This window comes from Gluconobacter sp. Gdi, assembly GCF_014132155.1.
Classification (GTDB): Bacteria; Pseudomonadota; Alphaproteobacteria; order Acetobacterales; family Acetobacteraceae; genus Gluconobacter.
The window spans coordinates 115,343-173,013 of sequence record NZ_BLJQ01000005.1 but is presented as its reverse complement, the minus strand read 5'-3'; the positions used below and the strand labels follow the sequence as shown (position 1 = coordinate 173,013).

The following is a 57,671-nucleotide window of genomic DNA, read 5'->3' as shown; positions in this document are numbered from 1 at the left end:
ATGGAACGGGTAGGCGGCCTCAATGAGCAGTCGCGTGTAATCGTGGCTTCGGACGGGCTCGAAGATGTCGATCCTCTGAACCTTATAGGAATTGAAATCGAGGCGGCTCCAGGGGCGAAGATGGTCCCGCTTTCCAGTGGTTTAGAGGACGGGCTGTTTGAGCATGACGGGCAGATTACCAAGCGTGAAATTCGTGCTGTCACGCTTTCAACATTAGCCCCCCATCCCGGAGAACTCCTTTGGGACATTGGTGGAGGGGCCGGGTCTGTCGCCATTGAGTGGATGCTTCATCACCCTGCCAATCGGGCCATCGTCATTGAGAAAAATCCACTTCGGGCGGCGAGAATAGCGAGAAATGCCCTGAAACTGGGTGTGCCGGGACTAAAGATTGTGGAAGGCATTGCGCCTGATGCTTTGCCTGAACTTGAAAGACCAGACGTCGTGTTCATAGGCGGAGGGCTGACACATGTGGATATTTTCACGCAGGCGAGAGCCGCACTTCCCGTTGGCGGACGTCTTGTTGCCAATGCTGTAACGCTGGAAGGTGAAGCGGTTCTATCCGCTCAATATACGCGCTATGGCGGGACGCTAACGCGGATCGGCGTTGAACGGCTGGATGCTGTCGGTGGGCTGCATGCTTTCCGGCCCGCCATGCGCGTGACGCAATATGCGACAGTGATTTCTGAGGACAGGTTATGATCGTCGCGGGTATCGGCTGTCGACCAAAAGTGGACGAACAATCCCTGCTGGACCTCATCATGCAGGTGACGTCTGGCCGCAGGTTCGATCGGCTTGCTGCTCCGGAGTTTAGAAAAGCGGAGCCAGCTATTCCAGAGCTAGCAAAACGTTTGAATGTTGAGCTTGTGTGGATTGATACGGAAAGCCTGACGGAGCGTCAGGTAGAGTGCGAAACCCATTCTGCAATTGCTTTTGAGAAGACGGGATTCAGCTCTGTGGCGGAGGCTTGCGCACTAGCTGGTGCTGGGCCAAAAAGCCGTTTGATCGTTATGCGGCAGAGTGGAAAAGACGTGACCTGTGCCCTTGCGCAGTCAGTTGAGACATGAGGAAAGAGAACGGATGACGGTTCATTTTATTGGTGCAGGACCGGGCGCCGCTGATCTTCTGACGCTGCGAGGCCGGGATCTTTTGGCCTCATGTAAAGTCTGTCTATATGCGGGGTCTATCGTCCCGGTGGAAATGCTGGAGCACTGCCCGCCAGATGCCCGCAAAGTGAACACGGCGCCGTTATCGCTGGACCAGATCGAGCAGGAATACATCCGGGCACACGCTGAAGGGCAGGACATCGCGCGTCTTCATTCTGGGGATCTGTCTATCTACAGCGCGGTTGCCGAACAGACGCGCCGCCTGGATAGGCTTGGTATTCCCTGGACCATGACGCCGGGAGTGCCCGCATTTGCGGCAGCAGCATCTGTCTTGGGGCGGGAACTTACTGTCCCGGAAGTTGCGCAGACCGTCGTGCTGACCCGCGTCAGTGGCCGAGCGTCTTCCATGCCAGCGCGTGAAACACTCTCAGCCTATGCTGCGACCGGCGCTACACTGGCCATTCATCTGGCAGTGCATGCGCTGGACCATATCGTTACGGAGTTGCTGCCCCATTACGGACCAGAATGCCCTGTGGCGGTGGTGGCACGCGCAAGCTGGCCGGACCAGATGACCATTCGCGCCACGCTTGGAACTCTTCTTGAAAAAGCTGCAGCTAACCCAATGGAGCGCACTGCTCTTGTTTTGGTTGGCCCCGCGCTTGCGGTCGATGAATTTCGGGAGAGCGCACTCTATGATCCGGACTATCAGCGCCGGTTCAGGTCTGGATCATCAGCCGGATGACTGCGTCCTACGCAGTTGCCTTGTCGGTCAAAAACCATAACGTCCAGAGCAATACTGCTGTCTTCCAGAACGCTGCTGGCGAACTGGTACGCCGCCTGTGCGATGTGATTGCCCAGCGGAATATTCTGCCCGGCAGCCAGAAGAAACGCCTCTGCGACCGTAGGGGAAACTGCAATAGCATCGGCCAATTCCGCGCTCGCGCCTGCCTGCGTTGCCAAGGCCCCCAGAGCCGACATATCTGCGGCCCCTCGCTTGGAATGCAGATCCATCCGGCCCTGAGCCAGCTTGGTCATCTTGGCGATGCCTCCGCCGATTGTAAGGCGAGGGACCGGGTGTCGACGAATATATTTCAGGACGCCACCTGCAAAGTCACCCATTTCGATCAGCGCTGTTTCAGGCAACCCGTAGAGCGCCTGAACAGCGCGTTCGGAAACATCTCCTGTGGTCGCGGCCAGATGTGGCAGGCTCAGCGCCCGCGCGACGTCGATCCCGCGATGAATGCTGTCAATCCAGGCAGAGCAGGAAAAAGGCACGACAATTCCCGTTGTGCCCAGAATGGACAACCCTCCGACAATGCCCAGCCGACTATTCAGGGTTTTTCTTGCCAGTGTAACGCCATTTTCAACGCTGATTGTGACCTCAGCGGAGGCACCCTGAAGAGCTACACGGATCATCTGACGGGGGACGGGATTAATGGCCGGTTCACCGGGTGGAAGGGAGAGACCGGGGCGCGTAATTGTTCCAACACCATCGCCCGCGCGAAAAATAATATCTTGCCCCTTAGGCAATTGGCGCACATCTGCGCGGATAAGGGCGCCGTGCGTGACATCGGGGTCGTCACCGGCATCCTTGACGACCGCTGCCCAGGCGCCCGTTTTGTTCATCCCATGAGCAGCCAGTGCAAACGCCGCCTGTTTGCCTCCCGGCAGCGTGATGGACACGGGATCAGGAAATGTTCCAGTCTGGAGCGCTATCCATGCAGCTTTGGCCGCCGCGGTCGCGCAGCTTCCGGTCGTCCAGCCATATCGCAGAGGGGAGCCTTGGGCAGTCATCGAAGACAGGATACGATATTTCATGCTGAAAGCGAGACATGCCATCGGAAAGGATCGCTGATATGACCCGCGCGATCATGATTGCCGCGCCTCGCTCGGGGGGAGGTAAAACGACGGCCACGCTTGGTATTCTGTCAGCTCTGAGGGCCAGAAATATCGAAATTCAGGCCGCAAAGACAGGCCCGGATTATATTGATCCAGCGTTTCATGAGGTTGTAACCGGGCGTTCCAGCTTGAACCTCGATAGCTGGGTGATGATGCCTGAGCTTCTCGAAAGCATGTTGGCGCATGCGGCTGAAGGTGCGGATCTTTTGGTCGTTGAATCTGCTATGGGGCTGTTCGACGGCTTGCTGGGACCCGCAGACGCGCGCGGTGCACCGTCCGATATTGCGGCTCGGTTTGGTATTCCGGTTATTCTTGTGCTGGATGTATCAGGGCAGGGTCAGTCTGCCGCGGCCATTGCTCACGGTTTCGCCACGCTCGATCCCGCTCTGCATGTTGCTGGTGTCATCCTCAACCAGGTTGCGTCCGCACGGCATCTGGCTATGGCCCGTGAGGCCATTCTGGCCGCAGGTATCCCCGTCCTGGGTGCATACATGCGGGACACCACTCTGAAACTTCCGGAGCGACATCTTGGCCTTGTGCAGGCACGGGAACAGGACACACTGAAAGATCTTCTTGCTAGCCTGCGGGAGAGGACGGAAGGTTCGCTTGACCTCGATGCCATCATGGCCGCGGCAGCACCTCTCGATATTGAGGATCATGGCTGTGTTGCCATAAGCCCTCCGGGACAAAGGATCGCGGTTGCGGATGACGCTGCATTTTCGTTCCTTTATGGGCATGTGGCGCAGAGTTGGAAAAATGCAGGAGCCGAACTTGTTCCGTTCTCTCCGCTGGCAGATCAAGGGCCTGCTGAAGACTGTGATGTCTGCTGGCTTCCCGGAGGATATCCGGAATTACATGCTGAACAACTGGCGGCATCCCGTCACTTTCAATCCCGTCTGGTGAAGTTCTCGGAGACACGACCAGTCCACGGAGAATGCGGAGGCTTCATGGCTCTGGGAGAGTTTCTGGAAGATGCAAACGGTGTGACGCATAAGATGGTGGGCCTTCTGGGGCACGGAACCAGTTTTGCGAAGCGTAAAATGAATCTGGGATATCGTGAGGCGATACTGGCAACAGACTGCGCGCTGGGGTCAAAAGGCAGTATCTTTCGGGGACATGAATTTCATTATGCCCGCGTGATCCAAGCCGGAACGGACGAGCCTCTCGCAACCTTGAGAGACGGCTACGGCAATGATCTTGGGATGGCTGGAGGTTGTCGTGGGCTGGTGTCCGGATCATTTTTTCACGTGATGGCACGTAGAGACAGGAAGTGAGCATGAACACCAACGATGATGCGGCCCGGCACCGGGAGAAAATGCAGAAACGCAAAGACGTGCAGGACAAGGAAGTCGCGTCAAAGACTGTCGAAAAGGGCGTTCTGGCGGTTAATACAGGCCCGGGGAAAGGTAAGTCTACCGCAGCCTTCGGCCTTGCGCTGCGTGCATTGGGCCATGGAAAGCGGGTTGTTGTCGTGCAGTTTATCAAGGGCGCCTGGGTGACAGGAGAGCGCGCTGCGTTGGAACGCTTTGACGATCTGGTAGAGTGGCACACGATGGGCGAGGGGTTCACCTGGGAAACGCAGGATCGCTCAAAGGATATTGCTGCCTGCGCCCGGGCGTGGGAGGTGGCGCAAGCGGCTCTGAAACGCGACGATGTCGCTCTTGTGGTTCTCGATGAACTGAATATCGCCCTGCGATACGATTATTTGCCCCTGGAGCAGGTTCTGGAAGACCTGAAAACGCGTCCTGGAATGCAGCATGTCGTCATAACTGGGCGTAATGCTAAACCAGCCCTTGTGGACGCTGCGGATCTGGTGACGGAAATGACGCTGGTAAAACATCATTTCAGTGCAGGTGTGAAAGCTCAGGCCGGGTTCGAATTCTGATGACGCAGCGGAAGGGGCCCAGGGCTCTCATGTTTCAGGGAACGGGCTCCAGCGTTGGGAAATCTGTGCTTGTTGCAGGGATTGCACGAGCCCTGACACGACGTGGCCTTACAGTGCGTCCGTTCAAGCCTCAGAACATGTCAAACAACGCCGCCGTGACCCGAGACGGAGGCGAAATTGGCCGCGCCCAGGCTCTTCAGGCTCGTGCCTGCGGGGTTCCGCCCACCGTGGACATGAATCCTGTGCTGTTGAAGCCACAGAGCGAGACAGGATCCCAGCTTGTGGTTCGAGGAAAAGTGCGAGGAACCGTGCGGGCCCGTGCTTATCAGGACGTTAAAACAATGCTTATGCCAGACGTGTTGTCCGCGTTTCGCACTTTGGCGGCAGAAGCTGATATCGTTTTGATTGAAGGGGCCGGATCGGCTTCAGAGGTCAATCTGCGGACAAACGACATTGCCAATATGGGTTTTGCCGAAGCCGCCGATGTGGACGTCGTGCTCATTGGTGATATCGACCGGGGGGGCGTGATTGCCAGCCTTGTGGGAACAAAAATGGTGCTGTCAGGGCAGGATGCAGGGCGGATCAAAGGGTTTATCGTAAACAAAATGCGTGGAGACGCTTCGCTTTTTACCGATGGCATGACCACTATTTCACGCCAGACGGGGTGGGAAAAGCTTGGTCTCGTCACACACTGTGCGCATGTTGGTGACCTTCCCGCTGAAGACGCATCTGATCTTGTGAACGAAACGCCAGTAGGCGACGGCTTACGGGTTGTCGTGCCGCAGCTACCCACGATCGCCAATTTCGATGATTTAGACCCCTTGCGATCTGATCCGGGCGTCACTCTGGAGATCGTGGCACCTGGTCGGCCCCTTCCAGTTTGTGACCTTGTGATCATACCAGGCTCGAAGGCAACTATTTCTGATCTGGCGTTTTTCAAAAAACAGGGATGGGACATTGACCTGAAGGCGCATACCCGCCGTGGCGGTCGTGTTCTTGGCATTTGCGGTGGATATCAAATGCTTGGAAAATCCATTGAGGACAAGGATGGGATCGAAGGCCCCCCGGGTCTCGTCGAGGGCTTGGGCTTGCTGGACGGGCAGACGGTTCTGACAAATGATAAGCGTTTGACAGAAGTGAGTGGATTACTGGTGCCGGAAGGGACCCCGCTCACTGGCTATGAAATTCATGTCGGGCGAACTGCTGGTCCTGATACTCAGAGGCCATTTGCAACGGTAGACGGTGAGCCTGAAGGTGCCGTTTCGCCTGACGGCCGTGTTTGGGGAACTTATCTACATGGGGTTCTGTCTGGTGGAAACGCGCGGAAAGCTCTTCTTTCACGCGTAGGGTGCGCCGGGCCTGACCTTCAGGATCATGATGAGCGGGTTGAGGCTGCGCTGGATGCCTGGGCGCACCATCTTGAAGCCTGCATTGATCTGGATGCGCTTCTTGCATTGGCCCGACCTGTCTGATCGTTCAAAGCCAGAACAGAAGGGTGAGCAGGCCCAGCACTGCTCCCTGAATGAAGCAGGCCCGACGGTAGAGGGTGAGAGCTCGCCAGAGGTCGTCAGCGGTTGCCGTGGCACGGCCGTCGCCCATCCATGAATCTTCGACCAGAATGCCGTTATAAACTCTGGGGCCAGCAAGCTTAAGGCCCAACGCACCTGCCATGGCGGCTTCCGGCCAACCGGCGTTTGGGGAGCGATGGTGGCCTGCATCTCGCCGAACTGCTCGAAATGCCTCAGTCGAGTTAGTACCGCGCATCGTGAGTGCTGCCAAAACCAGCCATAGAGCGGATAGACGGGAGGCGGGAAGGTTCACCAGATCATCCAACTTCGCAGAAGCCCACCCAAAGGCTTTGTGTCGAAGCGTGAGGTGACCGATCATGCTGTCTGCTGTGTTGATTGATTTGTAAGCGGTTGCGCCTGACAGGCCACAGAGGGCAGTCCAGAAAAGCGGCGCAACAACGCCATCGGAAAAATTCTCAGCCAGACTTTCAATAGCCGCGCGTACTACGCCCGCTTCGTCAAGTTGCTCAGGATCACGGCCAACAATCATGGAAACCGCTTTTCTGCCACCTGCCAGTCCCGCTGTCTGCAGGCCAGTGTGGACCGCTTGGACATGCTCCCACAGGGAACGTTGGGCAATCAGAGTGCTGGCCATAATTCCTTCCATCCCCCAGACAAGCAGAGGGGAAAACAGAAGGTGTATGCACTGAAGGGCCATGCAGACAACTAGGAGCGGAAAGCCAACGAGGATCGTCAGGCAGACTATTCCCCATAACCGTTGCCGGACAGCGCTATCCTGCGAGCGGTTGAGCGAACGATCCAGTCGCGCAATAAGGGCACCAATCCACATGACTGGATGGCCAATCTTGCGAAAAATCCAGTTCGGATAACCGAAAGCGGCTTCAATCGCACAGGCCAGACAGGCAACGGACAGTGTGTGGGACAGGAGGGAGAAAGTCATGGGCCTGTGTGTTTCATCCGGATGGCTTGATCTAGCATGATGCGATCGGTGCTGAAAAACATGCCGGTGCATGGGGGGCAGGTGCGGCAGGTGATGGCGCGCTTCCCGCAGGCCCCGAGGCCTTTCATAGACCTTTCCACGGGCATTAGTCCGTACGAATACCCTCTTTCTCCCGTAGAAATGTCCATGCTCACCCGGCTACCGGAAACAGCAGATGAGGCGGCGCTCCTAAAAGCAGCAGCGGCAGCTTACGGTGTGCCGACTGAAGACATGATTGTAGCGGGGCCGGGCACACAGTTGCTTATCGCCTTGTTGCCCTTGGTGCTGAAGGCAGAAAACGTCTTCATTTTCGGACCCACCTATTCTGGCCACGAACAGGCATGGAGAAACGCAGGGGTCAACGTGTCGATCGTGACGGATATTCAGGCTTTCAAAGCTGCCGCAGGGCAAGCGGGGGCTGTGTGCGTAGTCTGTAATCCGAATAATCCAGACGGTCGATGTCTGCCTGTCGAGACGCTTCTGGAACTCTCAAAGCGCTGTGCAGCCTCCGGTGGACGGTTAATCGTAGATGAGGCGTATGCGGATTTCGAGCACGAAAGTGCCGCTGCATCTTTCCCGCAAACCGGCCTTATGGTTTTGCGCTCTTTTGGGAAAACCTACGGATTGCCGGGCGTACGGCTTGGTTTCCTGATTGCGTCCAACGGAACGGCAGATCAAATGCGGAAGCTGATAGGGGATTGGGCGGTCAGCGCCCTGGCTCTGTCCGCAGGACGTCAGGCCCTGTCGGATAAGGACTGGCTGGGTAGAACGAAAGCCCGGTTGGAGCAGGACGCACAACGTCTTGCAAAAATCTTAAAACGGGCGGGTCTGACCATCAAAGGAAACACGCTTCTGTTCTGTCTGGTCAGTTCGGATGAGGCGGCTTCTCTATGGGCATTCCTCTGTGGATGCGGCATCGTAACCCGTGCTTTCCCGGAGCGCCCAACGGAACTGAGATTTGGTCTGCCGCGGGATAGTGCTGGTTGGGATCGTCTGGAACGCGCGCTTCAGGAATGGTCAAAGCACGTAAAATGAAGCTGTTCTGTTTTGCTCTCCCCCCATACCCATCTGTGAAGCGGAGCGTTTTCCCCGAGAGCGGTGAACAACGTAACACAGAGTGCCTGGAAGGGAGTTTTTGGCCAAAGTCCCTGCCCATCCTGACAGGGTGCAACTCTGATGCAGCATGGCTTGAGGCTCATTCCGAGTGTCCTGTTACCGTGGATGAGCGACTTAGGGGCCATGACTATGGTGATTGGTGCGGACAGAGCCTTAAAACCCTATCGCCAGTAAGTCTGGCACAATGGATGATGGACCCCGATTTTTCACCGCCGGCTGGTGAGAGCCGGACCAAAATGTATGCCCGTCTTGCCGGGTGGCTATCAGACATCAGGGAGGCGCAAAATCCCTTAATTTTGGGAGTGGACGCTGAGGTCGTGCGAGCCTTGACTTTGCTGGCCATGGGCCTGAATGCAGAAGCGGTGGAGAAGCTGGATATTCTTCCGCAGAGTTGGAGCGTCCTCTCTTTTTACAGGACGTGGCGGGTCCAGGCCGTGTCCGTTCCAAACAATAGAATAACGTTTGAAGTTATTTTCGGCTCAGAAAACGATCGTTAATCCAAGCGGCTGCGCCGACGGCAACAAGAATGGGCCCGAGAATAAAAAGTACCGCCACAAGGGTCACCAGAATAATAATACCAAAAGACATTTTATTTTCTCCTTATTCAGAACGGGAACTGTTACGTTCTGAATCACGTTTGCCATAGTTCCTGCGCATATTCGCCAAGTTTATGCTTCACGATAACCTCTGAAAAGGGGAATGATATGCGTTATTTTCTCATGATTCTACTGGGGGCTATCGTCACCCGTTTCTGGCTGCGGATAGCCTCTGTTCAAACTGTCCGGCGGGTCGCTGCACCCGTGCCGGCTCTTCCAACTCTATGATACTTATTTTTGTACGGCAGAGGCATAAGTCAGCCTGTAGAGCGAGCCGGAAAAATCGTCACTAACGAGAATGCTGCCGTCAGGCATTGGTTGAACATCTGCCGGGCGGCCAAAAGTCCGTCCGTTCCGCCGAAAACCCCAGATTAAGGGCTCTGGTTGCTGTGGATGGTCTGTACTATCAAATTTTACTGTAACGACCTGATACCCTGATGGAACGCTCCGGTTCCACGACCCATGTTCTGCAATCAGCAATGCACCATTTAAGGAACGTGACGCGGCAGGGCCTTCGTAAAATCGCAAACCTAATGCTGCGACATGGGCCCCTAGCTTCAGGACCGGCGGAGTAAACTCACCGCAGGAGTGGTCTGTTCCGTAATGGGGATCGGGGACATCTCCCTGATGGCAATACGGATAGCCGAAAGACTGTTGGGGCCGTGTAAGGGTGTTTAATTCGTCAGAAGGGACGTCATCGCCCATCATATCGCGGCCGTTATCCGTAAACCACAGGTCCTTTCCTGTTTTTCGCCATGCTAGACCAACTGAGTTGCGAATGCCGTAAGCCACGTCCTGCCTGTCGGTGCCGTCGGGCTTCAGGCTGATGATTTTTCCAAAATCACGCCCAACATCGCAGACGTTGCAGGGCGCCCCGATGGTCACGTAAAGCCTTCCATCTGGCCCGAAGGCGATAAACTTCCAAAAATGGTCACCGTCACTGAAGGGCAAATGATCTGTGATGACTTCCGGTTTGGGGGGATCATCCAGATGATCTTCGATATCTCTTAAAACCAGAAGTCTTTCTGGTTCAGCGATATAGAGATCTCCGTCGTGAAATGCGACGCCTGAAGGCGTCTCGAGGGCACTGGCGACAGTTCGGACCTGAACCGGTTTTCCGGGATTCCCAACACTGGAGACGGCATAGACCTTTCCGGGCCCCATCGAGCCAAGGAAAATAGTTCCCCTGTCTCCAAGGGCAATTTCCCGCGCACCACGGACATCAGCGGATACGATCTCTAGATGGAAGCCCCGAGCGACAGACAAATTTTTCGTGGAGGGAGCACCCCATGCTGACGGGACAACGCATGAACCTATTATTGAGACGAGCAGAAGCTTCCGGAGCATGACGCACCTCATTAATGGGGCAGTTCTTGAAGAACAGCGCCGTTCATAGCAAACGGATGAGGGGAACAGAGGTTTTTAGCTAAAGCCCACCTTCTTTCGTGCGCTTATCAGAAAATGTGATGTCACGAAGCATGTCTGGCAGCGGGTTCACCTTATCCTTCCCTGGTTCTCATGCGTTAGCGCCCCAGTTGCTTAATGTACGCAATCTGTCCTGTTCACTGAAATGGCCATACCTCCAGAGAGCTGGTCACGGACAGTCATGGGAGTTCCGGTTCTATGGTCGACACGTCTCCTCGTATGCCGCGTGCAGCAGAAGCAGCTCTGCGAATGCTGGCGCTTGATCTGCATTGGACATGGAATCACGAGGCGGATCTGCTTTGGCAGATGATCAATCCGGACCTCTGGGACAGAACTCATAATCCATGGATCACTCTGACCCGCACACCCAAGGCTCAGCTACGCGATGCTCTGCAGAATACGGACGTTCGGCGTCTTCTAAAAGCCAGTATAGAGCGCCGCAAATATGAGCTCGAACGTCCAACATGGTTTGCGGAAAACCATAGTCAAACGGAGCTGTCTGAGGTCGCCTATTTCAGCATGGAATATATGCTTAGCGAGGCACTCCCGATCTATTCTGGTGGTCTCGGAAATGTGGCCGCTGATCAGCTTAAGGCGGCGAGTGATCTGGGTGTTCCTGTTGTCGCTGTCGGGCTCCTTTATGCGCAGGGATACTTTCGCCAGGTCATTACCCCAGCAGGCGAGCAGCGCGCGCTCTATCCGTTTAATGATCCTGACCAGCTTCCAATACAGCCAGTCCTGACCCCGGACGGGGACTGGTTCCGACTTTCTGTTCAGACAGCGACGGGTGAAATCTGGCTTCGGGCCTGGAAAGCCGTTGTAGGCCGGGCAACCCTTTATCTTCTGGATACGAACGATCCGTCCAATCCTCCGGCTGTTCGCTGCATTACAACTCAGCTTTATGGGGGAGATGCAGAGCTTCGCTTACGGCAGGAGATGGTGCTGGGAATTGGGGGCTGGAGATTGCTGCATGCTTTAGGGCACCGGCCAGATATTTGCCATCTGAACGAGGGACATGCAGCATTCGCAGCGCTGGAGAGGGCCCGCTGCCTTTCGGAAGAAGAGGAAATCCCGTTCGCGCAGGCTCGGGCTATTGTCCGCGCTGGAACAATCTTCACAACCCACACTGCTGTGCCCGCCGGGTTTGATCTTTTCCCGCCCAAACTCATCGAAAGCCATCTCACATTCTATGCCGAAGAGCGTCTCGGGATGCCCATTCAGGATTTTCTTGCGCTAGGGCGGCTTGATCCAGAGAATGGCGATGAATTCTTCAATATGGCTTATCTGGCCGTTCGGTGCAGCGGTGCTGTCAATGGCGTGAGCCAGTTGCATGGAGCTGTCAGCCGGTCCCTGTTCACGCCCTTATTCCCGCGGTGGCCACAAAGCGAAGTCCCAGTCTCTCATGTGACAAACGGCGTTCACACTCCGACCTGGGATTCAGTAGCGGCTGATGAACTTTGGACCCAGGTCGGGGGGAGAAGTCGGTGGGAAGGCAATCTGGAAGGTCTGGGCGATGCTGTGCGGCGCCTTGACGACACGACTCTTTGGAACAGCCGGTGTGAGTCCCGCGCAGGATTTGTTCAGGCTCTGGGAGAGGAGCTCTCTGCCCGGCAATGTATCGTTGGTGAAGACGGGCTATGGTGTCTGCCCGCGCCAACCCTGAACCCGGAGGCTCTGACAATCGGGTTTGCGCGGAGGTTTGCCACTTACAAGCGCCCGGACCTTCTATTGTACGACGAGGAACGGCTCGTCCGTCTGTTGCGACATGCTGATCGCCCGGTTCAGATCATTCTTTCAGGTAAAGCTCATCCGCGTGATCAGGAGGGGCAAGCTATGATCACGCGCTGGGTCCGCTTCTGCCAACGTCAGGATATCGTAGGGAAAGTCATATTCCTCGCCGATTACGACATGGCTCTGGCGCAGAAAATGGTTCAGGGGGTGGATCTGTGGCTGAACACACCGCGGCGCCCTTGGGAGGCCAGCGGAACCAGCGGCATGAAAGTTTTGGTGAATGGTGGCCTGAACCTGTCGGAACTCGATGGATGGTGGGCTGAGGCCTATGCGCCAGCAGTTGGCTGGGCGCTCGGGGATGGTCTGGAACATGCGGGAGATCCGGCTTATGACCATTCTGACGCGCAGGAACTTTACAGACTATTGGAAGAGCATGTTCTTCCTGAGTTCTATGAACGCGTTCCCAGCGGAATACCGCGCGCATGGGTGGCGAAAATGCGCGAAAGCATGGCGCGTCTGACGCCTCAGTTTTCCGCGAACCGAACGGTTCGCGACTATACGGAACAGTTCTATCTAACAGGCGCACAGCGCTACAGACGCCGCTTGACCGAACACGGGGAGGATGCTGGAACAGTTCTGGACCAGCAGAAAGCCCTCTCTGCCGGTTGGAGTAGTCTCAGGATCGGTGAGGTTGTCATTCCCGAGAGTGGGGGAGAACAGAAAGCTCATGCATTCATTCATCCCGGTATGCTCGACCCTGCTTTGTTTAGTGTTCAGTTCTATGCCAATCCGCAGAATGGTCATCCACGCATCAAGTCCCTGACACAGGCAGAACATCATCTTCAAGATGGTTGGATTGCCTATACTCTTGAGACCGAGCTCCCTGCGCCTGCGGCAGAGTGTACGCTACGGATCATTCCAGCAGAAGACATTCTCAGCGTTCCGCTGGAAGCTCCTTTTATCCTCTGGCAACGTTAGGGCATGAGGGCTTACGCTTCATGAGTGGTCATGCTGGAGGGGAAAGAACAATGATCCGAAGCCTTTTGCCGCAACGTATGACATTTCGCTTTCTGCCAGAAGCATGGCCTCTCATTCGACATCACCCGATTATTGCTCCATCGTTGAAAAGTATCAGGCCTCGCCATCGGGTCTGGACGTTTCATGACACGGCATCGTGTCTGCTGTCTCGCCATGATTGGGCGCTGTGCACAGGGCGGGAAGGCCGTTTTTCGGTTCAGGGGCTGGAGCCTGTAGCATGGTCTGGCTTACCGAATATGAAGTCTTCAGAACGATGGGTCTGGTCCAGGAAGGGATTACGTCCCGAGACAACGCTGCTTGAAGCCACTCCGGCTGCGAACCTGGATCTTTCAGGTGCATTGCTCCCAATATACCGATCGGATTTCTGGCAGTTACAGGGGGAGCAGGCGTCTGATGGTCACACCATCAGGATTACTCTATCTCGCGGATCGGTGCAGGCTGGAGAATTGGCGGAAGCTGTTTGTACGTTGGATCTGATGCTGGTCAGAGGGGATGTGAGCAGTCTCTACGGCATGGCGCAGACCCTGAATGATCTGCCCATCTGGCTGACCGGGGAGACCGTTCCTATGAGGGGCGTCCGGCTGGCAACAGGCCTCTATCCCGATGGTGCGATGATTAAAGCCCCTGTCTTTACAGGTGATGTAACTGTTGGGGAGGGCTGGAGCCAGTCTGTCCGAGGGCTTCTGGCGGCTTTTCTGACCCTTCAGCCGTCAGCCGAGCAGGGAAGCGTCGCGGGCGTTCACCAGATGCGAGTGGCTCTTCGGCGGCTACGGACAATCCTGAAAGCCTTTCGCCCTCTGTTTCCAAAAGGCGCGTTTGCGAATGAGGCGATGGTGTTGCAGAAAATTGGACGGTCTCTTGGGAATGTCAGAGATTGGGATGTTTTCCTGACGGAGATTGTACCGAACCACATGACCGAAAAGGCTCGGGCCGAATTTAGCCAATTTGCAGAAGAAAGACGATCAGACGCTTTAGGGCAGATGCGGCAGAATTTGACCGATCCGCGCATAACTTCTGCACTGCTTTCTTTGGGGCAGAGTACGGAAGATCCCGCTGCTGTCTTTGGGCCAAAACTCACCGGAGCACTTTTGGAAGATCATGCGCCTGTTTTGCTGGATAGAATGGCGCGCAAGGTCCAGCATCGGGGGCGTCATATCGGGAAACTATCAGACCTGCAGCTTCATAACGTCCGCAAGGCATTGAAAGGGCTGCGATACAGTATCGAGACTGTTCTTCCCCTTTATAAGGGCCGCCACCTCGAAACCTACATGAGCCATTGCAAGGATTTGCAGGAACTGTTCGGTCGTTTCAATGATGCCGCAACAGCAGAGGCCCTGGTGAACCAGGCGATCCGGGAAAGGCCGGATCTAGCCGAGGCAGGGGACGCGATCATCCAGGCTGCACATCAGGATCGGAAGAAGATCCTTAAGAAACTCCCCAAACGATGGAAGAATTTTTCGAAAGATGCCCCGCTCTGGTGCGAGTGAGGTTATTTCCTTGTGTGTAGCGGAAACCCTTGGTCATGCTCTGGCTTATGATTCTCAGAGGCGGCCGACGAATATGGCTGATTGCTGCCGGGAGTAAAGATCATGGAGAGACGCTGGGTTTTTTTGACAATCATTGTCGTGGTTGCCGGACTTATCATGATATTATTGTGGTCTAGACAGACCGATCCTGGAACGACCGGACCGGATACACATACCGAAAAAACGGCCCCACAAGCTCTGAACGCGGTAGATCCTTACCTATGGAGCCCCGCCCATTTGCAGAGAGCTTATGAAGCCGTCTGAAATATCCCTCAGAAATTCGACCTGAGTGTGAACATGAAGTTCCGCGGCTCTCCATAATAGTTGTAGTAGTAGAGATTGCCCAAGCGCTGATAATAGCGCTTGTTGGCAATGTTATTGAGCGTCGCGGAGAGGGAAAGATACTTGTTCCACTGGTATCCCGCCTGAATGGATCCGATGATATATCCACCCTGCGTTACGGTGCGGTTTGTCCCGAAGGTACTGGTCTGCGCATTGAGCCCGCCGCCAATGCTCCAGACGTTTTTCTGCGCACCGCGATAGGGTTCGAAACGGTAATGTGTCCAGAGTTTCCATAGATGTTTGGGTGAGTTGCCAGCATAGGTCAGGCCAGACTGTGTCGCGCTACCGTTATTGACGATCCTGTTATCGTTGTACGTATAGCTGGCATTGATGTCCCAGCCCTCCAGGGGGCGGCCGATCAATTCTGCTTCTGCGCCCTGACTGCGCGTCTTACCTGTGGCGACGTAGCAGTCATCTATGCCACCGGGGCCACAGATGGCGCCGATTGTGCCGTTATAAATAGCCTCATTTTTCTGGATGATCTTGTAGCCAGACAGGGTCATACCGAGGTGTCCGCGGAAGAACTCTCCCTTGATGCCTCCTTCAAGCTGATTGCCGCGGACAGGCGCAAGACGTCCCGTTGTGTCAAAGACGGACTGGGGCGAGAAGGTGGAGACGTAACTGGCATACATTGAGATGTTCGGTCGCAAGTGCCAAACCCCGCCAATATAGGGCGTCAGAATGCCTTGCTGGTCGATATCTGTGTTGGTTCTGCCCACATAGGGCGAGATTCGACGTGTCTTGCTGACGTACCCGCTAACGCGTCCACCGATCAGGATAGCAAAGCTTGAGATCGGTTTGATCTGCGCCTGACCATAAACGCCCCATTGTGTGGACGGCTCCCAATAGCGATTGGTGATTGTAGGGAGGGCAAGGGACGGGATGGCATTGTTAGCACTGATCGGGATTCCAGCCAGGGCCGTATAGGTGCGAGAGTTTGCACTGGCGCCCCCGCCTTCATAGAGGTAACGGTCATAGTTCGCTCCCATCATCAGGACGTGTTTCTGTCCAAAAAGATGAAGAGGCCCAGTGACGTAGGCGTCCAGACCGTCATTGGTCTCATCGTAGCGTGTGTTGGCCTCGACGAAATTCCCACTCTTTGCGCCGGCATTATAAGCGTTGAGATAAGCGTATTGCAGCGTCGTGGCTGAGATCCGATGACGGTAGTTGAAGCGCCCACGCCAACCATGAGAAAAAAGATGCTCGAGTTGTGCCTCGACTTCCGTCATGGGCACTTCGGACTTACCCCAGTTCGCGCCTATGAAGGTGCTGGTAGGTAAATCAAGATCTGCACCATTGCTGGCTCTGGGAAGACCCATGTAGCGGGTTGTATCGTTGCTTTGAGACGTCACGGAGACTGTCAGTGTGTCGTGAAGCGTCAGGTGCACATCCGTAACCCCATAGATCGTCCATCGCCGATCGTAGGCATTGCTATAGAACTGATTACGGTCTGTTCCTGCGACGACCAGTCGTGCTGAGACGATTTTCGAATTCGCGATGGGGCCGCCAATATCAAAGGTGGTGTGATAGTTGTTCCACGAGCCAGCAGAGAATGAAGCATTCCCCTGGAACTGCTCTGTCGGGCGCTTATGAACGAAATTGACACTTCCGCCTGGTGTGCTGGAACCTTGCAGCATTCCATCCGGTCCCCGAAGGACCTCAATCCGATCGTAGATGGACAAATCGTATTGCTGACTGAACGTCAGACCGCTCATGGAAGGAACGCCGTCATACTGAGCCTGAAGCGAAAAGCCACGGGCTGTATAGCCACCTGTTCCATCACCGTACATGTTAACGTTGACACCAGCGACCTGTTTGAGAGCTGCATCAATCGTATTGAGATTCTGGTCCTTCATCTGTTGACTGCTGAGAACAGAGATGGATTGCGGAATATCCATCGGTTTGAGGAGCATCTTGGTCGTGGAGACCGCGGAAACCGTATAGGTTCCGGTGCCGTCTGTGGACGCATTGCGTCGATGTCCCTGCACAAGAAGCTGTTCGATGCTACCAGGCGTATCATCTGCCTGCGCAACATGTTTGCGCTGCACATTGTGAGGCTGTGTTGAAGCGGAACGTTCCTTTGCGTTACTCGTCGCTAAAGATGATTTCTTGCGTGTATCTGGCGAACCCTCATCAACTGCAGCAGCGAAGGCACCATTACATGTGCCAGAGAGGAGGAGCGCCGTAAAAAGCATTGGACCAAAATTTGTACGTTGAGGAACGTTCGACGCTGGAAGTCTCATGGAACGGGCTAACTGCCTCCGCTGAAATGAATTTTCACGGGAATTTCAACCGAGTTCCCGTCTTTCTTAAAGTTACAAATGATATTCATTCTCAAAAACTTCAATCTTTAATTCACTCAAATTCGCAGTTGTTATATTCAGCGCAGCTTTCCTGCCACCTTGAGCGGGCAAGTATTTTTTACGAAAAAAATAATTACGAAAGCGGATGTTTTTTCAAGAATCGCGCTGTGTGAAAGTCTTTCTATCCGTTCAGGCGTGAGTTGACCTCACCGTCTGTCTTTGAATGCCAAGCCCTTCGATTTCCACTTCCAGGACATCCCCCGGTTCGAGATAGACTGGGTGAGGCTTGATACCCATGCCAACGCCCGCTGGTGTGCCGGTGGCAATGATATCGCCTGGCATCAGGGTCATGTAGTGGCTGACATGTGAAATGATGCTGCGGACGTCAAAGATCATGTTGGAGGTATGTCCGGTCTGTCGACGGTGTCCGTTGACATCTAACCGCATGGAAAGCGATTGCGGATCGGCGATTTCATCGGTCGTCACAAGCCATGGTCCCAAAGGCCCGAATGTGTCGCAGCCTTTGCCTTTGTCCCACTGGCTTGTCTGCATCTGAAATGAGCGTTCAGAGACATCATTGGCGACACAATATCCCGCCACATGCTCCAAAGCCTTCTCCGGGGAGACGTAGGACGCTTTTGTGCCGATAATGACTGCGAGTTCGACTTCCCAGTCCACTTTGGTGGCTTGTTGGGGAATCAGAATACCATCGCTCGGACCCGTCAGGGCAGAGATGGCTTTCATGAAGACGATTGGCTCTGAGGGGAGGGGAAGGCCTGCTTCCTCGGCATGATCCAGATAGTTCAGACCAATGCAGATGTACTTTCCGGCACCGGAGAACGGAATACCGTAGCGTGGTGCTTCTGAAATGACAGGGAGAGTATCCGGATTAATCGCCCGCAAGGCGTCCAACTGCTCTGGAGACAGATGGGCAGCTGTAATATCAGGCAAAACCCCTTCGAGGCTTCTCAGGATGCCAGTGTCATCAATGAGTCCGGGTGTTTCCTGATTCAAGGGACCAAAACGACAGAGCTTCATCCTGCAACACTTTCTGTCCAGAGTGGGGAAGCATGAGATTAGGCATGTTTAGGCGCTACTTCCAAGGGATTGAGGGGCCTGTTCATGGCCGCTGCCCCAAACGCGAAGGCGCCCCATTGTTCAAATTGATAACTTCAGTTATTGATATGTTATAACATACGTGTTTGACTATATGGGAGTTTCGGTTATGCCCCTGCTCAATGATGGTTCCCCGGAAGGGGATGAAAAGGGAACGCAGTGAAATGCTGCGGCTGCCCCCGCAACTGTGAGCGGTGAGGCTGATCACGATGGGTTCCGGGAACCCGGCCACTGGGGCGTCAGCCTTGGGAAGGCTCGCGATCTGCCGATGATCTGCAAGCCAGGAGACCTGCCATCGAAAATGGTCATGGACGAAGCGAAAGGGCGGGGTGCACCGGACGCAGCAGGATGTTTATCCTGCTCATCGTAGTGACGCATTGTTGAGTGAAGTTTGCGTTATCCATGAGGAAAATTAGTTTTGTCGGTGTGTTGCCCGTCGCGGCATTGACCGTCTTTCAGCCCGCATTTGCTCAGACAGAAGATGTCAGGAAGGCAGCAACCAAGGCGAAAGAGGAGCACATTACGGCGCATGGCCGGGCGCAGCCATTGAAGGACAGTGCTGTTATCGGGGGCAGGCTCGGGCTGACGGTTCAGCATAACCCTGCAACCATCAATGTCATTCAGCGCAGCGTGATGGAGCAGCGCGGCTATGCGCATGCTGAAGACGCCGCAGACAGCGCACCGGGCGTTTCTTCCGGTGGATCTCCTGGAAGTCCGGCGCAGATGATGATGCGCGGCTTCAGCGGAAATCAGGTTCTGATCCTTCGGGACGGAATTTATTACGGCCCGACCACGATGGTGAACCGTCCGCTCAACAGCTTTAATCTTGAGAGCGTTCAGGTTCTCAAGGGGCCGTCGTCCGTTCTTTACGGGCAGGGCGCTGTCGGCGGCACCGTGGACATGCGCACGCGTGATCCTGCATTTGATGGGCCGCATGCCAATGCGCTGATATCTTATGGCAGTTTCAATACATGGAATGCTGGCCTGGGCGGTTCGGTTCCCATTACTGACACGTTGGCCATTCGAAGTGATTTTAGTCGTACCTCGTCTGATGGATACGTTGCTGGCGCAGACCCACACAGCAACGATTTCACGACAACGTTGCTCTGGCACCCTTCGAAGAAATTTACAGCCCGCTTTGGCGTCGACTATCTGACAGATCGCTTGTCGACGTATTATGGAACCCCTTTGGTCCCGCTGGCTCAGGTCCATGATGGCGTGGGCGGCCTGCTGTCGTCTTCCAAGGGGTTAGGCGTAAGCCGGTCATCGCTCTGGCGGTATTACAATGCCAAGGATGCAAAAGCCGGCTCGGTCAATGTGACCCCGACGCTCCATCTGACGTGGCAGTCAACGGAGAACATGACGTTCCACAATAAAACCTATGTCCTTTACGCCAAGCGGAACTGGAATAACGCTGAATCCTACAGTTATATCGGTTCATCTGGGCAGACAGACGCAGCCGGAAGTGCCATTGCACCCGGTCGGGTCGGCCGGGATCGGTTCTATGTTTATATGAACCAGCATCAGGTTGGTGACACGCTGGATGGCCAGTTTGATTTTCATGTTTTCGGAATGAAGAACCGTCTGGTCGTCGGTGGAGACGCGTATTATGTGCGGCTCATCCGGAACCGTGGTTTTCCGGACGCGACATATGCAGACAGTGTTTCTCTGAGTAGCCCCGAAAGCACGGCCGTGGGGAGCTTTGCAGGGGAGTATCCATATACGAAATCTCCTACAAACATGGTGGACGCAGGCATCTTCATGGAAGATGTCCTGACCGTGCGGGACGATCTGCGTGTGGTGGGTGGATTTCGCTACGACTGGCTAAAACTGGATCGTCAGAATTATAGCCAGTCTGGTGCGTTCAACCCTGCGACCAGCTTCAAAGGGAACTACAATCCTGCCAACTTCAGGATTGGCCCTGTTTATGATCTGACAGACAACATCAGCCTTTACGGCGTGTATACGACGGCTGAAGATCCGCCGGGCTCTAATATCTTCCTGGTTAACAAAGGTCAGTTTTCGCGCCTGAGTCATTCCAGACAGGGGGAAATTGGCGCGAAGGGCTCTTTCTGGAAAGGCCGTCTGTCCTCTACATTGTCTCTGTATGATATCCGCCGTACCCGAGTTCTCGTTGCCACCGGTGTGGACAGCGTGGCAACGGCGGGCGTTCAGAAGTCACGGGGTGTGGAATGGCAAGGGGACCTCACGCTGGGCAAACACTGGAGCCTGTCCGGAAATGTAGCCTATACGTGGTCTCGTTATGGATCATTCCATCCTTCAGCGTCAGTGAATGCCTCCGGGAACGAGGTCCCGAACGTTCCGGCTGTAACGGCCAACCTGTGGGGTGTCTGGTCCCGGGTTGCAGATCTGCCGGTCGATCTGGGGGCTGGCATGCGTTACGTATCTGCCCGCAAGGGCGATTACGCCAATACCCTGAGTCTGAAAGATTATGCGCTCGTCAATCTTTTCGCGGCATGGCACGCCTATCGTGGCGTGACGGTTTATGGCCGGGTAGACAATGTGGGAAACAAGCACTTCATTCAGTGGGCGGATACCAGTTATCCGAGTGAAGTGATGCTGGGGGCGCCGCGGTCTTTCTCGATCAGTGTTCAGGCTGGTTTCTGATCGTGTCTGAGGTTGTGCTTCAGACGCATGCTGCCGGGTATGACCGCATACTCTCTTTGACGGATCTCTCCGTCAGGGAGGGTGAGCATGTTGCACTCATTGGCCCCAATGGTGCTGGGAAAAGCACGCTTCTGAGGCTGCTCGCTGGATTAATTTCGCCCACGGAAGGGGGGATATTTCTGGAAGGAACGCAGCTCTGCGCCCTTTCCAGACCTGCGGTAGCGCGCAAGGTTGCGTGGCTTTCCCAGACCGATGATGTAACTCCTGACTTCATAGTTGAGGATTACATCGCACTTGGTCGTCTCCCGTTTCGGGGCACTCCTCAGGCGCAGCAGGATACTGCGGCTCTGCAAACGGCGATCCAGTATTTCCGTGTCGAACCTTTTTTAAAACGGTCGATTGGCAGTCTTTCTGGTGGTGAGCGTCAGCGTGTGATGCTGGCGCGATGTCTGGCCCAGACCCCCAAAATACTGTTGCTGGATGAACCCACCAATCACCTGGACCTTGCGGCCAGAGCAGAGCTTTTAAATCTGCTTCGTGACCTCCCTCTGACAATCGTGGCCGTCCTGCATGACCTGTCTTTCGTGCCTGATTTTGCGCCGCGAACTCTCTTGATGAGGGACGGAAAAATCATTCTGGATGGGGCGTCTTCTGAGGTTTTGCTCTCTTCAGAACTAGGGCATGCGTTCGGCTTGAATGTTCATTCCGTTCAACTGGATGATGGCAGCACGACGTTCGTTTTTAGGCCGCGAGGCGCATGAAAGCGCCTGCCTTTATACTGTTTCTGGGGTTTTGTGGCTTTGCCGTGCAAACGGCCTTCGCCTACCCGGTTACCGTGCAGAGCTGCGGGAAGCCCGTAACGATCACGCATCAGCCAGAGCATGCTGTCATCCACGACGTTAATATGGCAGAAATGGCTTTTGCTTTGCATTTGCAGCCCTATATTCGTGGTTTGACGGGGATATCAGGCTGGGACAAATACACACCGGGATTTAAAGCTCAGCAGGGCGATATCCCGGAAATCGCGACCCATTATCCCAGTCTTGAACAATTGCTTGATGCTGGAACAGATTTTTTCTTTGCCGGCTGGAATTATGGGATGCATGTCGGTGGGGATGTGACACCTGAGACCTTGGCAATTCAGGGTATTCCGACGCTTGTTCTGTCTGAAAGCTGCTTCAGGGCAGGGCAGTCTACGGCTCTTCCAACGTTAGACCTTCTGTATAGCGACGAAGAAAAACTTGGACAGGTTTTTGGCCGGGAGCAGCAGGCTCGGCAACTTGTTGAAGGTTGGCAAAGGCGCGTTCAGCACATTCAGGATCGTCTTAAGGGCCATCACTCGTTACGTGTTTTTCTCTATGACAGTGGCCGCGATCGGCCATTTACAGCTGGTCAATATGCCCTCGCGACAGAGCTGATCCGGCTGGGCGGGGGCGAAAATATTTTTCGTGATTTACCGACAAACTGGGGCGCTGCCTCATGGGAAAACGCAGGTTTGCGTAATCCTGAAGCTATTTTGGTGATGGATTATGGGGCCGGTGTTTCAGACAGTCTGAAATTTCTGCGAAGCCAGCCATTGCTGATAGAGAGTACGGCCCTGAAGACAAACCGTGTTCTGGTTGTGCGTTATGATGAAATGACGCCGTCTCCCGCCAATATCGATGTGATCGAAAAGATTGCCACCTTTCTCCATCCGGACGCAGCACCTTGATGAAGCGTGTTCTTAGCATCAGCGCTTTGCCGGCTCTGAGTGTGCTGGCATTTTTGGAAGTTGCGCTCGGAAGTGCTTCTCTTCCCTGGCATTCGTTGCAAGCGGGTCTTTTGGGCGGTCCAGCCAGCCATGATATTGCCGCCCGGATCATCTGGTCCCTGCGAATGCCAAGGCTGGTTCTGGCCTTCTTGACCGGAGCAATTCTTGCCGGTGCAGGAGCGCTTCTTCAGGCCGTAACCCGTAATCCCTTGGCAGATCCGTTTCTCTTCGGGCTATCCTCGGGTGCAGCGACAGGCGCTGTTGCTGTCATCGTATTGTTGGGGGATGTTTTCGGCGTCTGGACGATCGCTTTTGGTGCAGTCGGTGGGGCATTTCTGGCAACTTCTGCGCTTCTACTGCTGGTATCTTTTAGATTACGGTCTGGCGTACGGGTCTCAACGGAACGGATGCTACTGTCCGGCCTGGCGATTTCCTTTGTCTTCTCTACTCTGACAAACCTGCTGATTTTCTGGGGTGACCGTAATACGGCGCAATCCGTCCTGTTCTGGACGATGGGCAGTTTTTCCGCCGCTCGCTGGTCGGCCCTGCCACTTGTCGTGTTGGGGCTTTTGCCCGTGATCTTCGGTAAATGGGCTTTTGGCGCTGATCTGGATGCCTTGATGGCCGGGGAGGAAACCGCAGCGTCCCTCGGGGTGCAAACCAGAAGGCTACGGCTTGGTGTTCTTGCCCTTTGCGCGTTTAGCTGTGCAACGACAGTAGCATTATGTGGGCCGATTGGCTTCGTCGGATTGATTGTGCCTCATCTCATAAGGCCCATCTGGGGACGGTCTGTTCGAAATATTCTTGTCCCCGCTATGGTCGCGGGGGGGATGCTGACAATCCTTTCAGATCTTCTCAGCCGCTGTCTTTTGCCGTCTCAGGAGCTGCCAGTTGGAATAGTCATTTCTGCGATAGGTGCCTGTTTCCTGATGGGTCTTCTAACAAGGCGCTGATGTGTCTTTGGCGCGTTTGCTTCAGAGAGACACCGTGATACCGCCGTCCACATACAAAACATGGCCATTCACAAACGAAGATGCGCCGGAAGCAAGGAAAATACAGGCCCCCGTCAGCTCATCAAGCTGTCCCCACCGACCCGCAGGTGTGCGTTTTTCCAGCCATGTTGAAAATTCTGCATCATTTACGAGCGCAGCGTTGAGAGGCGTGTCGAAGTAACCCGGCGCAATGGCATTGCACTGAAGGCCGTGTCTTGCCCACTCGGTTGCCATCCCCTTGGTCAGATTCCCTACGGCACCCTTGGTGGCCGTATAGGGGGAGATATTCGGGCGGGCGAGGGCCGTCTGGACGCTAGCGATATTGACGATCTTACCTCGTCCACGGCTTAGCATATGTCTCGCAACAGCCTGTCCAACATTGAAAATGGAGGTCAGGTTTGTTTGAAGAACCTTCTGAAACATTTCTGGTGGGAAGTCTTCCAAGGGCGCGCGGTGCTGCATTCCTGCATTGTTGACCAGAATATCAATGGGCCCGGTATCTTCTTCGAAGCGATCGACTGCCGTTCGAACAGCTACATGGTCGGTCACGTCAAAAACAAGTGTCTCGACACCTCCCAGTTCCTCGGCTGCGGCCGAGAGTTTGGAAGCATTCCGCCCATTCAGAACAACTTCAGCGCCCGCCGCTTGCAGGCCTTTAGCCAAACTGAAGCCGATACCTTGAGACGATCCCGTAATCAGAGCGCGACGTCCCGTCAGGTCAAAAAGAGATATACTCATGGAAAATCCTTCTTCCTTTACTGTGTCAGCGCTCTGCAAACGCGGATCAGATGAACATTGAAATACCAACGCAGAAGACCAGTCCCAGAACAGCAATGATCGTTTCCAGAACTGACCAGGTCTTGATTGTCTGCGGCACTGTCAGGCCAAGATATTCTTTCATCTGCCAGAAGCCGGCATCGTTCATGGGGCCGAAAGCCACGGACCCTGCGCCGGTGGCAATCGCCATAAGTTCTGGCGATACGCCCTGCGAGTGCGCGAGGATTGGCCCCGCAATGCCGGAGGCCGTGCTCATGGCAACAGTAGAAGATCCGCAAGCGACGCGGACGATCGCGGCCAGAAGCCATGCGAGCACGAGAAGTGGAACGTGCGCGCTGACGGCCGCGTCCGTGATGGCTTTCGAGACGCCGCTATCAATGAGTTCACGACCAAAGCCCCCGCCCGCGCCAACCAGAAGCATGATCAGAGCCGTTGGGCCAAGACACTCATTGGTGAAGCGAAGAATGGTTTCCCGCGAAAATCCACGGGCCAGCCCCAGCACGTAAAACGACATGACGGTCGCCAGAAGCAGCGCAATGTCCGTATTGCCGATGAAGTGCAGGAACATGTTTGGTGCGCTTCTCGGAGTCGTAAACATGTCCGCGGAAGAGCCGATCAGCATCAGGATGACGGGGCATGTGATGGTTAGGACGGTAACCGTAAAACCTGGGAGGTTTGTCGGGATCTCACGCCGTACAAACTGTTCTGCCAACGCATTCTTTTCTGTGATGAGAACACGAGGGCTGATGAAGCGCGCAAATAGCGGGCCTGAGATGGCCGCAATCGGTGTTCCCAGCAGAACGCCCCAGAAAATCGTTGTGCCCGTGTTGGCGTGATAGGCCGAGAGGGCGAGCAGCGTTGCCGGGTGAGGCGGGATCATGGCGTGTGTAACGGAAAGCGCCGCACCCATGGGAAGAGCTACTCGCAACAGCGATGTTTCCGTTCGGGCTGCAAGAACGAAAGCGAGCGGGAAGAGCAGGACAACGCCAACTTCGAAGAAGACTGGCAGCCCCACAAGCAGGCCTATCACCATCATGGCCCAGTCAATCCGTTGACGACCCGCGCGCTCTGAAATTGTCAGGGCAATCCGGTCAGCGCCTCCGGACTCAGCCAGCATTTTGCCAAGCATGGTGCCGAGAGCAATGATTGTGCCAACGTGCCCAAGGACGTGGCCGGCCCCGGCTTCGAATGATGCGACAACCTTGTCCGCAGGCATACCCGCGCAAAGAGCCAGCAGAATAGAAACGCTGAAGAGAACGATGAAAGGATGCAGACGAAAACGCGCAATGAGTACGACGACTGCAATGATTGCGGCTGTTGCCAGCAGAATGGCAAAGGTTGTTGTCATATGGAACGCAGCCCTGTCAGAACGAGGAAACAGTTCAGAAGCGGAAACCAGAAAAAACCGTTACGTGAGAGGCTCCTGCAGAGAACTGAAACTTTCTCAGACCCATACGCCGATTGCCTCAAAGAACGGATGTAAAGTCTGCGTCATGATCTCGGCAGAAGGCTTTCACCATCGCTCAAATGCGTGCGTTGAAGAATATGGAAGCTGTGAATTTTTAAATTATTCCTGCATTTTTTGGTCCTGACCCGACAGTAATGAAGCGCCTGAATGACGGGAACTTGAACGCAACGCATCAGTGAAGTGCCGCGTCAGGAGTCTGTACGGTGACAATGGCTACGGCTTTGTCGGTTCGTGCTACGGTGCCGTACGTCTGAACGCATTGACCTCAAGGACCACACAATGATCCCGTTTTCTGTTCTTGATCTCTCAATCATCACACGGGGCGCAGGCCCTCGTGAGGCGTTCAGGAATACAATCGATTTTGCCAAGCTAGCGGAAAATCTGGGGTTTCATCGCTACTGGCTGGCTGAACACCATTCCATGCCGGGAATTGCGTCTGCGGCAACGGCTATTCTGATCGGTCAGGTGGCTGGGGCAACGACCCGTATTCGGGTGGGCTCTGGCGGAATCATGCTCCCAAATCACTCGCCCCTTGTTGTTGCAGAGCAATTTGGAACATTGGAGACGCTCTTTCCTGGCCGCATAGATCTGGGTCTGGGCCGGGCACCAGGTGCCGACCAAAGAACAGCCCGTGCTCTGAGGCGCGATCCGTCAGCGCCTGACAGGTTTCCGGAAGATGTGGTTGAGCTTCTGCATTACTTCGAGCCCATGGCGGCGGAAGATACGCATTTGATACGTGCCATTCCCGGAATGGGCCTGCGCGTTCCGGTCTGGATTTTGGGGTCGTCTCTGTTTTCGGCCGTTCTGGCCGCCCAGTTGGGGCTACCGTACGCCTTTGCATCTCACTTCGCGCCAGCGCAGATGGAAGAGGCCATTGCTCTCTATCGGTCACGGTTTGAGCCGTCCGAAAGATGCGCGCGGCCTCATGTGATGCTGACAGTCAATGTCATTGCAGCGGATGAGGAAGCAGATGGCAAGCGCCTGGCGACGTCACTATACCAGTATTTCATGGCCTTGCGTCGCGGACGGCCTATCGCGTTTCCGCCTCCTGTCAGCAATATCCTGTCGTTGTGGTCGGCAGAGGAGCAGGCGCTGCTTGAGCAGACACTGGCTTATACGTTTGCCGGGTCCAGAGAGAGTGTGACGGGACACCTGAAACGCTTTTTGGAACGCCACAAGCCTGACGAGCTGATGGTGGCTGTCCCGATTCATGATCAGGACAGCCGCAAGCGCTCGCTTGAAATTACAGCCAGGATCAAGGCAGACGTGGGGGCTTGATTAAGCCTGGGACATGCGCCGCTTCAGGTCCTGATGGATTTGAATGAAAAGGTCTCTCTGGGCGTGGCTGCCACCAATGTCCTGCAAGTGAGGAAGCGCAGCGTTGAAAGAGAGCAGGGCTGAAGCATTTTCATTGTGAAGATAGGCGTTCAGCCCACGGCCTAAAGGAATGCCTACCAGATCCCATGCTCGCTGGTCTGGCAGGTTTTGCCCGGAGAGGCCCTCGATACGTCGCAGCAGATGCTGCCCTTCCGGACGATGGGCGCGAAGTAGTCCGTAAAGATATTGCAGGGTCAGAAAGGGCTGACTGACATCGTCCTGCCGTGAAGCGAGCCAGTTCGCCAGGTCCGTCCATCGGTCCTCGACATCAGCTCCCGCCAGCTCCAGACGGACCAGAAGGGATACTGCGCCAACCTGATCCTGTGAGAAGCTGCGTTCTCTGGTCCAGCAATGCTGGTCATAAACTGAAACAGCGTCGCTTACCCGATTGCGTGCAAGGTAAAAGAGAGCCAGATGCCACCATAGGTGGGTGTCCATGAAGGAAGTGAGCGTTTTCCAGCCAGTAGACCGCTCTTCAAGAAACGCAGTACCTTCATCAATGCGTCCCTGCGTCAGGAAAACATGAGCAAGGGCATGTTGGGCCCACGGCTCCGATGGATCCATGGCAAGAGCTGTGCGGGCAGAACGCTCAGCGGCAGGCAAATCGTGGCACTGCTCATAGGCAAAAGCCAGCATACCGTGGAGGGCGGCAACGTCTCCGGCGGCATCTTCGCTGCGTAACGCAACGGCCAGCATGTCCTCAAAGCGACCCCGGATGAAATCGTGGTACTGCCGAAGTTTCAGCGTCACCAGATCGCGCGGCCACTGGGCGAGAATACAATCTGTCAGGCGAATAATAGCCTCTGGGTCCTCACCAATAGAGGCCTCCAGAACTGAAAACAGAAGCTTTTCACGCGGAAGGGCACTCGTAACGGATTGAGCTGCGCGTTCATGATATCGGCGCGCTTCTGAGGGGACATCACCTGTTTCAGACAGCATCCAGAGCAGCCCGGCATAGGTGTTCGCCAGGCAGTCTTCTGACTGGTCTGCAACTTCGAGAATTTTGACCAGACGCAGGTCATATCCAAGGTAACCAAGGATAAAATCATTGATGCCAGCGATCGTAGACGCTTGGTCAGCAGAAATATCGTTGTTCAGAACGTCCTGAGTCATGGCGCCTCTCCCGGAGAGGAGGAAAGTCGCTGAAGTTCTTTTTCAATGTACTGGTTTACGATAACAGGCTGTTCCAGCATGATTTGATGACCACAGGCTGGCAGGATATCCAAGGTGCTGTTGGGGAGAAAATCATGCACTTTCTTGACTTCCGTCAGGGGTACGATGCCATCGTTCTGACCTGCAAGAATATGCACGGGTTTGTCAAAACGGCGCAGGATTTCCGTATTGACCGGGGCCGCACCTGAACGGACAGCATTGATCATGAACAGGCTGTTGCGCTTCGTCGCCTGACGCTCGGTTTTGAGTATCTCTGGATCTACGTCTGGAGCCCATGCGAGCTTTTCGAAGCGCGCCTGTAAAGCCGGTCTTGCAAACGAGGCAAGCCAGAAGGGCAGTCGGTCCATCCAGTTTCCAAACATCGGCCCCTTCAGTGACGGGGCAAGAGATGCCGGACCCAACAGAATGAGGCCATCAACGGGTATGTCATCTCCAGCAGCAAGTAGTCCGGAAATCCATTCCAACGTGATGCGGCACCCGAAGGAATGAGCGACGATGATGCGTTTGCGCGAAGGGAAAGCAGCCAGAACAGCGGCCAGATCTTGTACAGAAAACCGACTGGCAAAAACCTGTTCGTGCTTGGAGCGCGCACTCTCGCCATGTCCAAGCGCATCCCATGCGACGAGATTGACGGGCTCTTTGGAAAACCGGGCCCACTGCAGCCGCCACTGCTGACGGTTCCCGCCCAATCCGTGCACGAAAAAAAGCGTTGTGTCGCTTCCAGCCTGTTTTGAAGAGACGGCAAGCCTGCGGCCTGGAACGCGGAAGAATGTTTCTGCTGGTGGAAGTGTCTCAGTCATGGTTGGTATTCCTCCCAAAACGTTCCTGCCACGTGGGGCGAGTGGGCTCGCCTGGCAAGGGCGATGCCTCATAAACGCCGCGCGCGATCGCTCGGGCTGTGACCTGTGTGGCCGTATGCAGAATTTCGGTCCACTCCTCAATGGAAGCGGGCGCGGGTGCATCGCCTGTAGCGATGCCGAACACTGCGTCTCCGTCCTGCGGAAGATGCGCGGGGAAAACGCCACGTGCGACGCCATCCTGCGCCAGAATGGCCAAGCGTTTGGCTTGCGCTTTCGTCAGGGTAGCATCAGTGGCAATAACGCCGATTGTGGTTCCAGCGACGTAATTCGGCTTCATGCGGAGTTTGAGGTCATCTGCTGTCAGATGTGGCGGGAAGCCGTGCCCTCCGAACTCCTCACCTTGTTCGAAAGGCGCGCTCCAGAAGTGCGGTCCGTCTCCAATCGTGGCCGTTCCGACAGCATTGACGACCATAAGCGCTGCGACCGTGTGCCCGCTGGAGGTTATGGCGCTGGCTGATCCAAGTCCCCCTCTTACGGTCGCAGTGGTTGCGCCCGTTCCGGCGCCTTCGGTCCCTAGTTCGAAGGGACCGTGAGATGCTGTTTGTGCGGCCTGATAGCCCAGTTCCGCATAAGGCGAGTATCGCCCCCAGTCCTTATCGCCGCCGTTTACAAGGTCAAAAAGACTGGCCTGCACCACAATAGGCACGCGGACCTGGCCGTCTGGCGTGGGAAGAGCGTCAAACTCTTCTCTCAGCCATGCCTGCACGCCGGCGGTTGCATCCAGACCATACGTCGATCCACCGGAGAGCGCGATGGCGTGAATGCCATCCACCAGCATTTCTGGCTCCAGAAGCGCATTTTCCCGAAGTGCAGGGGCTCCGCCAAGAAAGCTGCCTGAAGCGACAACTGGCCGGTCGAACACAAGCGCCGTCACGCCAGTTCTTTGTTGAACATTGCGCACATTCCCGACGCGAATACCGGGAATGTCCGTGATGAGATTATGGCGGATTCTGGAAGTCATGGCGGGTGTGATTTCAGAGGCTAGCGTTAATGAGGGCACGGGTTGTCGGGTGTTGAGGGTGCGTCAAAACGTCCGCTGTAGGCCCCGTTTCGACAATTCTCCCACCATCTAAAACAGCAATACGATGTGAAATGTGTCGGATTACAGCCAAGTCATGGCTAACAAAAATATATGACAACCCATGACGCTCTTGCAGATCCAGCAGAAGGTTCAGAACGATGGCTTGAGTGGAGACGTCCAGCGCCGAAACAGCCTCGTCTGCCACGATAACATCAGGCCGGGTTACAAGCGCACGGGCGATTGCGATACGCTGTCTCTGGCCACCCGAAAATTCCCTTGGATAGCGGCTGATGGCGTCTTCCGGCAGAGCCACGTCGGCCAGAACGTCAAGAACACGGCGATTCCTCTCTTCAGCATTCAAACCGGTCTGATAAAGAGGTTCTGCGACGATTTTTTCAACGGTTTGCCGAGGGTCCAGAGCTCCTTGGGGGTCCTGGAAAATCATCTGGATGTGTGGTCTGAAGCGGTGTCGGGCAGCGCCGGTGATGGACGTAATATCCTGTTCTTCAAAGAAGATCTGGCCACTTTTAGCACCGACTAAACCCGTTAGGATACGAGCCAACGTGGATTTTCCGCTCCCTGAGGACCCAATGAGCCCCAGTGTTTCGCCCTTATCTACGTGAAGCGAGACATCTTGTAGAATGCTCTTCAGTTTCTGGGGGCGAAACAGCGATGTTCCCCAGCCTGCGACATCGTACCGGATATTCATGGCTTCCAGAAGATGGCTCATGGCTCCACCCCAGACGCCAGTTTTTCTGGCACTGGAAGGCGTGTCAGCGGCGGATGGTTCACTCCGTGCAGGGACATGCTCAGTAAAGCACGCGTGTATGGGTGCTGAGGTGCTGAAAAAAGTGTTTCCGTCTTTGCGCTTTCCACGAGTGTCCCGTGTTGAAGAACCAGAACATGACGGGCTTTATGGCGGATCAGGCCCAGATCATGGGAAATCATTAGAATGGCCATCTGATTTTCAGAAGCGAGATCCTGGACCAGATCCATGACCTCGGCTTGGGTCTGGCTATCCAGTGCGGTTGTGAACTCGTCAGCAATCAGCAGTGCTGGTTTGCATGCGATTGCGATAGCCAAGAGCACACGCTGTCGCTGACCGCCTGACAGCGTGTGAGGGTAGTCGCTGGCTGAAACCCCTGCGCGATTGAGGCCAACACGATCCAGAAGCTGATGAACGGCCTCTTTGATTTCGCGACCTGTCATGGCGGTGTGCAGTCGGAACGTATCCCCGATTTGCTGACCAATCCGCCGGATTGGGTTAAGCGCGGTCATGGGCTCCTGAAAAACCATGGCAACCTTCTGACCGCGCAGGCTTCGAAACTGGTGCTCCGGAAGAGAAATGAGGTTCTGCTCTTCAAACAGAGCCTGACCTGACGTTTCAAAGCCATCGGGGAGCAATCCCATAAGCGTACGGGCAAGCGTGGATTTTCCCGAACCAGATTCTCCCGTGACAGCGACCGTTTCACCAGCGTTTATGGTGAAGGACAAAGGGTGCAAAATGGCTGCGGAGCCAGCACGAACTGACAAATTTTGAACGGAAAGAAGGCGGCTCATGACGGCTGTCCTTTCAGTCGATTGAAAGGGCGCTCCAGAAGGTCACGCAGGCCGTCGCCAAGCAGATTAAACCCGAGCACCAGAACCATCACGGTTACACCCGGAATTGCAACAAGCAGGGGATGGTCAAAAATATGGATTTGATAAGATGCGAGCGTTCGTCCCAGATCCGGCTGAGGGGGCGGTGCCCCAAGCCCTAGGTAGGATAGGCCGGCTTCTGAGAGAATGGCCAACGCCAGAGAGGTCGAGGCATGAACGATCAGGATAGGCGCGATGTTCGGAAGAACATGGCGAAGGATCGTATCGATTGAGTTAAGTCCTGCCATGCGGGCGGCTGCAATGTAATCGAGCACAAGAATGGAGTGTGCGGCCTGTCGGGTAATCCGGATCTGGGCTGGGATGCCGAAAAGTGCAATAGCAAGAATTTCGCCAGTGGCAGAGGCGCCTTGCGCTGTGACGAGCATGGCGGCAATCAGAATAGGGGGAAAAGCCAGCCCCAGATCTGCTGTGCTCATCACGGCTTTGCCGCGCAAACCGCCGTAAGCCGCAACGAGCCCCAAGGCTGTCCCAATGACTGTCGCAAGTGTCACCGCAATCACGGCGATTACCGTGCTGTTGAAAGCCCCTGTCAGGACATAACTCGCAATGTCACGTCCGAACGGGTCCGTTCCCAGTGGGTGAGAGAAAGAAATCGGAGCGTAACGATGCGCGATATCAATCAGAGGAGAGCGGCCACCCCGCCAGATCCATGTAAGTGTTGCTGGGACAAGGCACGCCAGAAGAAGGGCACTTCCAGCAATTAGGCTCCTGTTCGTGCGAAGCCAGGTCATGCACTTTCTCCTGCAAGACGCGGGTCCAACCAGCGAACAATGATGGAAAGTGCCAGATTGAGCAGCAGGACACCCGCGACAATCAGCATGACAAGGTTTTGTACGACCGGAATGTCACGCTGGTTCACGGCTTCCAGAAGAAGTTTTCCGCAGCCGGGAATATTGAACACGCTTTCGACAATAATTGCTCCGGTCACCAGAACGGGAAGCTGAATGCCGATCAGGGTTAGAACCGGAATCAATGCATTCGGGATGGCGACTTTCCAGAGAACGGCCGTGCGGCTGTAGCCTTGAGCGCGTGCTGTCCGGATAAAGTCCTGATTCAGAACATCGATGAGAGAGGAGCGCATGAAGCGTGCTGTGATGGCTGCCTGGGGGATGGCCAGTGCGACTGTGGGCAGGAAAAGAGCGCGCAGTCCGGTGAAAAATCCTGCGTTCCAGCCCGTAAATCCTCCTGCCGGAAACCAGTGGAGCGTCAGGGAAAACAGCAGCGTCATCATCATGGCCAGCCAGAAATCCGGAATGGATTTGAGGAACTGCAACGTCGCCATGACGGCAAGATCAAGACCTTTTCCACGATGAGTGGCTGCGATGGCTCCCGTGGGTAACCCAATGAGAAGAGCGAGGCCCGTAGCCAGCAGGATCAGAGGGAGGGTGCTCTGGAAGCGCTCAAGGATCAGTCCACGAACGGGGACATCATAGGTGTAACTCGTTCCAGCCTCTCCGTGCATCAGGCCAGAAATCCAGCGCAGATACCGTGTTGCGGGGGAAGCATCGAGGCCTAGCTGGTGATGGAGAGCCGCAATGCTGTCCGGGCTTGCATCCAGCCCAAGCATCACTGTGGCAGGATCTCCCGGAAGGAGGTTCAACAGAGCGAACACGATCACACTGGCGACTGCGAGAACCACCAGTCTTCCTGAAATGGCAGAGGCAAGATTGGTCATCATGGTTGCCACGTCACATCTGCCATAGGGCAGGCTGCGATTTGCTGGTCGATCCATAAGCCTGAGATATGCCGGTTCAGAACGGTGTCCCGAGGGCGGGAATACAGGAAGACGTTGGGCTCATCCTGTGCGAGGCGATCTTGCAGTGCGACAGAAAGTCGATGCCGATCCTCCGCATTGTCGCTGGCTTCATACTGTTCGAATAGCTCATGAAACTGCGGGTTCTTGTAATGAAAGTAGATATTGTCCCGATCGTAGATCCCGATGTCATGCGGCTCTGTATGGGCAATGACTGTCATGTCAAAAGAGCCTTGGCCAAAAACACGGCCCAGCCATGATGGCCATTCCAACGGCTGCAACGTGACGATCAGGCCAACCTGCTCCAGGTAAGCGGCAACGATTTCGCTCGTATCGCGAGCATAGGTGATGGGCGGGTAAGAGAGCGTCAGTTGTGTTCCCGGTTTGATGCCAGCCTCTTTGAGAAGCTCCCGTGCACGTTCCGGATTGTATGGGTACCGATCGGGGAGTGCAGTGTAGTCTGGATCATTGGGAGCCATATGAGATTGCAGGACTGTCCCGTCTCCATCGGCCCCAGCCTGAATGAGGGCTTTTCGATCGATAGCGTAGGCAAGAGCCTGACGTACGCGTAGGTCATTGAATGGCCTGCGCGCATTGTTCAGTGCCAGAATGGCTTTGAACGGGAAGGTCCCGCGCACGACCTTGATGTTAGGATTTCCTGCAAAACGGCCAAGAATTTCAGGGGCAGGGAATGAGGGATAAGCATCCAGTTCCCCCGCCAGAAGCGCATTGCTGGCAGCAAGCGGATCAGGCATGAACCGGAACGTCACCGTTTTCAGGGCTGGCGCTTTTCCCCAATATTCGGAATTACGAGACAGCGTGACGTGATCGCCTCTTTGCCAATCTTGGAAGAAGAACGGTCCTGTCCCTATGGGATGGCTGGCGTTCTTGTCTGCAGATGAGGGTGACAGGATGGAGGCATCATTCCACGCAAGCTCATAGGTGAAGCTGCCATGGGCTTTTCTGAGTGTGATATCTGCGTGGGTGGCATTAGGGCAGCTTACATCCGCTATGTTTGTAAAAAACGTACGGTCGGGGTTTGTACTGGAAGTCGCCCCTGCACGCAGCAGCGAGAACCGCACATTGTCACAGGTGAGGGGCGTTCCATCATGGAAATGGACGTTCTCTTGCAAAGTAAAATGATAAACGCGGCCTTCATCTGAGACAGTCCAATCCCGTGCAAGCAGGGGTTGGACGTGCCCGTCGCGGTCCAGCCAGGTCAGGCCCTCATAGACATTGTTGTATGTGATTGTGCCGATGGCCTCACTTGGACTGCGGGTCGGGTCCAGGCCAGGCGGCTCAATAGAGACGCCAATGCTCATTGTGTCGCGCGTCTGAGCCAGCGCAGACGTGCCCAGACTCAGGCCTGCCATGGTTAAAAGCGCAAAAGTTGACTTCATGGGGTCTCGCCGGGAGCCGGGCGCTTCAGGCCAAGATGCTCGCGCAGGGTGGAGCCTTCATAGGCTGTGCGAAACAGGCCGCGTCTCTGAAGTTCTGGCACCACATGATCCACAAACGTTTCAAGGCTCTGCGGCAGAATGGGAGGCATGACATTGAACCCGTCTGCCGCGCCCTCCACAAACCACTCTTCAAGCTGATCTGCAATCTCCTTTGGGCCACCATAAATGGACCAATGGCCGCGAGCGCCGCTGACTTCGAGGTAGAGGTCGCGCAGGGTCATGTTGCGCTTCTTGGCCATTTCTACGAGCAGTGTCTGCCGGCTACGGTTTCCGTTGAAGTCGGCAGGGGCCTCTGGAAGGGGGGCATCAAGGGGGAGGCCACGGAGATCTGTGCCTGTCATGCCGCCAAGCAGAAATAGCCCGACGTCAGGGTGGGTAAGTTCGTCAAGTTCAGCCCTCAGATCTTCCGCTTCCATCTGTGTGCGTCCTACAAGCGGATAGACGCCTGGCATGACTTTCAGGGATGCGGGGTCTCGCCCAATTTCCCTCATACGGCGGTGGAGATCGAGGCGGAACGCTTTTGCTTCCTGAATGTCCTGCTGTGCGGTGAAAACCATTTCTGCGGTTTCCGCAGCCAGTTGGCGCCCCGGTTCGGAAGAGCCCGCTTGCACGAGAACGGGTCTGCCCTGTGGCGAGCGGGGAATATCGATCTGACCCGCTGCAGAGAGAAACTCGCCCTTGAAGTCGAAAGGACGCCGGCCCTCTGGCGCAAAAAAGGCGCCGCTTTCTGTGTCCCTCAGGAAGGCGTCATCGCTCCAGCTATCCCAGAAATTTTCTACAATCTGTGCAAACTCTCGGGCCTGACGATAACGGTCCGCATGTGGGACATGGCTCGGACGTCCGTAGTGAATGGATTCCTTGACGTTAGCCGTTGTGACAAGGTTCCATCCGGCACGTCCGCCGCTGATCTGGTCAAGTGAGAGGAACTGCCGGGCGAGGTGATAGGGGACAGAGTATGTTGTGCTGACAGTGCCGATCAGGCCAATCTTATCTGTTGTGGCAGCAAGCGCGGCAAGAAGCGTTAAAGGTTCGAAAGATGCTGCATATGTCATTCTGCGGAAGCCATCGATTGTGGCTTCGTCGATGGAGCTTGTAAAATCTGCGATGAACACGGCATCAAATAATCCCCGTTCAGCTAGGCGTGCCTGTTCAAGCTGACGCTTGAAATTGCTTCCTGCATCAGGGGCAGATCCAGCATGACGCCAAGCCGCCGCATGATGGCCAGTAGGGAGAAGAAATGCGGCGAGTTTCATCTGGGAAGCCATGGATCTTGATCTCTTGTTTTCAACGCGTTCAGAAACACAAAAAAATTGTTGCATTCACAACATAACCTGTTGTGAATCGTTTTTCTATCCCTTAAACGCAATTAAATAGTTGTTTTAAAGAACGACGAAGAAACTTAGTTATTAGGCGGAACCGATGCACGACGTCCTCACTGCTCCGTACCGCAGGAATGCCCTCCTTGTTCGTGGGCGTATCGCACTGATTTCCAGCGTTGCATTCCTGCCGCTCTGGAATGTTGCTGCGGCTGCGGAAGAGAATGCTACGAAAAAGCCCACCCAGGCTGCGTCACGGAAGGGAAGCACTGTTCCTACGGCGGCTCATTCCCAGATTGCATCCAAAGTGCATGCGGCTGAACCTTCACGGGTGGAAAATGTTGTCGTGACGTCTGAACGTCGTGCAGACAGCCCGCAGAACATTGGTACATCAATCAGTGTGGTTTCCGCAAAAATGCTGGAGAACCGAAACATTAACAATGTGTTCGATCTCCAGTATGCCACGCCATCACTTCAGATCCAGCCTTCCTATGGAAGTGGACAGTTCACGTATACCATCCGTGGTGTCGGCTTTAACAACTACTCCAGTAACAATTCCCCAACAGTCGGTATCTATATCGATGAGGTGGCAAACCCGGTTCCGTTCGGCATCAATGGAATGATGTTTGACATGCAGCGCGTGGAAGTTCTGCGTGGGCCTCAGGGCACGCTTTATGGACGCAACACCACGGGCGGCGCCATCAATTATATTACGAATAAGCCCACCGACAAGCTGGCTGGGGGCGTAAGTGCTCAGTATGGCCGTTTCGATAGCGCCAAGATCGACGGTTATATTTCCGGCCCAATCAATGACAAGCTGAAATTCCGTCTCTCCGGCGAAACACAGCAGGGCGGGGCGTGGCAGTACAACCCTGAAGCGCAAGCGCATCTTGGCAACGTCAATCGTGGTGCCGCCCGCTTGTTGGTGGACTATGCACCGTCAGAGAGCTGGAAAATCGAATGGAATCTGCATGGCAGCCGTGACCGGTCTGACGGAACAGGGGTTTACGCCTGGCGCCCGATTACCAGCCTGAGTTCGACCAATCCAATGCCGGCATCTACCAGTCGCTACAACACGCGCTGGGGTACGTCAGCGCAGTTTGCCAAGGAAACCGGACTGACACCGGACCAGAAGCCTTACAGCCATATTGATACGGGCGGGAGCAGCTTGCGGGTTGAGAAGCACCTTCGTGATTTCACGATCACGAACTTGGCCAGCTATGACTACATGCAGCGGAATGAATACGACAATTTTGATGACTCATCGCTGTCACTCGCCGATGTAAAATTTAACACGCGCGCCAATGTGGTGGCAAATGAACTGCGGTTCTCATCCAATACGTCTGGGCGTCTTCACTGGATCGGTGGCATTTACTACGGGCACCAGTGGTTGAATGATCGCTACCAGTCTGGCTTTGAAGCGCTCTATAATACAGATGGCGATGTCCGTTATTCACAGACGGTCAATACCATCAGCGGATTTGGTCAGGTTACGTATGACCTGACGCCAAAACTGCAACTGGTCGGTGGAATTCGTGTCGAACACGAAAAGCGGACACTCGACAATGTGTATGCTCATTATCTGGTCGGGGGCGTCGTCACGAACCCGAACAACTCTCTGGCTCAGCAGTCTCAGTCCTATACGCTGCCATCTGCAAAGTTCAGCGTTCAGTATCATCCGTTCAGTCATGACATGACGTATTTCACCTTCAGCAAAGGTGTGAAATCCGGTGGCTTCACGGTGTACAATTCATCTGACGTCACGCAGATGACCAACCCATTCAAACCTGAGCAGCTTTATTCTTTTGAAGTAGGCAACAAGCTGATCCTGCCACGGTATAATCTGCGGGTGAATGCCGACTTTTTCTACTATGACTATTTTGACCGTCAGGTTCAGTCCATCGCGTACAGCCCGACCACGGGCTCTGCCATTGGCCTGTTCGTCAATGCGCCACGTTCCCACATGTTTGGTGGGGAATATGAAGTCGAGTGGTCTCCGGTCCCTGGGCTGCATGTGGCGCAGTCTGGCGCTTATGTTGAAGGCGCATACGATGAGTTCAGTGCGGTCACGAGTTCCAGACGAGTTAATGGTGTCTGGGTTGGCGTGAAGCAGGACGTCTCAGGACGTGGCATTGAAGTCCCGCATTTCACAGCCAATGGTTCTGTGGATTATACGTGGCGCGTCGGCAAATACGACCTCATTTCTGGTGTTGATTACAGCCTGCGCACGACGAGTACGGCCCTGAACTCTGCCAATACGATTCCGGGATATACCCTCTGGGGTGGATATATCTCTTTTGCCCCGCATAAGGGGCACTGGAAGATCGAGGGCATTGGTCGCAACATCACGGACAAGCATTATGACGTGACGCGCGGCTATTTTGTGGGTGGCGACAACATTGCAGTTGCTGGCCGACCAGCAACCTGGGAAGTTCGCGTTCGCGCAGACTTCTGAAAAAGCGAGGGATGGCGTTCTTGCCATCCCTCTGATTTTTTTCAGAACGATGCCGCCACCGTGCCGAAGAACATGCGTGGCGGTGTAGGATAACCCACATACGTTGAGCCATCTCCCGCGGTGATGGTGGACCAGGAGCGCGTATTCGTCAGGTTGCTGACGTTGAACTGGAGCTTGAGGCTCTGCATGTGCGGGATATGTTTGAACGTATAACCAGAGCTGAAACCAAGCTGGAACCTTGGTGGCACCATGACGGTATTCGTGATTGTACCTGGACGAACGCCCATATAGGTTCCGAAGAGCTGAGCGTTGAAGCCTGCCTGATTGTAATTGATGGCGAACTTGTCAGACCAGACAGGAATAGCCGGGACTTTCTCGCCTTTTGTCGCGTAAAGCGTGGTGCCGTCTATGAAATCGCTTCCGTAAATGCTGCTGACATAGGATACGGCATCATAGATCGAGAAGTGCTGCCCGAACCGTAGTGTGAATGACAGATCCATACCATTTGTCGAAACGCTACCAAGGTTGGCTACAGTGCCACCAACGCCGGAAATTCCCTGATTAGGCGGCTTGATCGAGCCAAGACGATTGAAGAAATCGACATGGTAATATTCAAGCTGACCACTGATGCCCGTGAGTGGGCCGAGAAACAGCGGCCGATTGGTTCGAATGCCGGCTTCATATGTCCAGGACGTCTCTGGTTTTCCTGTTTTCTTGAAGTCTTCAAATGCTTCCTGGCTGGTTACGGCCCAAGGTGACGTGCTGCCATATCCGGTCTGGGCAAACGAATTCATGTTTTCCTGAATGTTGGCAAAGAGCTGCTCATGTGGCGTAAAATTCCACAAGGCACCAAAAGCAGGAAGAAAGGGCTTGTAAGACGGGATCGTTCCGCCAGCCACTGTGTGGGTGCTGGTATCAACAATCGTTTTTGCGCCTTTAACAGATGATGCCAGAGACTGCGGCAAAGCAGCGACGGGCAACGTGCCGTTGGTATAAACCATCTCGGACTTGAAGCCTGCTGTCAGAGTTAGATGCGGCGTTACACGCCAGCTATCCTGCAGGTGCGTGACAAATGTGTTCGTGTAAAACGCATTCATCCACTGAGTAAAAAGAGGATTGGTCGCGCGCTTATAAGGCGTCAGCGTGTCCGTTGCGGTGAGCGGATACCAAAGACGCCCTTGTGTATTGTTGTTGCGTTCGTACCATCCGCCAACCTCAATATTATGGTGGCCCAGATGATAGTGCAGGGTGCTGGTTAGGCCTCCGCGATAGTCTTTATACTCGGTCGTACGAACGGCAAAACCCGTTCCGCCGGTTGCATTCCAGACCTTCGGGTCAATTCCGGCATTGCTATACGTGAACTGACCATTCTTGATATATTTGGATCCAGTCGGGTCCAGGTAACTCCCAAGGATTGTCAAAATAGCGTTGGTGCGAATGGACGTTGCGACCACACCTGCGCCATCGTCATAGTGAAAGTAAAGCTGGTTATCCCACGTTAGGTTTGGAGAAAATTTGTGCGAGATTTTCAGATAGGTGAGGTAATCGGTTCGCTGCGCTGCTGAGTAATAGTATTTATTATTGGGCGTTCCCGGGGCTGCGGATTTGGAGGTCATGGCAGGGTAGTTGGCCATGGCAGCGTTCAAATCAGGGAAAAACGCACCGCGAGCATAGAGGTCTGTAGGCGCCGTTAGTCCTTGTGTGTTGGGCTCTGCCTTGTCCTGCCAATCAAAATACGCCGTGATGGTGGTGTTTTCACCTTTATGAACAAACTTGCCATTTACCTGATAGCCACCCTGATTGTTTCCTGCACCAAGATTCCAGGGTCTAGCATCTTGCCGTGAGAAAGAGACGTAGGCCGCGTTTCCGTTCCCAAAATTATCGGTGTCTAGGCGGGCATAGGTGCGAAACGTGGAATAGCTGCCGAAAGTCTGCCGGATTGTTGCGCCGGCTTTTGCTTTCGGGTCCCGCGTATTGAACTCAATCGTTCCGCCTAGGTTACTGGTGGACGCTGTTCCGAGTGCGCCGGCTCCAGAGGACAGGGACGTTTGGCCGATATTTTCGCTGATGGCGGCTCGTTGCGGAGAGAGGCCATTATAATTGCCATAAGCGCCTGCACCGAGCGGCACGCCATCAAGGGTGTAGCCAAGCTGACTGTTGGAGAAACCGTGAACGTAAATGCTTGAGTTCTGTTCGTTGTTGCCCCACGGATCAACATTGGTGAACGTCACGCCCGGTAGAAGATCCAGCGCCTGCATCGGGTTCTGACCCGGCATCATTTCCTGCATCTGGTCGCCGCTGATGCTCAACACAGACCGCGTCCGATGGCCAGTTGCAACAATCTGCTCAATGTCGCGCTCATCCCGGGTCCGCGATGCGCGTAGGTGCTTTGGGAGGCGTTTTGTAGCGGCACCACGTCGAATGACCATTCCGCCGCCTGGAGCAACCTCGGCAACCAGACCGCTCCCATTGAGCAACCGTGCGACGGCTGCGTCAGCTGACAGGGCACCATTAACGGACGGAGCCTCAAGGTGGTCCACCAGTTCAGGGGAGAAAATGACGCTCTGTCCGGTCTGTTGGCTCAGGGATTCCAGTGCCTGTGCCATTGGCTGACGGTTAATGTGAATATTCGCTGTGGCTGACGGTGTAGCCAGAGCAGAATGGGTCAAAATGGTCGTCCCTACAGTCAGAAGCAGAACTGCGCGAAGGGGGCACCGGACGTTGACGGCCATGTATTCTCTATCCTGTTGGTGATCGCAGAAGGCGGTCTCAACAGGAAGACAAACGAAAACTGAAAAACCTCAGCATTGTTCAACGGTTTTCATGAAACCGTCATAAAGCACGAAAGATGAAAACGTTTCCTTGTTCCTGGAGCGTCAAGGGAAGAAGGCGCGGAAGCATCCGCAAAAACATCTCGCCCTGCGACACAAAATAAACCCCGCTTAACCGCATATTTGAAACAGTTGGCGACGCCAGGATGATCTGACGTTGGCTATACCGTCGGATTTCTGAAACAGCCTCCTGCAGAGGCGTATTGCGGAAAATCAGACGTCCGGTCTGCCAGGAAAGAAGCGCTTCGATATTGGGATAATCGATGCTTACCGCACCATTCTGGGCAATGCGAAAGCGCTGCCCCGTCCGGATCCAGATATCACGCGCGGCAGTTGTTCCGCTTCGGAGCAATATCCTGCCCCGAAGCGCCGTGATGTCTGTGCAGTTCTGTTCCATGCGGACATTAGCTGAGGTCTGTCGTGAGAGCCGAACTGTGACGTTTCGAACTGAGAGGTAGAAATCTGATGGGCTTTCAGGTGAAAGCAGCACTTGTCCATGCTCCAGTCTCGCGCGTTGCCCATCTTCAGACAGCGTCATCCGGCTTCCTGAATCCAGGAGGCATGTGCCGTAATCAGGCAATGCAATGCGAAGAGTATGCCCAGTCGATGCCTGCAGAACACGGGATGCCCGCGCAGTCTTGTTCATCGGCACAAGTGCGATGAGCGCAGCTGAGGCAAGGGCCAGTGCACTTCTACGCCCTAACGAAAAACCATGCGTATCTGAGCGTTTTGCGGGTGTTGCAGGAATGCTTTGTGTTGGAACGCCGCCGCCAAGCTCCCAGTAATCCGTCAGGAGTTCAAAAGTATTGGCGTTACAGGTGTCCTCACGCATCCACTGTAAAAAGCGGGCACGATCCGTGTCGTTACAATCGTCAGCGTGCAGGCGCGCAATCCAGAGAGCGGCCTGTTCCCGAACTGCGAACTGCTTTTCGGAAGGCATTAATGGTCCATCCAGGAAGCAAGGAAGACAAGGGCTTTTGCAATATGCTTTTCCACGCTGCTTTCGCTCATTCCCAGCGTTAAAGCAATCTCCCGATACTTCATTTTTTCAACACGATTGAGAAGAAAGGCCTGCCTTGTCTTTTCGGGAAGCTGTCTGCAACCCTCGTGGAAGCGATCCATTCTTTGGCCTGACGCATAAACGTCTTCCTGGGATGGCCCAGGATCTTCTATTTCTAATGTAATATCCCGATCATCGCTGAAAGATTGCAGGCGCGATGAGGCTTTTTTCAAATCATTGAGATGCAGGTTGAGCGCACTTCTGGTGATGTATGCCTCCGGATGCGTCACGTCGTCTTTGGCGCGTTCATAATAATTCGCCAGCGCCGTCTGCAGATGATCTTCAGCATCATCGCGATGTGTCATGCTTTTGATGCGGCGGCAAAGGTGCAGCCATTCCTGCTGACAGGGAAACCAGTTTTCCGCCAAAGCTTCTATCATCCTGTTTTAAAGATGGACTGCCTGAAGCGCTCCATTACGGATTTTGGCGGGGTGGGTCTGTGACAGTTTCATGAAAAGAGGCTGAAGGGCATGGGCAAACGCTCTCATTCGCTGTCTTGGAAAGAGTGCGACCGCTCGATTTCAGCGAAAGATTTTCCATCATGCTTTTAAACCGCCGACGGGTACTGACAGGTCTGGGAGCCGGGCTCCTGTTTTCCTATCGCCTGAAGCAGTTGTCTGCTGCCGCCCCGAATAATCTGGACAAGACTCCTGAGTTTGATGCATCGCCCTTTCAGTTGGGTGTCGCGTCTGGAGATCCGGCACCAGACGGTTTCGTAATATGGACACGCCTTGCGCCACACCCGCTGGAAGAGGCGGGAGGAATGAAGCGCCTGAAGCCCGTTCTGGTGGACTGGGAAATCAGCGAGGATGAGCGTTTCTCAACGCGCCTGCGGTCGGGGCAGACCATTGCTCACCCAGAACTCGCTCATTCCGTTCATGTTGAAGTTTATGGGCTCCAACCCGATCGGCCTTACTGGTATCGTTTCCATATTGCCGGACATGAGAGCCCGATAGGTCGTGCCCGTACTTTGCCGTTGCCCGGTGCAAGCGTGCAGCGTGTAAGGTTCGCCGCGGCAGGGTGTCAGCACTACGAATTTGGATATTACAGTGGCTGGCGAGCTATCGCGAATGAGAACGTCGATTTTGTTTTCCATTACGGTGACTATATTTACGAAGGCCCCGATATTGGGGCAGGCGTACACACGGTTTATGGAAAGCCATTTACGGCAATCCGTCGGCACATCGGGCCGGAAATCTATTCCCTCGACGAATATCGCCGCCGTTACGCGCAGTACAAAATTGACCCGGATCTACAGGCTGCTCATGCCGCTGCGCCATGGCTGGTAAGCTTTGATGATCATGAAGTTGATAATAACTGGGCAGGGGATACCGATCAGGACGGAACTCCGGCGGATATTTTCCGTCTGCGTCGGGCATCCGCCATGCAGGCCTATTACGAACATATGCCTCTTCGTATCAGCTCTCTTCCAGATGGCAGTCACATGCAGATGTACCGAAGCTTCTGCTTTGGTGATCTGATGAATACGTTCGTGCTGGATACCCGTCAGTACCGGAGCGATCAGGCTTATGGTGATAAAGACGTTCCGCAGGGACCGGATGTCTGGTCACCCGAACGCACAATGATGGGACAACAGCAGGAGGCCTGGCTTTTCAACGGGCTGGGACAATCTGACACGCGGTGGAACCTGCTGGCGCACCAGGTGATGGTTATGGATCTTGCTCACCGCAAGTCAGCCCATTCGGAACTGCTTTACAGCATGGATCAGTGGTCCGGTTATATGCATAGCCGTAACAGACTGCTTCAGTTCATCGGAGAGCACTGCCCCGGAAACGTGGTCAACGTGACGGGCGACGCACATCGGCATTATGCGGGCAATCTTGTGATTGATCCCGCCAAGCAGAAGCCAGTGTCGGTGGAATTTCTGGCGACGTCCATTTCGTCAGGCGGTGATGGCGTTGGAGATAATGACGCCCATAGCCAGTCGGTTCGGCGTGAAAACCCACATCTTAAGGCGACGACAGACAAGCGTGGCTATGTGTTGTGCGATGTTGGCCGGGATGTCTGGCGAGCAGATCTTAAAACTTTGGATCAGGTGAGCAATCACGATGGACAGCTCTCAACCTACGCCAGTTTTGCAGTTGAGCATGGCAACTCAGGCCTTCAAAAGGCCTGAGCGGATATGTCGGCCATCAGGGCGTTTCGTCCTGATGGTTTGAGGTCATGCGAAAGCAGGTCAGCAAGCCTGCGAGAGAGGTAAAGAACAGAACCAGTCCCATCGGTAAGGCACTGGTTTTGCTCAGTCCGACGAGAGGAGCAGCAACGCCGCCAACCAGGAGGTTGAGAGAGCCGAGGATGGCACTCGCACTTCCTGCACGGTGGCCCTGCTTGGCAATGGCGAGAACAAATGTAGCCGTCAGAATCATGCCGATGCACGTCATGTAAAGGAAGATGGCTGCTACCAACAGGAAGAGCGGTCCTTTCAGTGTCGCGATAAGCGTGATCAGTGCGGCCGCGGTTGTGATGCAGATCACGGATGCTCGAAGCAGTGTATTGGTGCGCGCCATGCTGCCTGCACGGCCAATCAGCCAGCTCCCCCCGACGAGTGCCAGACCATTGATTCCAAACAGAAGACTGAATGTCTGGGGCGAGACGCCGTAGATGTCCTGATAGACGAAGGGCGTGCCGGCCACATAGGCAAAGCTGCCGCCATGGATCAGTCCCACAGTCAACGCATGCCCAATGAATTCCCGGTCCGTCAGCAGACTATGGAATGTCTCTAGCGTCGAGCGTGCTGAATTGGGGAGGCGGCGGTGTAATTCAAGCGTTTCATTCAGACGGCCGCCAACCAGACCTAGCGCCACGACGCCAAAGCCTGTCAGGAACCAGAACATGGTGCGCCATGTTGCTGATGGCAGGGCCAGAATGGCTCCACCCATCATTGGTGCCACCATAGGGGCGACAGCATTGATGATCATGAGTCGGGAAAAGAAGCGGGCAAGTTCCGGTCCATTAAACACGTCTCGCACCACCGCCCGGGACAGAACCAGTCCGGCTGATGCTGTGAGGCCCTGAAGAAAGCGGGCAACGATGAACGCTGTGATGCTGGATGAAATGGCGCAGAACAGGGATGAAAGCGCAAAAAGCGCCATCGCTGCCAGCAACGGCCCTTTCCGGCCGCGTGAGTCGCTGAACGGTCCTACCATGAGTTGTCCCAGAGCCAGCCCGATCAGGGTGCTGGTCAGGCTGAACTGAACTGCGGTCTCTCCAGCGTGAAAATCATGCCCGATACTGGGGAAACCCGGCAGGTACATGTCGATGTTAAGCGGACCGAGACAGGTCAGCAGCCCGAGGATGAGGATAAGATCCCGTTGGGCGGGACGTGATGTCTCGGTAGTGGGATCAGTCATGGACTGGAACCTTGATAATAGTGACGCCAGAGGCAGTCATGCGGGTGAGTTCGTCTGTTGGGGCATCATCGGTAACGATCAGGGTCTGGACAGTTTCAAGAGGGGCAACGGGGAAGCGCCCCCCGGACCCGATCTTGCTTGCTTCGGCCATGATCACCACGCTTTCGCTCCGGCTCAGAACCTCACGTTTGAAGGCGGCTTCTTCATGATCCCAGACACTTGGTCCTTCGGCGGAAATGGCCCAGACGCCCAAAGAGCAGAGATCAAAACGGTAATGCTGAAGGGACTGGACGGCGACTGACCCTGTCACGCCACCCGTTGTTCCTTCCAGACGCCCGCCAATCATAATGGTTTCAATCTGGTCTGCGTCGCTCAAAGCAACAGCAACGGCGGGACTGGATGTAACCACAGTCAAAGGCGTATCGCGGGGAAGCGATCCAGCCAGCGCAATATTGGTTGAGCCCGTGTCGATGAAGACAACCTGCCGCGGCTTGAAAAGCGTTGCGGCCTGACGTGCGAGGGCGTTCTTCAGTGGAACCTTTTCGCCCATTCTCGCCCGGATATGAGACGCATTGGGCTGTAGCCGCAGTGCACCGCCATAAACGCGATGACATTCTCCTGCTTCAGAGAGCTCACGCAAATCGCGCCGGATCATATCGACCGGGACGGTCCATTCCGTGGCCAGATCAGCCGCGACAACACGGCCGTGGCTTCGCAGACGGGCCCGAATGTGGCTGAGACGTTCGTCCTTGAGAATGGGACTTTCTCCGAAACGGGTTAAAACACGCGCAAACCGTCATAAACGCGCATAACCTGTCAAGGAGTTTTGCATCTCCCTCTGTTTTGAAAGGGAAGGTGTGGCAGATCAGAAACTCAGGACAGCATCCAGATTGAACCACAGCATGTTGTTCGTCCCGTTATTCACCGTTCTGGAAGAGACTGTGCCGGATTGATTGAAAGGGTGCGTTCCATTCAGGGATTTGTCCAGACGGATTTCAGGTCGGACAGTCAGGCTGGCTGGACCCAGATGTCGGTTGATGAAGGTGGGCCGGTACGCCACCCCAACTGTCAGGTCTCCGTATGTGGTCGGCAGGGCGTTATAATACTCGAACGGGCGGTTTCTCAGTGAGTTTGTGTAGGACATGTCGCTGGAATACTGGTTGATGATGCCGCCAGTGTTGTCTCGGAAGATCTCACCTCGGACGTTGAGTGTGAGGGATGGCTGGATGTCCCACGACAGATATGAAGAAACGCCATACGCATCGTCGCGCGACGCATCGTCGTGCAGATAGAGGGCTTCTGCCATGACGGACAAGGCATCTGTAACATGATAAGTGGCGAGAAGGTCCGCGTTATACTGCATGAGATCGTTGGCGGATCGCCCGATGCCTGCACTATTCCACCCGGCGGGTGAGACGATCGTGCGGCCATTATTTGCCTGCGGACCGAAATGGCCAATGGCATGGACATTCAGCTTGCCGCCCATCAGGTTATTCCAGGCAAAGCCAAAGTAGCCTTTGGGGCGGCTATTGTTTCCAGCGCCTCCGAAGGTTGTGGAATTGCCTGCATCGATGCCAAGGATCCAGTCCATGTGATGGCTCAAATGCATCGTGGCCACGACGCCGACCGTCTCGAAGGGAACGATATAGTCGGCAGCATAATTGAAAGAATAGAACGGACGGGCGAGGGCTGGTGTGCCCTCAGCGCCCATCAGGCCGTACATTTGACCGGCCTGGAAGTCGATGCCGTGATGGAAAATCCATGGCGTATGGATGTCGATATGGGCCTGTGTCGGTGCCCACTGGTACAAGCCGCTAATCGTACCGTCGCCCATTCCGATCGTCGGGTCGAAACGTGAGTCAGATCCGTACATCATCTCTACGACAAACCCGATCCCGTAACCGCTTCCGATGGAGGTGACGGGATGCGACAGAGAGCCCATGATCTGGTTAAGGGTCACGGTATTCGCGCGATCAAGATAAAACTGCCCGAAATTCCGTCCGGATCTCGTCCACGGGTTCCCGCTGATACCAGCTTCGACCGTGAGATGTCCGACCAAGCCATCCCAATAGGTAAGGGGACGTCCGGCTTTGGGGGAGAAAAGATTTCCGGCTTTCAACGCCGGAAGATCAGGATCTCCGGCATCGTTCGTATGGGATGCTGTTGGCGGTGGTGTCGGGTGATTGGGGTTGGGCGTGCCGTTTGGCGTGATAGTCGTGTTTGAAGAGGCTGCCGCCTGCGCATAGGCGAAAGACGGCAGGGCGGTTCCGGCCAGCAGACAAAAGACTGCCATGACGTGTTTTTTTGACACGCGAAATTCCGTTCCTGAAGGTTTCGGAAGGGTCGTGAGGAAAAACGGATCAGATTTCTGATGCTACCTGCTTCTGCCCGTTCTGGTATTTCCGCATGAAGAAGAGGCTCAGTATCGTCATGAAGGCCACGTAAATCAGGCAGACTTCTGGGTTGTAATACGTGACGGCGACCAGAAGGATCACAGCGCCTGCCAAGGCAACGCCCGGAAGAACGGGGTAGAGCGGGGCACGATAACTGCGCGCAAGATCTGGTTCCGTCTGGCGTAGGCGAAACAGGCTTACCATGCTGAGAATGTACATCGTCAGGGACCCGAAGACGGCCATGGTGACAAGCGTTGCCGTCAAAGACTGACCGTGGATCGAAATGACGTCATCAGAGAAAATGGCAGCAATGCCGATAACGCCACCGGCAATGGTCGCGGTGTAGGGAGTGTGGAAGCGTGGATGCACCTTGCCGAGAACAGCGGGCAGAAAGCCAGCCCGCGCCATTGCGAAAATCTGGCGCGCATATCCCATGATGATCCCGTGCAAAGACGCGACAAGTCCAAACAGACCCAGCCAGACCAGCATATGCAGCCATCCGCTATGTGCGCCGACAACATGCTTCATCGCCTGAGGCAGGGGATCATTCAGGTTGGCCAACGCATGCCAATCCCCCGCACCACCAGCAAATACCATGACGCCAAAAGCCAGTGCGACCAGCGTTAGAACCCCTGTAACATAGGCGATGGGGATGGATCGGCGAGGGTTGCTGGCTTCTTCCGCCGCCATGGCGACGCCTTCGATCGCCAGGAAGAACCAGATGGCAAAAGGAATGGCCGCGAAGATGCCACCCATGGCCTCCAGTCCGAAATGAGGTGCAACGCCCCATCCATCGTGCAGGAAGTTGTCCCATGAAAAAGCGGGAGCAACGACGCCCATGAATACCAGCAGCTCAATGATTGCGGCGATTGTGATGAACAGTTCGAACGTGGCGGCAATATGGACCCCCACGATATTGAGCGCCATGAAGACGATATAGGCGCCCAGTGCTGCCACCTTTGGGTTCAGATGAGGAAACTGAACGTTCAGATAGGCTCCGATGGCAAGCGCGATGGCTGGTGGTGCGAAAATGAATTCAACCAGTGTGGCCAGACCTGCAATTAAGCCACCCCAGCGGCCAAGCGCACGCTGGCTGTAAGCAAACGGGCCGCCTGCCTGCGGGATCGCACATGTCAGTTCCGTGAAGCTGAAAATGAAACTGGTATAAACGAGCGCGACAAAGACTGTGGCAATCAGAAAGCCTAACGTCCCCGCTGTTGCCCAGCCGTAGCTCCATCCGAAATATTCACCCGAAATGACGAGACCAACCGCAATTCCCCAGAGATGAAACGCACTAAGGGACTTGTTGAGATGCGTCGGAGCAGTGCTCATTGGTCATTGTCCTTTTCCAGGGTTGGAGTGGTGTTTTCGATCAGAGGGGCATCTGGAGCCGCATCTTTGAGGCCGACGCCAGTGAGTTTCAGATGGCGGGCTTCACGCATGAGCCAAGCCAGCTTTGTCGCGGCGGCCGGGATGGTCATGCCATGAGCATGAATGTTGGAGAGGCAGTTACGTGCTGAGTCCGGGCAGCCCACAAAAGGCGCATATGTCAGGTACACGCCCAGACTATCCGCGACGCTGAGACCTGGTCGCTCGCCAATCATCATCACAACCATTTTCGCTCCGAGACTGGCGGCAATGTCGTCCCCCAGAGCGACGCGCGCCTGTGTTGCAATAACCAGCGGGGCGATTTTCCAGTCCGGAAGGCGGCTCTTCATGGCCCGAAAGAGCGGGATGGCGTTTTGCTGGGTGGCAAAAGACGACAGACCATCGCCCGCGACGAACACCACGTCCCAGTCACCTTTTGTGAGAGTGCCGAGCGTTTCTGGGGCCAGCCGGCGGCCAAGATCGGGGCGACGCAAATAAGTGGACCGGTCTGATGCGCGGCTATGGACGATCAGATAGGGCTCAGGCCCTAAAGTCGCTGTCAGGGCTGAAACGTCCAAAGGTGTGTGGACCGCGTCGCGGGCCTGGGCATGAGAGGCCTGAAAATCGAGCACATCCTCGGTTTTCAACGCGTTTCCTGCGCGACCCAGGCCGATCCGGGCACGGGTCAGACGCCGCAAATCCTGCCAGAGGTCCGCTGTGTGCGGTGGAACGGAGGGCGCGTTGCGATCATCCGTCATGGTCAGCGCGCCATTTCACCAAGAAGGGTCTGGCCGGGTGGAATATCCAGCATGCGCTCCGTTTGCGGATCATAGAGGCCCATTTTTTCCAGCCAGCCTGCAAATTCTGGAGCGGGCTTGAGGCCCAGAAGCTTCCGAAGGCTCAGAAGGTCATGGAACGACAGGCTCTGGTAATTGAGCATGATGTCATCAGCTCCTGGCACCCCGATCAGAAATGTGATCCCGGCAGCTCCCAGCAACACCATCAGGTTGTCCATATCATCCTGATCCGCTTCGGCATGATTGGTGTAGCAGGCGTCACACCCCATCGGGACGCCCAGCAACTTCGCGCAGAAATGATCCTCCAGCGCGGCACGGATGATCTGCTTTCCATCATACAGATACTCCGGCCCAATGAATCCGACGACCGTATTGACGAGAAGGGGGTCATAGGCGCGAGCCACAGCATAGGCGCGTGCTTCTACCGTCTGCTGATCAACGCCGTGATGGGCATCGGCGGACAGTGCAGCGCCCTGACCCGTTTCGAAATACATGACATTGTTGCCAATCGTACCGCGGTTCAGCGCTCGGGCGGCCTCATGGGCTTCCTTCAGAATTGAGAGGCTGACTCCGAAACCTTCATTGGCTTTTTGGGTGCCTGCGATGGACTGAAACACCAGATCAACCGCGCCACCACGGTTCATGATCTCGAGCGTGTTGGTGACGTGCGTCAGAACGCATGTCTGTGTGGGAATGTCATAGCGCTGGCGGGCATGGTCCAGCATCTCCAGCAGGGCAAGACCATTGGAGACGCTGTCTGTTGCCGGGTTGATACCAATGACGGCATCGCCCATGCCGCGCAAAAGACCATCAAGCGTAGAAGCGGCAATACCCCTCAGATCATCTGTAGGATGGTTGGGTTGCAGACGTGTGGACAGACAACCTTCGAGGCCGACGGTATTGCGAAATTTTGTGAGAACGCGGATCTTGCGCGACACTGTCATAAGATCCTGATTTCTCATGATCTTACTGACGGCAGCGGCCATTTCCGGTGTGATGCCTAGAGCTGTGGCTGCCAGTGTTTCTGTCGTGGCGTCTTCGGATAGCAGCCAGTCCCGGAAGCCAGCAACAGTCAACGATGAGAGCCGGGAGAAGGCGTTCCGGTCGTGTGTATCCAGAATCAGGCGCGTCACGTCATCCCTTTCGTAAGGAATGAGTTCTGATTTTAGAAATGTGTCGAGGGGGAGGTCTGCGAGAGCGTAACGGGCGGCAACGCGTTGAGCGTCGGAAGAGGCAGACAGGCCCGCGAGTTCATCACCAGAGCGGGCAGGAGACGCTTTGGCCAGCAGCATCTTCAGATCATCAAAGGTGTACTGTTCCCCTCGCAGGGTGCATCTGTAAGCCATGGCCAGAGTCCTCTGCCTTTGCTCATCCCGAAAGTCGCATTTGGGAGAATCAAGGTTTTGTCCGTTATCGCAATTATATCTCTTTCGGACCGAGTTTGACTTGACCCGAAACAACAACGTTTTGACATTTGACGACAATGCGGCCAACACTCGTGTCAAGTGAGCAGCAACAGGAAGACACCATGTCATCCTTTCCCAAGTCTTCCGGATCAGACGTCTATGTCTTGGCGGCCGCCGCTGCCGGTGTGGAAAAATTCCTTACGGAGCAAGGCGGAGACATGGACCGGATCGCTGGGCGGTCGGGTCTTTCAACGCATCAATTCGCCATGCCAACAGATGCATTGAACCTGGGTGCGTACTGCCGTCTGTTTTCCGAAGCCGAAACAGATACGCACGACGGAAACATCGGTCTGCATTTCGGGCAACAGTTCAGACCGAGGCAACTCGGGCTGATTGGTTACATCGCGCTTTGTTCAGAAACAGTGGGGCAGGCGGCGCAGAATCTGGCGACTTATTTCGGGTACCATCAGGCGCAGACCATCACACGGTTTGTTGAAACGGATGATCATGTCCGGCTCGAATACATGATCGCGGATACGGCCATTCAGGACAAACGCCATGATGCCGAGCTGACGATGGGCATGTTTGCCAATATCTTAAGGGCTGGTCTTGGTGCGGACTGGTGCCCGCAGGACGTTCTTTTTGCTCACGAGCAACCGGAGCAGGCTTCCGAGCATCGAGAAGCGTTTCAGGCCGATGTCCGCTTTTCTGCCGGGATGAATGCTTTGGTGTTCCGGAAAGAGGGGCTGAAAAAGCCCATGCCAGACGCTGATGCCGCTTTGCTACAGGTGATGAAATCTTCACTTGTGACGTTGGCGCGAGGGGCAGGGCACACGGTGCCTGATTCAGGGCAAAGCCTCAAAGAACAGGTTATGGTTCAGGTCCGAAAGTCGATGCGGCAGGGCGGCTCTGAATTCTCTGATGTGGCGGAAAAACTATCCCTATCGCCCTGGACCCTTCAACGCAGACTTGCCCAACTTGGCCTTTCTTATTCCGGTCTCCTGGATGAGACACGTCAGATCGATGCGTTGCGATATCTGGCAGAGCCGAACAAAGATGTTAGTGAGATTGCGTCTCTCCTTGGATATACTGAAACCAGTGCTTTCAGCCGTGCGTTCAGACGATGGTTCGGGGTCTCTCCGCGGGTCTGGAGACAGCAGAACAGCGTCTCAGCGAGCTCTAACTGACTGTCGCACGTTCATCTGTCGGTGTGGTATGGAAGAGGAATGAGTGTTGAAGTCATGCCCGGCCTGTCCCTGCGGGAAGAGGACCTAAGAGTTACCTATATCCTGGCGTCTGGCCCAGGTGGACAGAACGTCAATAAGGTTGCGACAGCTGCGCAACTGCGTTTCGATGTCTCCGGTTCTGCTGCTCTGTCAGAGCGGATACGAACCCGTCTTTTAGAAATTGCGGGCAGTCGGGCGACCCGGGATGGGGAAATCGTTCTGACCGGGCGGCGCTTCCGGACGCAGTTACGCAATCGGGAAGACGTTATCGAGCGTTTGGCAGAAATGATCCGTGAAGCCGCGCATCGACAGGCCTACCGGGTGCCGACACGCCCCGGAAAAGGAGCGCGGCAGCGCAGACTGGATGGAAAAGCCCATAGGGCCGGGATCAAACGCAATCGTCGCATCCGGCTTGATGATTGAGAGGGAGAATAGATACATGACGTTCCAGCTTTCTGCCCTGGAATGGGGCGCAGGACCCAAGGTTCTTGAAGTCTTTCTGGAACCGACCTGCCCATTTTCCGTCAAGACCCTGCGTAAAATACCAGATCTCCTTCAACTTGCGGGGCAAGACCGTCTGACGGTTCGTGTGCGGCTCCAGTCCCAGCCGTGGCATATGTTCTCCGGCGTCATTGTACGGGCCATTCTGGCAGCATCCTTGCTGGAGGAGGGGGCAGAAGCGGCTCTAGCCGTCATGACAGCTATTGCAGATCATCGGGAAGAGTTCGAATTTACCGATCACTGCCGTGGACCGAATATGGACGCTACACCGGCAGACATTCTACAGCGTATTGAGGTTTATAGCGGCGTCCCGCTTGCTGAGGCCTTTGTTCGTCCCGAGGTGACGGCAGCAGTCAAATGGCATGCTCGTTACGGTCGCCAGAACGGTATCCATGTCTCACCAACCTTCATGGTGGATGGCCTGATTGATCCAGCCTTCAGTAGTGGCGACAGTGTGGACGAGTGGGGAGCCAAGCTGTTTCCCGTAAAGGACTGACGAGACAGAGAGATTGGACGTTATGCGGCTTCTTCAATACAGTCGCCATAACGTTTAGCAGTCAGGACTTTTCAATGACTTCCAACCTCTGGACCAGAGCGGCTTTCGCACTCTCGTTTGCCGCGCTCGTTGGCACTGAAGCACATGCTGCCGCAGAAAATCCGTTCTTCAGCGCCAGCACGCTCCCCTATCAGGCTCCCCGCTTTGACCTGATCAAGGACAGTGATTACGCGCCCGCTTTTGAGCGCGGTATGGCAGATCATCTGCGCGAGATCACAGCGATTGCCAACAACAAAGCCGCTCCGACATTCGAAAACACGATTGTCGCCATGGAGAAGTCAGGTCGTCTGCTGGATCGTGTGCAGGAGACGTTCTTTGGTGTTTATCAAGCCAATAGTGATGCCGAACTGGACAAGGTTGAAAGCCGTGAAGCGCCACGTCTGTCTCAGCATGAAGATGAAGTCTATCTGAATGAGCGCCTGTTTGCGCGCGTAAAGGCAATCTACGATGCTCGTGCAAGCCTAAATCTGAATGCGGAGCAGGCGCAGCTTCTGGATGTTTATTACCAGCAGTTCGTTCATGCGGGCGCCCAGCTTTCCAAAGCTGGCAAGGTCAAGCTGCGGGCCATCAACACCAAGCTTGCCAACCTTGAATCTGCCTATCAGCAGAAGCTGATTGCTGCTGCAAAAAATGGCGCTCTGGTCGTTGATAGCAAGGAGGCGCTTGCAGGACTGGATGACGGGACGATCGCCTCCGCACAGAAAGACGCTGAAAGTCGGAAGCTTTCCGGTAAGTGGGTTCTGCCGCTCCAGAATACAACGCAGCAGCCAGCGCTGGAAAACCTGAGCAAGCGCGAAACGCGTCAGGCTTTGTTCGATCAGAGCTGGAACCGTGCGGAGAAGGGCGACAAGAACGATACGCGGTCCACAATCTCAGAACTCGCCCAGCTTCGTGCGCAGAAGGCGGCCCTGTTCAGCTACCCGAGCTTTGCGGCCTACACGCTGTATGATCAGATGGCGAAGACGCCGGAAGCTGCCGAAAATTTCATGAAGCAGCTTGTTCCTGCGGTTGCAGCTGAACAGAAGCGAGAAGCTGGTGTGTTGCAGGACGCCATCCATCGGGATGGTGAGAACTTCACACTGAAGCCCTGGGACTGGAGCCGTTATGCGGAGCAGGTGCGTCATGAGAAGTATGCCCTCAACCAGGATGAAGTGAAGCCATATTTCGAACTGAAGACCGTTCTGACAGACGGTGTTTTCTTTGCTGCCAACCAGCTTTACGGAGTGACCTTCAAACAGCGCACTGACATCCCGGTTTATAACCCTGATGTCATGGTATTTGAGGTTTTTGATAAGGACGGTTCACAGCTTGGCCTGATGTATTTCGATTACTTCAAGCGTGATACCAAATCCGGCGGCGCATGGATGTCCAACTTCGTTGGTCAGTCCACGCTGTTGGGCACGAAGCCGGTCATCTACAACGTAGCCAATTTTACAAAGGCCGCACCAGGTCAGCCACAACTCATCACGTCTGATGATGTGACGACAATGTTCCATGAGTTTGGGCATGCCTTGCATGGATTGTTTGCCAGCCAGACATATCCTTCGATTTCAGGGACCAGTGTCGCACGGGATTTCGTTGAGTTCCCGTCTCAGTTCAACGAGAACTGGGCCCTCGATCCGAAGGTGCTCTCCCATTACGCTCGGCACTACAAGACTGGCGCTCCGATGCCGCAGGAACTGGTCGCCAAGATCAAGAAGGCTGCCCGTTTCAATCAGGGCTACGCCTTGGGTGAGATCGTCGCTGCAGCAGAACTGGACATGAAATGGCATGCCCTCCCGGCCTCAGCACCACGTCAGGATGTGGACAAGTTTGAAGCTGACGCCCTGAACAGCATGGGACTGGACGTGGCCAACGTGCCACCGCGTTACCGTTCGAGCTACTTCCTGCATATCTGGTCCAATGGGTATTCTGCCGGATACTATGCGTATCTGTGGACCGAAATGCTGGATCAGGATGCCTTTGCCTGGTTCACGCAGCATGGTGGCTTGACGCGTGAGAATGGTCAGCGTTTCCGCGACATGATCCTGTCCAAAGGGCATACGATGGATTACGGCCCGATGTTCAGTGCATTTTACGGGAAAGACCCGGACATTGAGCCGATGCTGGCGCATCGTGGCCTGACGGCTGATAGCCAAAAGTGAGATGTTACGGACGGGTGGGAGACCAGCCGTCCGTAAGTGTCTTTAGAAACTGGATGATTTGACTGCGCTCCTGAGGCGTCAGGGCTGGTGGGTCATCTGGTTTTCGATCCATCGGTGCGTCCGTGCGATCAAGGTTGGAGCGATACTGAGGCGGGATATCATCCGGAACCTGAAGATGACCGTGTGCGTCACGGCTGTAGAAGCGTTCTGGGTGGATGTCGCGTAGGACGTAGAAGTCCAGAACCTGATGAAGGTCATGAAACACGCCATTGTGGAAGAATACCTTGCGTGCTGCCACATTGCGGAGGGTGGGTGTCGCGAACATACCGCAATAGGCCGATGACGTCTCAATGCCTCCCGGCATGACTTCACACAATCCCAGGTCGAAATGCCCCGTGTCGTACGGCCCCATTAAAGCCTGATTGCGCGGGGCGCCCAGTGCTTCGTATTGGCGATCCGTGAGAAGTGGTGGGAGATTACCGGGAAGCGGACGATCCAGGTGACAGGCTGCGCAGTTGCCTTTTGTCGGATCGTTGAAGAGCCGATATCCAGCACTCTCTTCCGGTGTGAAACGGGCTTTCCCTTCAAGCCATGCATCGAACTTGCTGTCATAGGCATGAAAAGACGGATCTTCGATCTGGTAGCGCGCAAGAGCAAACAAGGCTTCAGACAGCAGCAGGTCAGGGGATGTGTCAGTCGCAGGACCGCCTAGAGCCTTCAGCCGTTGGATATACTTGGTAC

At 55.1% G+C, this 57,671-nt stretch carries 47 protein-coding genes and 1 riboswitch (2 of these 48 running past the window's edge); of the genes, 21 read left to right on the top strand and 26 right to left on the bottom strand.

What is annotated here, in order from left to right; genetic code table 11:
* The 3 genes in view from cbiE to cobM are tightly spaced (at most 13 nt apart) and all read left to right on the top strand, a layout consistent with a single transcriptional unit that may run on beyond the window.
* Nucleotides 1–699 carry the 3' portion of a precorrin-6y C5,15-methyltransferase (decarboxylating) subunit CbiE gene (gene cbiE / locus JN414_RS11150; protein WP_202207938.1) on the top strand. 522 nt of this gene lie to the left of the window's left edge, so 699 of the gene's 1,221 nt are visible here — the last part of the coding sequence; its start codon lies off the left edge, out of view; the stop codon is at nt 697–699.
* Nucleotides 696–1,064, top strand: coding sequence for a cobalamin biosynthesis protein (locus tag JN414_RS11145; protein ID WP_202207937.1), 369 nt, complete (start codon nt 696–698; stop codon nt 1,062–1,064). The genes cbiE and JN414_RS11145 overlap by 4 nt, the downstream gene beginning before the upstream one ends.
* A 13-nt stretch (nt 1,065–1,077) precedes the next feature.
* Nucleotides 1,078–1,845 carry a precorrin-4 C(11)-methyltransferase gene (gene cobM / locus JN414_RS11140; RefSeq protein WP_202207936.1) on the top strand — a complete coding sequence of 256 codons (768 nt, stop codon included), beginning with the start codon at nt 1,078–1,080 and terminating at the stop codon, nt 1,843–1,845.
* On the opposite strand, the gene JN414_RS11135 is transcribed toward cobM, so the two are convergent.
* Nucleotides 1,809–2,897, bottom strand: coding sequence for a cobalt-precorrin-5B (C(1))-methyltransferase (locus tag JN414_RS11135; protein WP_202208019.1), 1,089 nt, complete (start codon nt 2,895–2,897; stop codon nt 1,809–1,811). The two genes, cobM and JN414_RS11135, sit on opposite strands and share 37 nt — an antisense overlap.
* A gap of 62 nt (nt 2,898–2,959) precedes the next feature.
* Between JN414_RS11135 and JN414_RS11130 the strand changes: the two genes are divergently transcribed.
* Genes JN414_RS11130 through JN414_RS11120 form a run of 3 tightly spaced genes read left to right on the top strand, consistent with a single transcriptional unit; the run spans nt 2,960 to nt 6,359 of the window.
* The gene (locus JN414_RS11130; protein ID WP_202207935.1) at nt 2,960–4,276 is read left to right on the top strand and encodes a cobyrinate a,c-diamide synthase; all 1,317 of its coding nucleotides are present in this window, start codon (nt 2,960–2,962) and stop codon (nt 4,274–4,276) included.
* 2 nt (nt 4,277–4,278) lie between these two features.
* Entirely contained in the window at nt 4,279–4,887 is a 609-nt protein-coding gene (gene cobO / locus JN414_RS11125) for a cob(I)yrinic acid a,c-diamide adenosyltransferase (protein ID WP_202207934.1), read from the top strand.
* Between the two features lie 29 nt (nt 4,888–4,916).
* Nucleotides 4,917–6,359: a cobyric acid synthase gene (locus JN414_RS11120; RefSeq protein ID WP_202207933.1), complete on the top strand. Its 1,443-nt coding sequence runs from the start codon at nt 4,917–4,919 to the stop codon at nt 6,357–6,359.
* 4 nt (nt 6,360–6,363) lie between these two features.
* On the opposite strand, the gene cbiB is transcribed toward JN414_RS11120, so the two are convergent.
* Nucleotides 6,364–7,356: an adenosylcobinamide-phosphate synthase CbiB gene (gene cbiB / locus JN414_RS11115; RefSeq protein WP_202207932.1), complete on the bottom strand. Its 993-nt coding sequence runs from the start codon at nt 7,354–7,356 to the stop codon at nt 6,364–6,366.
* Between the two features lie 36 nt (nt 7,357–7,392).
* On the opposite strand from cbiB, the gene cobD reads away from it, so the two are divergent.
* Together cobD and JN414_RS17235 are read left to right on the top strand one after the other, a co-directional pair.
* A complete protein-coding gene (gene cobD, locus JN414_RS11110; protein WP_202207931.1) occupies nt 7,393–8,430 on the top strand; it encodes a threonine-phosphate decarboxylase CobD in 1,038 nt (345 codons plus the stop codon).
* Complete coding sequence (locus JN414_RS17235) at nt 8,409–9,008, top strand: histidine phosphatase family protein (protein ID WP_375781682.1); 600 nt, start codon at nt 8,409–8,411, stop codon at nt 9,006–9,008. Before cobD ends, JN414_RS17235 begins: the two co-directional genes overlap by 22 nt.
* Nucleotides 9,009–9,338: 330 nt before the next feature.
* Here JN414_RS17235 and JN414_RS11100 read toward each other — a convergent pair whose 3' ends face one another.
* Complete coding sequence (locus JN414_RS11100) at nt 9,339–10,454, bottom strand: sorbosone dehydrogenase family protein (protein ID WP_202207929.1); 1,116 nt, start codon at nt 10,452–10,454, stop codon at nt 9,339–9,341.
* Between the two features lie 276 nt (nt 10,455–10,730).
* Between JN414_RS11100 and glgP the strand changes: the two genes are divergently transcribed.
* Together glgP and JN414_RS11090 are read left to right on the top strand one after the other, a co-directional pair.
* The gene (glgP, locus tag JN414_RS11095) at nt 10,731–13,241 is read left to right on the top strand and encodes an alpha-glucan family phosphorylase (protein ID WP_202207928.1); all 2,511 of its coding nucleotides are present in this window, start codon (nt 10,731–10,733) and stop codon (nt 13,239–13,241) included.
* Between the two features lie 50 nt (nt 13,242–13,291).
* Nucleotides 13,292–14,788, top strand: a complete 1,497-nt coding sequence (locus JN414_RS11090; protein WP_237390006.1) for a CHAD domain-containing protein — start codon at nt 13,292–13,294, stop codon at nt 14,786–14,788.
* 311 nt (nt 14,789–15,099) lie between these two features.
* Here the strand turns inward: JN414_RS11090 and JN414_RS11085 are convergent, their stop codons facing one another.
* Together JN414_RS11085 and JN414_RS11080 are read right to left on the bottom strand one after the other, a co-directional pair.
* Nucleotides 15,100–17,217 carry a TonB-dependent siderophore receptor gene (locus tag JN414_RS11085; RefSeq protein WP_237390005.1) on the bottom strand — a complete coding sequence of 706 codons (2,118 nt, stop codon included), beginning with the start codon at nt 17,215–17,217 and terminating at the stop codon, nt 15,100–15,102.
* Between the two features lie 444 nt (nt 17,218–17,661).
* A complete protein-coding gene (locus JN414_RS11080) occupies nt 17,662–18,510 on the bottom strand; it encodes a fumarylacetoacetate hydrolase family protein (RefSeq protein ID WP_202207926.1) in 849 nt (282 codons plus the stop codon).
* A 187-nt stretch (nt 18,511–18,697) separates the two neighbouring features.
* Nucleotides 18,698–18,900: riboswitch (cobalamin riboswitch) on the top strand.
* Nucleotides 18,901–18,990: 90 nt separating this feature from the next.
* Between JN414_RS11080 and JN414_RS11075 the strand changes: the two genes are divergently transcribed.
* Genes JN414_RS11075 through JN414_RS11060 form a run of 4 tightly spaced genes read left to right on the top strand, consistent with a single transcriptional unit; the run spans nt 18,991 to nt 23,919 of the window.
* Entirely contained in the window at nt 18,991–21,216 is a 2,226-nt protein-coding gene (locus tag JN414_RS11075; protein ID WP_202207925.1) for a TonB-dependent siderophore receptor, read from the top strand.
* 2 nt (nt 21,217–21,218) lie between these two features.
* Entirely contained in the window at nt 21,219–21,977 is a 759-nt protein-coding gene (locus JN414_RS11070) for an ABC transporter ATP-binding protein (RefSeq protein WP_202207924.1), read from the top strand.
* Nucleotides 21,974–22,927: an ABC transporter substrate-binding protein gene (locus JN414_RS11065; RefSeq protein ID WP_202207923.1), complete on the top strand. Its 954-nt coding sequence runs from the start codon at nt 21,974–21,976 to the stop codon at nt 22,925–22,927. The genes JN414_RS11070 and JN414_RS11065 overlap by 4 nt, the downstream gene beginning before the upstream one ends.
* A complete protein-coding gene (locus JN414_RS11060) occupies nt 22,927–23,919 on the top strand; it encodes an iron ABC transporter permease (protein ID WP_202207922.1) in 993 nt (330 codons plus the stop codon). The genes JN414_RS11065 and JN414_RS11060 overlap by 1 nt, the downstream gene beginning before the upstream one ends.
* A gap of 21 nt (nt 23,920–23,940) precedes the next feature.
* On the opposite strand, the gene JN414_RS11055 is transcribed toward JN414_RS11060, so the two are convergent.
* Nucleotides 23,941–24,696, bottom strand: coding sequence for an SDR family oxidoreductase (locus JN414_RS11055; RefSeq protein ID WP_202207921.1), 756 nt, complete (start codon nt 24,694–24,696; stop codon nt 23,941–23,943).
* Nucleotides 24,697–24,742: 46 nt separating this feature from the next.
* Nucleotides 24,743–26,083, bottom strand: coding sequence for a gluconate:H+ symporter (locus JN414_RS11050; protein ID WP_202207920.1), 1,341 nt, complete (start codon nt 26,081–26,083; stop codon nt 24,743–24,745).
* Nucleotides 26,084–26,482: 399 nt separating this feature from the next.
* On the opposite strand from JN414_RS11050, the gene JN414_RS11045 reads away from it, so the two are divergent.
* Complete coding sequence (locus JN414_RS11045) at nt 26,483–27,481, top strand: LLM class flavin-dependent oxidoreductase (protein WP_202207919.1); 999 nt, start codon at nt 26,483–26,485, stop codon at nt 27,479–27,481.
* On the opposite strand, the gene JN414_RS11040 is transcribed toward JN414_RS11045, so the two are convergent.
* From JN414_RS11040 to JN414_RS11000, 9 genes are read right to left on the bottom strand one after another with little or no spacing between them, the layout of a single operon-like run.
* Entirely contained in the window at nt 27,482–28,693 is a 1,212-nt protein-coding gene (locus JN414_RS11040) for a tetratricopeptide repeat protein (RefSeq protein WP_202207918.1), read from the bottom strand.
* Nucleotides 28,690–29,553: an alpha/beta fold hydrolase gene (locus JN414_RS11035; protein WP_202207917.1), complete on the bottom strand. Its 864-nt coding sequence runs from the start codon at nt 29,551–29,553 to the stop codon at nt 28,690–28,692. The genes JN414_RS11040 and JN414_RS11035 overlap by 4 nt, the downstream gene beginning before the upstream one ends.
* On the bottom strand, nt 29,546–30,574 hold the full coding sequence (locus tag JN414_RS11030) for a P1 family peptidase (protein WP_202207916.1): 1,029 nt from the start codon (nt 30,572–30,574) through the stop codon (nt 29,546–29,548). Before JN414_RS11030 ends, JN414_RS11035 begins: the two co-directional genes overlap by 8 nt.
* Nucleotides 30,575–30,587: 13 nt before the next feature.
* The gene (locus JN414_RS11025) at nt 30,588–31,364 is read right to left on the bottom strand and encodes an ATP-binding cassette domain-containing protein (protein WP_202207915.1); all 777 of its coding nucleotides are present in this window, start codon (nt 31,362–31,364) and stop codon (nt 30,588–30,590) included.
* Entirely contained in the window at nt 31,361–32,194 is an 834-nt protein-coding gene (locus tag JN414_RS11020; RefSeq protein WP_202207914.1) for an ABC transporter ATP-binding protein, read from the bottom strand. Before JN414_RS11020 ends, JN414_RS11025 begins: the two co-directional genes overlap by 4 nt.
* Nucleotides 32,191–33,024: an ABC transporter permease gene (locus JN414_RS11015; protein ID WP_202207913.1), complete on the bottom strand. Its 834-nt coding sequence runs from the start codon at nt 33,022–33,024 to the stop codon at nt 32,191–32,193. The genes JN414_RS11020 and JN414_RS11015 overlap by 4 nt, the downstream gene beginning before the upstream one ends.
* A complete protein-coding gene (locus JN414_RS11010) occupies nt 33,021–33,971 on the bottom strand; it encodes an ABC transporter permease (RefSeq protein ID WP_237390004.1) in 951 nt (316 codons plus the stop codon). Before JN414_RS11010 ends, JN414_RS11015 begins: the two co-directional genes overlap by 4 nt.
* Nucleotides 33,968–35,446, bottom strand: coding sequence for an ABC transporter substrate-binding protein (locus JN414_RS11005; RefSeq protein ID WP_202207912.1), 1,479 nt, complete (start codon nt 35,444–35,446; stop codon nt 33,968–33,970). The genes JN414_RS11010 and JN414_RS11005 overlap by 4 nt, the downstream gene beginning before the upstream one ends.
* Nucleotides 35,443–36,771: an LLM class flavin-dependent oxidoreductase gene (locus JN414_RS11000; protein ID WP_202207911.1), complete on the bottom strand. Its 1,329-nt coding sequence runs from the start codon at nt 36,769–36,771 to the stop codon at nt 35,443–35,445. The genes JN414_RS11005 and JN414_RS11000 overlap by 4 nt, the downstream gene beginning before the upstream one ends.
* A 154-nt stretch (nt 36,772–36,925) precedes the next feature.
* Between JN414_RS11000 and JN414_RS10995 the strand changes: the two genes are divergently transcribed.
* A complete protein-coding gene (locus tag JN414_RS10995) occupies nt 36,926–39,277 on the top strand; it encodes a TonB-dependent receptor (RefSeq protein WP_202207910.1) in 2,352 nt (783 codons plus the stop codon).
* Nucleotides 39,278–39,318: 41 nt separating this feature from the next.
* Here JN414_RS10995 and JN414_RS10990 read toward each other — a convergent pair whose 3' ends face one another.
* The 3 genes from JN414_RS10990 to JN414_RS10980 form a co-directional block, all read right to left on the bottom strand.
* Nucleotides 39,319–42,009: a TonB-dependent receptor gene (locus JN414_RS10990; protein ID WP_202207909.1), complete on the bottom strand. Its 2,691-nt coding sequence runs from the start codon at nt 42,007–42,009 to the stop codon at nt 39,319–39,321.
* A 100-nt stretch (nt 42,010–42,109) separates the two neighbouring features.
* Nucleotides 42,110–43,048 carry a DUF4880 domain-containing protein gene (locus tag JN414_RS10985; RefSeq protein WP_202207908.1) on the bottom strand — a complete coding sequence of 313 codons (939 nt, stop codon included), beginning with the start codon at nt 43,046–43,048 and terminating at the stop codon, nt 42,110–42,112.
* Entirely contained in the window at nt 43,048–43,473 is a 426-nt protein-coding gene (locus tag JN414_RS10980; RefSeq protein WP_237390003.1) for an RNA polymerase sigma factor, read from the bottom strand. The genes JN414_RS10985 and JN414_RS10980 overlap by 1 nt, the downstream gene beginning before the upstream one ends.
* 236 nt (nt 43,474–43,709) lie before the next feature.
* On the opposite strand from JN414_RS10980, the gene JN414_RS10975 reads away from it, so the two are divergent.
* Nucleotides 43,710–45,305 carry an alkaline phosphatase gene (locus JN414_RS10975; protein ID WP_202207907.1) on the top strand — a complete coding sequence of 532 codons (1,596 nt, stop codon included), beginning with the start codon at nt 43,710–43,712 and terminating at the stop codon, nt 45,303–45,305.
* 16 nt (nt 45,306–45,321) lie between these two features.
* On the opposite strand, the gene JN414_RS10970 is transcribed toward JN414_RS10975, so the two are convergent.
* The 6 genes from JN414_RS10970 to JN414_RS10945 form a co-directional block, all read right to left on the bottom strand.
* Complete coding sequence (locus tag JN414_RS10970) at nt 45,322–46,539, bottom strand: Bcr/CflA family efflux MFS transporter (protein ID WP_202207906.1); 1,218 nt, start codon at nt 46,537–46,539, stop codon at nt 45,322–45,324.
* Nucleotides 46,532–47,269 carry a DeoR/GlpR family DNA-binding transcription regulator gene (locus JN414_RS10965; RefSeq protein ID WP_255494195.1) on the bottom strand — a complete coding sequence of 246 codons (738 nt, stop codon included), beginning with the start codon at nt 47,267–47,269 and terminating at the stop codon, nt 46,532–46,534. The genes JN414_RS10970 and JN414_RS10965 overlap by 8 nt, the downstream gene beginning before the upstream one ends.
* A 135-nt stretch (nt 47,270–47,404) precedes the next feature.
* Nucleotides 47,405–48,832 carry an outer membrane beta-barrel protein gene (locus JN414_RS10960; protein WP_252348694.1) on the bottom strand — a complete coding sequence of 476 codons (1,428 nt, stop codon included), beginning with the start codon at nt 48,830–48,832 and terminating at the stop codon, nt 47,405–47,407.
* A 67-nt stretch (nt 48,833–48,899) separates the two neighbouring features.
* A complete protein-coding gene (gene eat / locus JN414_RS10955; protein WP_202207904.1) occupies nt 48,900–50,264 on the bottom strand; it encodes an ethanolamine permease in 1,365 nt (454 codons plus the stop codon).
* Nucleotides 50,261–51,058, bottom strand: a complete 798-nt coding sequence (gene eutC, locus JN414_RS10950; protein ID WP_202207903.1) for an ethanolamine ammonia-lyase subunit EutC — start codon at nt 51,056–51,058, stop codon at nt 50,261–50,263. Before eutC ends, eat begins: the two co-directional genes overlap by 4 nt.
* Nucleotides 51,059–51,060: 2 nt before the next feature.
* Complete coding sequence (locus JN414_RS10945; protein WP_202207902.1) at nt 51,061–52,443, bottom strand: ethanolamine ammonia-lyase subunit EutB; 1,383 nt, start codon at nt 52,441–52,443, stop codon at nt 51,061–51,063.
* Nucleotides 52,444–52,625: 182 nt separating this feature from the next.
* Here JN414_RS10945 and JN414_RS10940 point away from each other — a divergent pair, with 182 nt between their 5' ends.
* The 4 genes from JN414_RS10940 to JN414_RS10925 all read left to right on the top strand — a co-directional run bounded on the left by JN414_RS10940 (nt 52,626) and on the right by JN414_RS10925 (nt 56,930).
* Nucleotides 52,626–53,690, top strand: a complete 1,065-nt coding sequence (locus JN414_RS10940; protein ID WP_202207901.1) for an AraC family transcriptional regulator — start codon at nt 52,626–52,628, stop codon at nt 53,688–53,690.
* Nucleotides 53,691–53,729: 39 nt separating this feature from the next.
* A complete protein-coding gene (gene arfB, locus JN414_RS10935) occupies nt 53,730–54,152 on the top strand; it encodes an alternative ribosome rescue aminoacyl-tRNA hydrolase ArfB (protein ID WP_202207900.1) in 423 nt (140 codons plus the stop codon).
* Between the two features lie 16 nt (nt 54,153–54,168).
* Nucleotides 54,169–54,726: a thioredoxin gene (locus JN414_RS10930; RefSeq protein ID WP_202207899.1), complete on the top strand. Its 558-nt coding sequence runs from the start codon at nt 54,169–54,171 to the stop codon at nt 54,724–54,726.
* A 74-nt stretch (nt 54,727–54,800) separates the two neighbouring features.
* Nucleotides 54,801–56,930 carry a M3 family metallopeptidase gene (locus JN414_RS10925; RefSeq protein ID WP_202207898.1) on the top strand — a complete coding sequence of 710 codons (2,130 nt, stop codon included), beginning with the start codon at nt 54,801–54,803 and terminating at the stop codon, nt 56,928–56,930.
* A gap of 4 nt (nt 56,931–56,934) precedes the next feature.
* Here the strand turns inward: JN414_RS10925 and JN414_RS10920 are convergent, their stop codons facing one another.
* On the bottom strand, nt 56,935–57,671 hold the 3' portion of the coding sequence (locus tag JN414_RS10920) for a cytochrome c peroxidase (protein ID WP_202208015.1). Its footprint extends 436 nt past the window's final position; only the last 737 of its 1,173 coding nucleotides appear in the window; its start codon lies beyond the right edge, outside the window; its stop codon occupies nt 56,935–56,937.

Bases quoted from the DNA above. Each gene is read 5' to 3' on its own strand.
- glgP (WP_202207928.1), top strand. From the start codon at position 10,731: ATGGTCGACACGTCTCCTCGTATGCCGCGTGCAGCAGAAGCAGCTCTG.
- JN414_RS11075 (WP_202207925.1), top strand. From the start codon at position 18,991: ATGAGGAAAATTAGTTTTGTCGGTGTGTTGCCCGTCGCGGCATTGACC.
- JN414_RS11130 (WP_202207935.1), top strand. From the start codon at position 2,960: ATGACCCGCGCGATCATGATTGCCGCGCCTCGCTCGGGGGGAGGTAAA.
- JN414_RS10990 (WP_202207909.1), bottom strand. From the start codon at position 42,009: ATGGCCGTCAACGTCCGGTGCCCCCTTCGCGCAGTTCTGCTTCTGACT.
- JN414_RS11015 (WP_202207913.1), bottom strand. From the start codon at position 33,024: ATGACCTGGCTTCGCACGAACAGGAGCCTAATTGCTGGAAGTGCCCTT.
- JN414_RS11010 (WP_237390004.1), bottom strand. From the start codon at position 33,971: ATGATGACCAATCTTGCCTCTGCCATTTCAGGAAGACTGGTGGTTCTC.
- JN414_RS11080 (WP_202207926.1), bottom strand. From the start codon at position 18,510: ATGAAGCTCTGTCGTTTTGGTCCCTTGAATCAGGAAACACCCGGACTC.
- JN414_RS11005 (WP_202207912.1), bottom strand. From the start codon at position 35,446: ATGAAGTCAACTTTTGCGCTTTTAACCATGGCAGGCCTGAGTCTGGGC.
- eutC (WP_202207903.1), bottom strand. From the start codon at position 51,058: ATGACGGATGATCGCAACGCGCCCTCCGTTCCACCGCACACAGCGGAC.
- arfB (WP_202207900.1), top strand. From the start codon at position 53,730: ATGAGTGTTGAAGTCATGCCCGGCCTGTCCCTGCGGGAAGAGGACCTA.
- JN414_RS11090 (WP_237390006.1), top strand. From the start codon at position 13,292: ATGATCCGAAGCCTTTTGCCGCAACGTATGACATTTCGCTTTCTGCCA.
- JN414_RS10930 (WP_202207899.1), top strand. From the start codon at position 54,169: ATGACGTTCCAGCTTTCTGCCCTGGAATGGGGCGCAGGACCCAAGGTT.
- JN414_RS11120 (WP_202207933.1), top strand. From the start codon at position 4,917: ATGTTTCAGGGAACGGGCTCCAGCGTTGGGAAATCTGTGCTTGTTGCA.
- JN414_RS11045 (WP_202207919.1), top strand. From the start codon at position 26,483: ATGATCCCGTTTTCTGTTCTTGATCTCTCAATCATCACACGGGGCGCA.
- JN414_RS17235 (WP_375781682.1), top strand. From the start codon at position 8,409: ATGGTCAAAGCACGTAAAATGAAGCTGTTCTGTTTTGCTCTCCCCCCA.
- JN414_RS11020 (WP_202207914.1), bottom strand. From the start codon at position 32,194: ATGAGCCGCCTTCTTTCCGTTCAAAATTTGTCAGTTCGTGCTGGCTCC.
- JN414_RS10970 (WP_202207906.1), bottom strand. From the start codon at position 46,539: ATGACTGATCCCACTACCGAGACATCACGTCCCGCCCAACGGGATCTT.
- cobO (WP_202207934.1), top strand. From the start codon at position 4,279: ATGAACACCAACGATGATGCGGCCCGGCACCGGGAGAAAATGCAGAAA.
- JN414_RS11100 (WP_202207929.1), bottom strand. From the start codon at position 10,454: ATGCTCCGGAAGCTTCTGCTCGTCTCAATAATAGGTTCATGCGTTGTC.
- JN414_RS11145 (WP_202207937.1), top strand. From the start codon at position 696: ATGATCGTCGCGGGTATCGGCTGTCGACCAAAAGTGGACGAACAATCC.
- cbiB (WP_202207932.1), bottom strand. From the start codon at position 7,356: ATGACTTTCTCCCTCCTGTCCCACACACTGTCCGTTGCCTGTCTGGCC.
- JN414_RS11035 (WP_202207917.1), bottom strand. From the start codon at position 29,553: ATGACTGAGACACTTCCACCAGCAGAAACATTCTTCCGCGTTCCAGGC.
- JN414_RS10925 (WP_202207898.1), top strand. From the start codon at position 54,801: ATGACTTCCAACCTCTGGACCAGAGCGGCTTTCGCACTCTCGTTTGCC.
- JN414_RS11050 (WP_202207920.1), bottom strand. From the start codon at position 26,083: ATGACAACAACCTTTGCCATTCTGCTGGCAACAGCCGCAATCATTGCA.
- JN414_RS11060 (WP_202207922.1), top strand. From the start codon at position 22,927: ATGAAGCGTGTTCTTAGCATCAGCGCTTTGCCGGCTCTGAGTGTGCTG.
- JN414_RS10940 (WP_202207901.1), top strand. From the start codon at position 52,626: ATGTCATCCTTTCCCAAGTCTTCCGGATCAGACGTCTATGTCTTGGCG.
- JN414_RS10995 (WP_202207910.1), top strand. From the start codon at position 36,926: ATGCACGACGTCCTCACTGCTCCGTACCGCAGGAATGCCCTCCTTGTT.
- JN414_RS11030 (WP_202207916.1), bottom strand. From the start codon at position 30,574: ATGACTTCCAGAATCCGCCATAATCTCATCACGGACATTCCCGGTATT.
- JN414_RS11065 (WP_202207923.1), top strand. From the start codon at position 21,974: ATGAAAGCGCCTGCCTTTATACTGTTTCTGGGGTTTTGTGGCTTTGCC.
- JN414_RS11135 (WP_202208019.1), bottom strand. From the start codon at position 2,897: ATGACTGCCCAAGGCTCCCCTCTGCGATATGGCTGGACGACCGGAAGC.
- JN414_RS10985 (WP_202207908.1), bottom strand. From the start codon at position 43,048: ATGCCTTCCGAAAAGCAGTTCGCAGTTCGGGAACAGGCCGCTCTCTGG.
- cobM (WP_202207936.1), top strand. From the start codon at position 1,078: ATGACGGTTCATTTTATTGGTGCAGGACCGGGCGCCGCTGATCTTCTG.
- JN414_RS10960 (WP_252348694.1), bottom strand. From the start codon at position 48,832: ATGGCAGTCTTTTGTCTGCTGGCCGGAACCGCCCTGCCGTCTTTCGCC.
- cobD (WP_202207931.1), top strand. From the start codon at position 7,393: ATGATGCGATCGGTGCTGAAAAACATGCCGGTGCATGGGGGGCAGGTG.
- JN414_RS11040 (WP_202207918.1), bottom strand. From the start codon at position 28,693: ATGACTCAGGACGTTCTGAACAACGATATTTCTGCTGACCAAGCGTCT.
- JN414_RS11055 (WP_202207921.1), bottom strand. From the start codon at position 24,696: ATGAGTATATCTCTTTTTGACCTGACGGGACGTCGCGCTCTGATTACG.
- JN414_RS10980 (WP_237390003.1), bottom strand. From the start codon at position 43,473: ATGACACATCGCGATGATGCTGAAGATCATCTGCAGACGGCGCTGGCG.
- JN414_RS10975 (WP_202207907.1), top strand. From the start codon at position 43,710: ATGCTTTTAAACCGCCGACGGGTACTGACAGGTCTGGGAGCCGGGCTC.
- JN414_RS11000 (WP_202207911.1), bottom strand. From the start codon at position 36,771: ATGGCTTCCCAGATGAAACTCGCCGCATTTCTTCTCCCTACTGGCCAT.
- eat (WP_202207904.1), bottom strand. From the start codon at position 50,264: ATGAGCACTGCTCCGACGCATCTCAACAAGTCCCTTAGTGCGTTTCAT.
- JN414_RS11025 (WP_202207915.1), bottom strand. From the start codon at position 31,364: ATGAGCCATCTTCTGGAAGCCATGAATATCCGGTACGATGTCGCAGGC.
- JN414_RS10945 (WP_202207902.1), bottom strand. From the start codon at position 52,443: ATGGCTTACAGATGCACCCTGCGAGGGGAACAGTACACCTTTGATGAT.